Annotated in this window: 52 protein-coding genes (1 of these 52 running past the window's edge); 25 read left to right on the plus strand and 27 right to left on the minus strand. The window is 44.0% G+C overall.

The features are described 5' to 3' along the window. Nucleotides 1-171 precede the first annotated feature (171 nt). A complete protein-coding gene (locus HYU97_05160) occupies nucleotides 172-372 on the minus strand; it encodes a hypothetical protein (GenBank protein MBI2336131.1) in 201 nt (66 codons plus the stop codon). Nucleotides 373-469: 97 nt separating this feature from the next. Here HYU97_05160 and HYU97_05165 point away from each other — a divergent pair, with 97 nt between their 5' ends. The 5 genes from HYU97_05165 to HYU97_05185 all read left to right on the plus strand — a co-directional run bounded on the left by HYU97_05165 (nucleotide 470) and on the right by HYU97_05185 (nucleotide 6,137). Further along, the gene (locus HYU97_05165; GenBank protein ID MBI2336132.1) at nucleotides 470-1,426 is read left to right on the plus strand and encodes a hypothetical protein; all 957 of its coding nucleotides are present in this window, start codon (nucleotides 470-472) and stop codon (nucleotides 1,424-1,426) included. After that, nucleotides 1,423-3,309, plus strand: a complete 1,887-nt coding sequence (locus tag HYU97_05170; GenBank protein ID MBI2336133.1) for a sulfatase-like hydrolase/transferase — start codon at nucleotides 1,423-1,425, stop codon at nucleotides 3,307-3,309. Before HYU97_05165 ends, HYU97_05170 begins: the two co-directional genes overlap by 4 nt. 65 nt (nucleotides 3,310-3,374) lie before the next feature. Beyond that, on the plus strand, nucleotides 3,375-5,240 hold the full coding sequence (locus HYU97_05175) for an ABC-F family ATP-binding cassette domain-containing protein (protein ID MBI2336134.1): 1,866 nt from the start codon (nucleotides 3,375-3,377) through the stop codon (nucleotides 5,238-5,240). A 75-nt stretch (nucleotides 5,241-5,315) separates the two neighbouring features. Next, nucleotides 5,316-5,759 (plus strand): VOC family protein, encoded by a 444-nt coding sequence (locus tag HYU97_05180; GenBank protein MBI2336135.1) that lies wholly within the window; start codon nucleotides 5,316-5,318, stop codon nucleotides 5,757-5,759. A gap of 12 nt (nucleotides 5,760-5,771) precedes the next feature. Further along, nucleotides 5,772-6,137: a hypothetical protein gene (locus HYU97_05185; protein MBI2336136.1), complete on the plus strand. Its 366-nt coding sequence runs from the start codon at nucleotides 5,772-5,774 to the stop codon at nucleotides 6,135-6,137. A gap of 27 nt (nucleotides 6,138-6,164) precedes the next feature. Here the strand turns inward: HYU97_05185 and HYU97_05190 are convergent, their stop codons facing one another. From HYU97_05190 to HYU97_05205, 4 genes are all read right to left on the minus strand, one after another. Then, the gene (locus HYU97_05190; GenBank protein MBI2336137.1) at nucleotides 6,165-7,817 is read right to left on the minus strand and encodes a PD40 domain-containing protein; all 1,653 of its coding nucleotides are present in this window, start codon (nucleotides 7,815-7,817) and stop codon (nucleotides 6,165-6,167) included. 127 nt (nucleotides 7,818-7,944) lie between these two features. Continuing rightward, nucleotides 7,945-8,568, minus strand: a complete 624-nt coding sequence (locus HYU97_05195) for a hypothetical protein (GenBank protein MBI2336138.1) — start codon at nucleotides 8,566-8,568, stop codon at nucleotides 7,945-7,947. Between the two features lie 14 nt (nucleotides 8,569-8,582). Beyond that, nucleotides 8,583-8,777, minus strand: a complete 195-nt coding sequence (locus tag HYU97_05200) for a hypothetical protein (GenBank protein ID MBI2336139.1) — start codon at nucleotides 8,775-8,777, stop codon at nucleotides 8,583-8,585. Nucleotides 8,778-8,781: 4 nt separating this feature from the next. Next, the gene (locus HYU97_05205; GenBank protein MBI2336140.1) at nucleotides 8,782-9,735 is read right to left on the minus strand and encodes a polyprenyl synthetase family protein; all 954 of its coding nucleotides are present in this window, start codon (nucleotides 9,733-9,735) and stop codon (nucleotides 8,782-8,784) included. A 46-nt stretch (nucleotides 9,736-9,781) separates the two neighbouring features. Between HYU97_05205 and HYU97_05210 the strand changes: the two genes are divergently transcribed. The 4 genes from HYU97_05210 (at nucleotide 9,782) to HYU97_05225 (ending at nucleotide 13,275) form a co-directional block, all read left to right on the plus strand. Further along, nucleotides 9,782-11,020, plus strand: coding sequence for a hypothetical protein (locus HYU97_05210; GenBank protein MBI2336141.1), 1,239 nt, complete (start codon nucleotides 9,782-9,784; stop codon nucleotides 11,018-11,020). 4 nt (nucleotides 11,021-11,024) lie between these two features. Continuing rightward, nucleotides 11,025-12,482 (plus strand): hypothetical protein, encoded by a 1,458-nt coding sequence (locus HYU97_05215; protein MBI2336142.1) that lies wholly within the window; start codon nucleotides 11,025-11,027, stop codon nucleotides 12,480-12,482. 92 nt (nucleotides 12,483-12,574) lie between these two features. Continuing rightward, nucleotides 12,575-12,820 carry a hypothetical protein gene (locus HYU97_05220; protein MBI2336143.1) on the plus strand — a complete coding sequence of 82 codons (246 nt, stop codon included), beginning with the start codon at nucleotides 12,575-12,577 and terminating at the stop codon, nucleotides 12,818-12,820. A 134-nt stretch (nucleotides 12,821-12,954) separates the two neighbouring features. Next, nucleotides 12,955-13,275: a DsrE family protein gene (locus HYU97_05225; GenBank protein ID MBI2336144.1), complete on the plus strand. Its 321-nt coding sequence runs from the start codon at nucleotides 12,955-12,957 to the stop codon at nucleotides 13,273-13,275. Between the two features lie 20 nt (nucleotides 13,276-13,295). Here the strand turns inward: HYU97_05225 and HYU97_05230 are convergent, their stop codons facing one another. From HYU97_05230 to HYU97_05265, 8 genes are all read right to left on the minus strand, one after another. Further along, a complete protein-coding gene (locus HYU97_05230; GenBank protein ID MBI2336145.1) occupies nucleotides 13,296-14,045 on the minus strand; it encodes a hypothetical protein in 750 nt (249 codons plus the stop codon). Between the two features lie 66 nt (nucleotides 14,046-14,111). After that, complete coding sequence (gene nuoB, locus HYU97_05235; GenBank protein MBI2336146.1) at nucleotides 14,112-14,858, minus strand: NADH-quinone oxidoreductase subunit NuoB; 747 nt, start codon at nucleotides 14,856-14,858, stop codon at nucleotides 14,112-14,114. Between the two features lie 11 nt (nucleotides 14,859-14,869). After that, nucleotides 14,870-16,333: an NADH-quinone oxidoreductase subunit C gene (locus HYU97_05240; protein ID MBI2336147.1), complete on the minus strand. Its 1,464-nt coding sequence runs from the start codon at nucleotides 16,331-16,333 to the stop codon at nucleotides 14,870-14,872. Next, on the minus strand, nucleotides 16,330-17,772 hold the full coding sequence (locus tag HYU97_05245; protein MBI2336148.1) for an NADH dehydrogenase FAD-containing subunit: 1,443 nt from the start codon (nucleotides 17,770-17,772) through the stop codon (nucleotides 16,330-16,332). Before HYU97_05245 ends, HYU97_05240 begins: the two co-directional genes overlap by 4 nt. A gap of 3 nt (nucleotides 17,773-17,775) precedes the next feature. Beyond that, nucleotides 17,776-18,405, minus strand: coding sequence for a hydrogenase (locus tag HYU97_05250; GenBank protein ID MBI2336149.1), 630 nt, complete (start codon nucleotides 18,403-18,405; stop codon nucleotides 17,776-17,778). A gap of 5 nt (nucleotides 18,406-18,410) precedes the next feature. After that, nucleotides 18,411-19,319, minus strand: a complete 909-nt coding sequence (locus HYU97_05255) for an NADH-quinone oxidoreductase subunit H (GenBank protein MBI2336150.1) — start codon at nucleotides 19,317-19,319, stop codon at nucleotides 18,411-18,413. A 1-nt stretch (nucleotide 19,320) separates the two neighbouring features. Then, nucleotides 19,321-21,261, minus strand: a complete 1,941-nt coding sequence (locus HYU97_05260) for a hypothetical protein (GenBank protein MBI2336151.1) — start codon at nucleotides 21,259-21,261, stop codon at nucleotides 19,321-19,323. Nucleotides 21,262-21,293: 32 nt separating this feature from the next. Then, the gene (locus tag HYU97_05265) at nucleotides 21,294-21,977 is read right to left on the minus strand and encodes a PTS sugar transporter subunit IIA (GenBank protein MBI2336152.1); all 684 of its coding nucleotides are present in this window, start codon (nucleotides 21,975-21,977) and stop codon (nucleotides 21,294-21,296) included. Between the two features lie 159 nt (nucleotides 21,978-22,136). On the opposite strand from HYU97_05265, the gene HYU97_05270 reads away from it, so the two are divergent. Next, the gene (locus tag HYU97_05270; GenBank protein MBI2336153.1) at nucleotides 22,137-22,649 is read left to right on the plus strand and encodes a hypothetical protein; all 513 of its coding nucleotides are present in this window, start codon (nucleotides 22,137-22,139) and stop codon (nucleotides 22,647-22,649) included. A gap of 356 nt (nucleotides 22,650-23,005) precedes the next feature. On the opposite strand, the gene HYU97_05275 is transcribed toward HYU97_05270, so the two are convergent. From HYU97_05275 to HYU97_05295, 5 genes are all read right to left on the minus strand, one after another. Further along, nucleotides 23,006-24,886, minus strand: a complete 1,881-nt coding sequence (locus tag HYU97_05275) for a cation-translocating P-type ATPase (GenBank protein ID MBI2336154.1) — start codon at nucleotides 24,884-24,886, stop codon at nucleotides 23,006-23,008. A gap of 8 nt (nucleotides 24,887-24,894) precedes the next feature. Continuing rightward, nucleotides 24,895-25,455: a TlpA family protein disulfide reductase gene (locus HYU97_05280; protein MBI2336155.1), complete on the minus strand. Its 561-nt coding sequence runs from the start codon at nucleotides 25,453-25,455 to the stop codon at nucleotides 24,895-24,897. Then, nucleotides 25,437-27,383: a cytochrome c biogenesis protein CcsA gene (ccsA, locus tag HYU97_05285; GenBank protein MBI2336156.1), complete on the minus strand. Its 1,947-nt coding sequence runs from the start codon at nucleotides 27,381-27,383 to the stop codon at nucleotides 25,437-25,439. Before ccsA ends, HYU97_05280 begins: the two co-directional genes overlap by 19 nt. A gap of 122 nt (nucleotides 27,384-27,505) precedes the next feature. After that, the gene (locus tag HYU97_05290; GenBank protein ID MBI2336157.1) at nucleotides 27,506-28,651 is read right to left on the minus strand and encodes a cytochrome c biogenesis protein ResB; all 1,146 of its coding nucleotides are present in this window, start codon (nucleotides 28,649-28,651) and stop codon (nucleotides 27,506-27,508) included. A gap of 15 nt (nucleotides 28,652-28,666) precedes the next feature. After that, nucleotides 28,667-29,281, minus strand: coding sequence for a hypothetical protein (locus HYU97_05295; protein MBI2336158.1), 615 nt, complete (start codon nucleotides 29,279-29,281; stop codon nucleotides 28,667-28,669). A 172-nt stretch (nucleotides 29,282-29,453) separates the two neighbouring features. Here HYU97_05295 and HYU97_05300 point away from each other — a divergent pair, with 172 nt between their 5' ends. The 9 genes from HYU97_05300 to HYU97_05340 all read left to right on the plus strand — a co-directional run bounded on the left by HYU97_05300 (nucleotide 29,454) and on the right by HYU97_05340 (nucleotide 41,334). Continuing rightward, nucleotides 29,454-32,348, plus strand: a complete 2,895-nt coding sequence (locus HYU97_05300; GenBank protein MBI2336159.1) for a hypothetical protein — start codon at nucleotides 29,454-29,456, stop codon at nucleotides 32,346-32,348. Between the two features lie 124 nt (nucleotides 32,349-32,472). Further along, on the plus strand, nucleotides 32,473-32,838 hold the full coding sequence (locus tag HYU97_05305; GenBank protein ID MBI2336160.1) for a c-type cytochrome: 366 nt from the start codon (nucleotides 32,473-32,475) through the stop codon (nucleotides 32,836-32,838). 70 nt (nucleotides 32,839-32,908) lie between these two features. Then, on the plus strand, nucleotides 32,909-34,165 hold the full coding sequence (nrfD, locus tag HYU97_05310; GenBank protein ID MBI2336161.1) for a polysulfide reductase NrfD: 1,257 nt from the start codon (nucleotides 32,909-32,911) through the stop codon (nucleotides 34,163-34,165). An 81-nt stretch (nucleotides 34,166-34,246) separates the two neighbouring features. Then, nucleotides 34,247-34,849, plus strand: coding sequence for a hypothetical protein (locus tag HYU97_05315; protein MBI2336162.1), 603 nt, complete (start codon nucleotides 34,247-34,249; stop codon nucleotides 34,847-34,849). 11 nt (nucleotides 34,850-34,860) lie between these two features. Beyond that, complete coding sequence (locus HYU97_05320) at nucleotides 34,861-35,799, plus strand: 4Fe-4S dicluster domain-containing protein (GenBank protein MBI2336163.1); 939 nt, start codon at nucleotides 34,861-34,863, stop codon at nucleotides 35,797-35,799. Between the two features lie 101 nt (nucleotides 35,800-35,900). Continuing rightward, complete coding sequence (nrfD, locus tag HYU97_05325; protein MBI2336164.1) at nucleotides 35,901-37,118, plus strand: polysulfide reductase NrfD; 1,218 nt, start codon at nucleotides 35,901-35,903, stop codon at nucleotides 37,116-37,118. 115 nt (nucleotides 37,119-37,233) lie between these two features. Further along, complete coding sequence (locus HYU97_05330) at nucleotides 37,234-38,589, plus strand: hypothetical protein (protein ID MBI2336165.1); 1,356 nt, start codon at nucleotides 37,234-37,236, stop codon at nucleotides 38,587-38,589. Further along, nucleotides 38,577-39,293: a hypothetical protein gene (locus HYU97_05335; protein ID MBI2336166.1), complete on the plus strand. Its 717-nt coding sequence runs from the start codon at nucleotides 38,577-38,579 to the stop codon at nucleotides 39,291-39,293. The genes HYU97_05330 and HYU97_05335 overlap by 13 nt, the downstream gene beginning before the upstream one ends. Continuing rightward, on the plus strand, nucleotides 39,274-41,334 hold the full coding sequence (locus HYU97_05340; protein ID MBI2336167.1) for a hypothetical protein: 2,061 nt from the start codon (nucleotides 39,274-39,276) through the stop codon (nucleotides 41,332-41,334). The genes HYU97_05335 and HYU97_05340 overlap by 20 nt, the downstream gene beginning before the upstream one ends. Nucleotides 41,335-41,349: 15 nt before the next feature. On the opposite strand, the gene HYU97_05345 is transcribed toward HYU97_05340, so the two are convergent. Further along, nucleotides 41,350-42,690, minus strand: coding sequence for an ATP-binding protein (locus HYU97_05345; GenBank protein MBI2336168.1), 1,341 nt, complete (start codon nucleotides 42,688-42,690; stop codon nucleotides 41,350-41,352). Between the two features lie 191 nt (nucleotides 42,691-42,881). On the opposite strand from HYU97_05345, the gene HYU97_05350 reads away from it, so the two are divergent. The 4 genes from HYU97_05350 to HYU97_05365 all read left to right on the plus strand — a co-directional run bounded on the left by HYU97_05350 (nucleotide 42,882) and on the right by HYU97_05365 (nucleotide 50,088). After that, on the plus strand, nucleotides 42,882-44,627 hold the full coding sequence (locus HYU97_05350) for a glycoside hydrolase family 15 protein (protein MBI2336169.1): 1,746 nt from the start codon (nucleotides 42,882-42,884) through the stop codon (nucleotides 44,625-44,627). Then, nucleotides 44,624-46,825: a bifunctional alpha,alpha-trehalose-phosphate synthase (UDP-forming)/trehalose-phosphatase gene (locus HYU97_05355; GenBank protein ID MBI2336170.1), complete on the plus strand. Its 2,202-nt coding sequence runs from the start codon at nucleotides 44,624-44,626 to the stop codon at nucleotides 46,823-46,825. The genes HYU97_05350 and HYU97_05355 overlap by 4 nt, the downstream gene beginning before the upstream one ends. A 328-nt stretch (nucleotides 46,826-47,153) precedes the next feature. Next, the gene (locus HYU97_05360) at nucleotides 47,154-49,022 is read left to right on the plus strand and encodes a hypothetical protein (protein ID MBI2336171.1); all 1,869 of its coding nucleotides are present in this window, start codon (nucleotides 47,154-47,156) and stop codon (nucleotides 49,020-49,022) included. Between the two features lie 58 nt (nucleotides 49,023-49,080). Then, nucleotides 49,081-50,088 (plus strand): hypothetical protein, encoded by a 1,008-nt coding sequence (locus HYU97_05365; protein ID MBI2336172.1) that lies wholly within the window; start codon nucleotides 49,081-49,083, stop codon nucleotides 50,086-50,088. A gap of 3 nt (nucleotides 50,089-50,091) precedes the next feature. On the opposite strand, the gene HYU97_05370 is transcribed toward HYU97_05365, so the two are convergent. Both HYU97_05370 and HYU97_05375 read right to left on the minus strand, forming a co-directional pair. Next, nucleotides 50,092-51,714, minus strand: coding sequence for a hypothetical protein (locus tag HYU97_05370; protein ID MBI2336173.1), 1,623 nt, complete (start codon nucleotides 51,712-51,714; stop codon nucleotides 50,092-50,094). An 8-nt stretch (nucleotides 51,715-51,722) separates the two neighbouring features. After that, nucleotides 51,723-52,715 carry a flippase-like domain-containing protein gene (locus HYU97_05375; GenBank protein MBI2336174.1) on the minus strand — a complete coding sequence of 331 codons (993 nt, stop codon included), beginning with the start codon at nucleotides 52,713-52,715 and terminating at the stop codon, nucleotides 51,723-51,725. A 101-nt stretch (nucleotides 52,716-52,816) separates the two neighbouring features. Here HYU97_05375 and HYU97_05380 point away from each other — a divergent pair, with 101 nt between their 5' ends. After that, a complete protein-coding gene (locus HYU97_05380) occupies nucleotides 52,817-53,392 on the plus strand; it encodes a TRAP transporter small permease (GenBank protein MBI2336175.1) in 576 nt (191 codons plus the stop codon). After that, nucleotides 53,389-54,660, plus strand: coding sequence for a TRAP transporter large permease subunit (locus HYU97_05385; protein MBI2336176.1), 1,272 nt, complete (start codon nucleotides 53,389-53,391; stop codon nucleotides 54,658-54,660). The genes HYU97_05380 and HYU97_05385 overlap by 4 nt, the downstream gene beginning before the upstream one ends. On the opposite strand, the gene HYU97_05390 is transcribed toward HYU97_05385, so the two are convergent. The 6 genes from HYU97_05390 to rpsP form a co-directional block, all read right to left on the minus strand. Then, nucleotides 54,609-54,884 carry a hypothetical protein gene (locus HYU97_05390; protein MBI2336177.1) on the minus strand — a complete coding sequence of 92 codons (276 nt, stop codon included), beginning with the start codon at nucleotides 54,882-54,884 and terminating at the stop codon, nucleotides 54,609-54,611. The genes HYU97_05385 and HYU97_05390 overlap by 52 nt on opposite strands. Before the next feature lie 286 nt (nucleotides 54,885-55,170). Next, nucleotides 55,171-55,578: a 50S ribosomal protein L19 gene (rplS, locus tag HYU97_05395; GenBank protein MBI2336178.1), complete on the minus strand. Its 408-nt coding sequence runs from the start codon at nucleotides 55,576-55,578 to the stop codon at nucleotides 55,171-55,173. Between the two features lie 21 nt (nucleotides 55,579-55,599). Then, on the minus strand, nucleotides 55,600-56,163 hold the full coding sequence (locus tag HYU97_05400; GenBank protein MBI2336179.1) for an RNA methyltransferase: 564 nt from the start codon (nucleotides 56,161-56,163) through the stop codon (nucleotides 55,600-55,602). Continuing rightward, nucleotides 56,160-56,903 carry a tRNA (guanosine(37)-N1)-methyltransferase TrmD gene (gene trmD / locus HYU97_05405; protein ID MBI2336180.1) on the minus strand — a complete coding sequence of 248 codons (744 nt, stop codon included), beginning with the start codon at nucleotides 56,901-56,903 and terminating at the stop codon, nucleotides 56,160-56,162. The genes HYU97_05400 and trmD overlap by 4 nt, the downstream gene beginning before the upstream one ends. Further along, nucleotides 56,900-57,436, minus strand: a complete 537-nt coding sequence (rimM, locus tag HYU97_05410; GenBank protein MBI2336181.1) for a 16S rRNA processing protein RimM — start codon at nucleotides 57,434-57,436, stop codon at nucleotides 56,900-56,902. Before rimM ends, trmD begins: the two co-directional genes overlap by 4 nt. Before the next feature lie 6 nt (nucleotides 57,437-57,442). Next, on the minus strand, nucleotides 57,443-57,671 hold the 3' portion of the coding sequence (gene rpsP, locus HYU97_05415; GenBank protein ID MBI2336182.1) for a 30S ribosomal protein S16. 23 nt of this gene lie beyond the right edge of the window; the window shows 229 of its 252 coding nt (coding positions 24-252); its start codon lies beyond the right edge, outside the window; it ends in the stop codon at nucleotides 57,443-57,445.

Genomic DNA, 57,671 nt, shown 5'->3' on the forward strand with positions numbered 1-57,671 from the left:
TAATTTAATACAAATTCAGACAAGACCCTTTCAACAGGCTGCAAGCTTAAAGCACAGCTCTGTTAAATTTTATCGGTTATTACCCATTCGTGGCATTTTGCCCTAAAAATCGTTTTGAATAGAAAAGTTCCTTCGTCATGGATTCCTCTTGTTATGGATTCCTCTTGATCCTCAGGGCCAAAAAAGGAATGTGGTCAATAAAGTACCTATAGCGAGCGCTAACCAAACATTTGGAATAAAATAGCCAAATGCCAATAGCGCCACGCCCAACAACATATGGCGGCCACTTTGTTGCTGGCGCCCATAACGCCAAGCATAAAGGCCAACCATACTAAAAAAAATCCCACATAAAATAGAAGGAAGATCAAACATTTTATTTCCCCCGCTTACAATGTATTTCCAGTAGACTTTTTAAAGTACTTCCTGATACCACAAAGTCAACTCCTACCAACATAATGTTGTGTCAAAAATGAAAAGTTTTTTTACATCGTTACCCAAAAAAGTAGATCGAATTCTTTGTGTCGTTAATGGAGTAATTGGAGACACCTTAGAAAAAAGCAAAACCCGGCTTGCAATAAAGATGAAGCTTTATATGGCAGGTGGGCCACTTACTCTGAGCAAAAACTCCTTAAGTAAAATTACACCACCCGATACCGGTAAAATTTGCATCTTAGCTCATGGCAGCTGCGGTTCCGAAAAAGGTTGGGGATTTAGTCATGACATGTCAACAAACTATGGGTCTCTCCTCCAAAAAGACTTTGGCTATGCTCCCTTCTTTCTGCGCTATAACTCGGGAATGCATATATCCACCAACGGCAGACATTTATCGAACCTATTAGAAAAATTCATGGGTTGTTATCCTGGGAAAATAGGTGAGATAGTACTCGTCGGACACAGCATGGGGGGGCTAGTTTTTCGCAGTGCGTGTTATTACGGACAAAAAGAAAAAAGAAGATGGATAAAGTTTATCAGAAAAATTTTTTATTTGGGCACGCCTCATTTAGGTACCCATCTTGAAAAACTCGGGAAACTCACTACTGTTATCTTAAACCAAATTCCAAACCCCATTACAAAGGCGATTGTCATCTTAGGTGATTTACGAAGTGCCGGCATTAAAGATCTGCGACATGGATATGTGATCGATGAAGACTGGCAGAAAAAAAATGCCGGCGACCTGTTTTATTGGCATCAAAACAAACCTCCTCTCCTAAAAAAGGTTGATCACTACTTAATCTGTGGGACCCTTTCAAAAGTTGCCAATTCAAAAATGGGGCGTTGGTTTGGTGATGGCCTAGTTCATCTGGCAAGCGGTACGGGGATCCCCTTTTTGCAAGATCATTGTAAAATCATCCCAAGAATTTCCCACGAACATTTACAAAGAAGCGCACGAGTGTATGAGCAGATCCGAGAATGGTGTGGCAAATGAAGTTACTTCATTTTTTTTCGAAAGAAGCTCCTCTTCTTTGGACTTTTCTTTTAACCGCAATTTTTTTTATTTTTTGTTTCAGGTATGAAATAAAATTAAGCCTTATCGACCTCGCCATTGCTTTCGTTTTAGCTTATGGGTTTTGGTCTTTGTTTTTAACCCTAAGCAAGACTCTCTTTAAATTTAGTAAAATCACCCTGTTATTATCATTTCCCATATTTATTTTTTTTCTAACGCTTTGGTTGGGCCAGTTTATTCATCATTTTTTGTTTGGTAAATTTATTACCATGGCTCAATTTGATATGATTAGGTTGAATTGGCCGATTATTGCGGAACAATTTGAAAAGATATTTCAGGAAGCCTATTTTTGGCGTGCCTTAAGTTCTGTATTGGTATTTTTACTTACTTTCATCATTCTACTCAATTATTCCCCAGAATTTTTTAAACGACCCTTAAGAGCAAGCCATGGCATTCGATATTTGGCAGAAGCCCTTTGGGTGGTTTGGCTAATTTTGGGATGGGGCAATAGCCTTGGCCCCTGGGGAAGCAACCCCACGTTAGCGGGCATAAGATTAACACAAGAGATTTTTGTTTCGCTAAAGCAAGCCCCGCAAGGCATTTTTGGATATGGGGAAAGCTATCAGGCCCCTCCTTGGGTGGTTAAACGTCAACAAATTGAATTTTCTCAACCCATATCTCAAACTAATATTTCTGAGCGACCTAATATTTTATTGGTACTACTGGAATCTATACGTGCAGATCATCTTTCTAGCTATGGGTACCAGCGTGAAACCTCTCCTTTTTTATCAAGCATTATTCAAAACGAAAATGTTTATCAATTTGATCATGCCTTGTCGAATGCATCGGGCAGTTATTTTTCGTTAATTTCCTTAACCTCAGGGCTAGATTTTAGAGAAAAAATAGAAGACTTCGCAAAAGCCCCTTTAATTTGGGATTATTTAAAGTTGAGCGGATATCACAATTTTATGATTACCCAATCGGTGGGGTATCCACGTTACCAATTAGATCAATATTTTCAAACCCCGGGTTTAGATTTTTACTTAGACGTAGGGCAAATTAAATTAAAAGAGTTCTATGAGGGCCGTTCACAGAGCAAAAACTCTTTTTCAAAAAGACTACTCAAACAATTTTATGAAGAAACCGGGGTGCAACGTGATGATCAATATACTTTTGAAATACTTGAGCAGAAATTAAGGCAAACAAACAGTCAATCTCCTTTTTTTGGAATCTGGGAATTGGAATGCACGCATATCCCCTACTGCTATCCTCCAGCCCATGCCTTGTTTCATCCTGCAAAAAATTATTTTTTGGGAGATACCGATCTTACCAGCCTAATCAACGACTATGATAATGCCCTTGCTTATACAGATCATATGCTGAAAAAATTATTTGATTTAATGCACACCCTGAACTTGGCCAATAACACTGTTGTTATTATTACAGCGGACCATGGTGAAGCCTTTCGAGACCATGGGCAATTATTTCATGGAGGCACTTTATATTTAGAAGAATTGCGGGTACCGCTGATCATCTATATTCCAAAGTCTGTCGAACAGAAATTGGCTAAGCATTCTCAAGCAAATTTGCGGGAGAATACTCATGTGCCTGTTCAGTTAATTGATATTCTTCCAACTATTTTAGATTTAGGCAATTTAGGGAAAGGTGCAAAAGAAATTTTTGTTGGGCAGAGCCTGCTTGAGCCAATACCCCCTAATCGAAAGATTTATAGTGCCAATGGGACTTTGTTCCCCGGCAGAGAACATGAATTACCTAAACATTCTTGGGTCAATAGCGAAGGTCTCCAAGAAATTTATTATCATAACAGCAAAAAAACCGAGAGTTTTCATTTGCCGATTCAGTGACAATCTCCTTTTGTTTTCTTGCATTGCAATTTTAGGCCATAACCCGTAATAGCAAAACCCAAAATATGCTGCGTATTCAAGACCTCTGCAAATCCTATGGTGGCCAAGTTCTTTTTGATAAGGCATCTCTCCAGCTCACACCGGGCGAACGCCTTGGGCTGATGGGGAGAAATGGCCATGGCAAATCTACCCTATTCCGGCTTATTCTGGGCGAAGAACAGGAAGATTCGGGGATCATTAGCAAACCCAAGCATTATCGTATGGGGCATTTGGCCCAGCATCTCCATTTTACCCAACCCACCATTTTAGAAGAAGGCTGCCTTGGTTTAAGGCCCGAAGAAGAACATGATCATTATAAAGTCGAGCGCATCCTCTTTGGCCTTGGCTTTACCGAAGCCGATCTACAAAAAGCCCCGGCTGAATTTTCAGGTGGCTTTCAAATTCGTTTGAATTTGGCAAAGGTGTTAGTTTCTAATCCTAATCTGCTTTTATTAGATGAACCCACCAATTATTTAGATATCGTTTCTATTCGTTGGATTATTCAATTTCTTCGTTCGTGGGAAAATGAACTCATCATCATTTCCCATGACCGAGAATTTATGGACGCTGTCACAACTCACACCGCGCTCATTCACCGCCAAAAAATTAGACGGATTCAAGGCAATTCTAGGGCCCTTTATACATTGGTTGCACAGGACGAAGAAACATATGAAAAAACCCGCCTCAACGAAGAAAAGCAGCGCAAACATGCCGAGGCCTTTATTAATCGATTCAAAGCTCAAGCTAATCGTGCGACGCTGGTTCAGTCACGCATTAGAATGCTTGAAAAAATGCCCAAGCTCGACAAATTATCTCAAATCCAAAATTTGGATTTTCAATTTCACTACGCCCCGTTCCAAGCTAAAATTTTAATGGAAGTATCTGATCTTACTTTTTCGTTTCAACCCGAAAATCCGCTCATCTCCAATTTCAATTTAACCATCCAGGCTCACGATCGCATTGCCGTGATTGGGAAAAATGGTAAAGGCAAATCAACGCTACTTAACCTGTTGGCCCAAGAGCTTAGCCCACAAGCCGGCACCATCCGGCATCATCCGAATATGCAGGTCGGTTATTTTGGGCAAACCAATATCATCCGGCTTAACCCCAAATTAACTGTAGAAACAGAAATTGCCCACGCTAATTCTAAACTTGATCGCACCACCATTCGAAATATTTGTGGGCTAATGATGTTTAGCGGTGATCACGCTGAAAAAAAGATTTCTCATCTTTCCGGAGGAGAAAAAAGCCGCGTGTTGTTGGGAAAGATCTTGGCTGCGCCAGCTAACCTGCTCTTTTTAGATGAACCCACGAACCATTTAGATATGCAATCCATCGAAGCTTTGATGGAAAGCATCGAAAATTTTGAAGGCGCTGCGGTTATTGTCACTCATAGCGAAGAGATTTTAAGAAAGATTGCCACTAAACTCGTGGTCTTTCATCAAGGTAAAGTAAAACTTTTCTTAGGCACTTACGATGAATTTTTAGAAAAAGTTGGCTGGGACGAAACTCCGGACAAGGAATTCAAAACAACTGCTGCTATTTCAACAGAATCTTTAGTTGCCTCTCCTCTCAATAAAAAAGCAGCCCGCAAAAAAAGAGCTGATATTATCACCAAACGCTCTTGCACTTTAGACCCGCTTAAAAAAGAAATGGAAACTCTAGAAAAAGAAATCTGTGATTTGGAAGAAATGGTAGGGCTGGCCAATGCTGAACTGATCAAAGCCTCTCAAACCCAAAACCGTGAAGCATTTATTGTTTTATCAAAAAAGCTCAAAGACTCCCAAAAACAAATCGATGAAAAATTTGATCGTTTAGAAAAAATATCGCAAAAACACCACGAACAAAGTCACAAGTATGAAATGTTATTAAAAGAATGTTTGGAAGGATGAGCACGCCATGACCCACCTGGGTCGAAAATAACGAAAACTAGTGACTTCAAAATCAATTTAGGTTTAGTAGGATTTATGGAAATTAATGGCATTGCCCATATTCAATTGACCGTAAGTAATTTTGAAAAAAGTTTGCCTTTTTATAAGGCATTACTTCAATTTTTTGAAATGATTCCTATGTTCGAAACTGATGGTTTTTATTATTGCGTAGGTGGGCGCACCGGCATTGCCATTTCGCAAGCCTCTCCTGAACATAAAAATGAAAATTTTGTGCAAACTCGATGTGGTTTACATCATGTGTGCATTCGATTAAAAAAACATGAAGACGTCGATGCATTGCATGATTTAGCCAAAAAGCTAAATGCCAAGATTATCCGCCCACCCACGGCTAACCCTGAGTGGGCCCCTGGTTATTATTCTCTATTATTCGAAGATCCGGATGGCATTCGTATTGAAGCTAATTATGTACCTGGCAAAGGGAACCTTGATCCAAAGGTAACGTTACCCAAGGCTTGGTAAGGAGGAATCGTTATGCAAACTAGGTTTATCTTACAAAAGCTTATCGTCATCATGAGTCTGTTCGCGTCGTGGAGTATAGGCGCAACCAATGAAGTGACCTTAAAAGGTAAACTATCTCCACTCGTGTCACAACATGCCTCCCAACCACCTAAAGGCAAGTGGATTGAAGAAGAGTTTGACTTGGATAATGGGGAACACGTTGTTATTTATACCCAAACAAAAATCTCCTGCCCAGGTAAGGTGCAACTTACAGGAAGCTGGTTTGAGTTTGTGGTTGAACCGGAAAAACGCGATGGCAAAATTGTAACTAAGACAACAGAGTCTTATACCGAACGCCACTTCAATGTTTCAAATTGGGAATGTGTTAAGATCAACTAATCCTCGATGGTTAATCTAAGCTGGGTTTTACTTGATTAGAATAAGCTTGTTTGTCTTCTTTTCGTTTGGTTTCTTAATATCAAAGCTAGGTAGAAAGTAATTAGGAATTTTGTTGCTCAAAAAACGGGGATTGCTACTGTAAATGCCACTTTCTTCAGAGTGCAAAGTAAGAGAGAAATTCAATTTATTCATTTTACCCATGTCACAGTTTATTGTGTTGTTGCCTTTTTGCTCACAATAATCTTCTTGTTTTGTCATTCCAGTAATCCATACGTTCTCATTGTCGACTACATACACTAATTTGCTCCCATCGGCAGACCATTGAGATGTCGCCCAGTCATCACTTGTGAACAAATTTTGTGGTTCTTTGATGAACGTCTGTAGTGAACCGCCATAAGGCTCCATTAAGAACAACCAACCTTTATAGTCTTTTTTTTCTTCATTATTTGTCATATAATCCGAGTTCACGAGAATCCTCTCGCCATCCGGAGTCCAATGGGTGGCGTAACAATTGGCTGGGGCTCCAAAATTTGCCAAGGGGGCCAAGTCAAAAAATTGATACGCCAGGGAAGAGGTATAGTTGCTGGTCAAATGGTCAATAACTACCCCAGTTTTCGCATCGACTTCCCAACAAAGCCAATTATCTGATTCAAACAAAATATCACCTACTATCATATTCGAACCCAAATTCATTGGAATAATTTGCTGCTTAATCTCTGTTTTGCTCCTAAAAATAATTGTTTTACCGTCAGGTGAAAATTCAGGACTTCGCTGCGGAGTGGGGTCCCAATCTCCAAGGGGAAGCTTATCAGAAGATAAAAGCTTCTTAGAAGAACCGCTGGGATCTTTGAGCTTTACTTTCCAAAGTGCTTCGTTTCCAGTGATTTGAGTTCCATCAAGTTGCTCGTGACAAGTTGAAACATAGACTATCTCTTCACTATCAGGTGAAAAAGAAAAATCGCTATTCCCACAAGGGCCCTCATTCGTGAAATAACTTTCCTGAGCGTTCATTGTTAGGGCTTTAGCTTTATCATAACCATCTTCTTCCTCTGTGAGAAAGATATTTAGCATGAATTCATTGACAACTGCTGGTGCTGGCACGGTCCCAGTCGTCCCCACTAATGAGTGATTGGATAGGTAAGCGATTTTTTTTCCGTTTGGCGACCACGAGAGAGAATAAATGTGCTTGTTTGTTTTTAATTTTGTCAAAGGCTTAACCCCACTGCCATCTTGATTCATGATCCAAATATTAGTCGAAAATTTTAGTGTTGAGTCTGTTCCATCCAGATTGCGATCAGACACAAATAGAATTTTTTTACCATCCGGGGAAGGTTCTGGGGATTGAGAATGAGCAGAGGTCAATTTCGTAAGAGGAGTATGCTGTTTGGTCTTGTTGGAATAAGACCATATATTTCTAACAGGACCCTTTGTTTCACTGCCGTCCAAAGCACGATTGGATTCGTATATTACCACGAAATCTTCAGAAGACGATTCATCTATCTCTGGATCTTGTGGAGAGGATGTTGGAATAGGAGTAAATGTTGGAACCGGTGTAGAAATCGATGGAGGTATGGACCACGCAAAATCTTCCTGGGGTGTATGACTACCACCACAAGCAGTGAGCAAACTTACTGAAAAGATTAAGTATATAAATCCAAACTGAAATTTGTTGGCTGACATGCATTTACCCCTCTTTAAAGTGTATGGGAACCATTCCCTACTCGCAAGGATTATCGATTAATGATAGATGCGGAGTCTTAAGATAAGGACCAAAAGGGCATTTTTGTGTATACTTGTTGTATACAGCTTACACGTTGCATCCAATGAGAATTTCGGCTTCGGTTAAATTAGCAACAATGACGTCATCGAATGAACAGTTTAACCATACCACGCCATCCAGAGCTAGAGTAATGCTCAAGTCAATGGTTCCATCATTATTTTCAGCCAAAGACCCACTCATCAAATGTACCCCTGTTGAAAAAGTCGCTTCAAACTGAAAACTTACATCGTTTCCAGAATTATCAAAGGTAAGAAATCCATCGCTTGAAAAAGTAACAGTGGCATTTGTCTCGGAGGCAGAAAGATCCTGATCCCAACTATGGGTTACCAAGGTCCCCTGTTCGGATACCGTATAGGTGCCAGTTCCCGTATAAGTGCCATTGTCTGAAGTAACGGAACAATTACTAAGGGTAACTTGACTCCCCTGAACAGCCATTTCACCACCCCCAGGGCAAGTAATAGGGAAAGAAAGCGTCTTATTCGATTCAACAACAGAGCCCAATGCCCCCCAAGCTGCGGCTGACCACGAAATAAAAGTCACGACATCGTCGGCTGCGGTTCGGGCCAGTTCTCCTGAGGGATTACCAGAACCACATCGAATTATCGACAAGCTTAAAACTAAAAATGTAATAACGATTCTTTTTTGCTTCACAAGATTTTACAAAATTACATACCTAAAAGCACAGCTGAACGCTTTTGCCATTGCCCTAACTTGATTTTATGAATGGCCTTACATTCTTCGGGAGTAAGTTTTAAATTGAGTTGATTGATAACCGCGACAGGATCTTTCTTAAAGCTCTGATACAATGTTGAATCATTGTTGAGCACATCGAGCAATTGTTGGATTGCGTTGTGATTCATGATTTTACTCCTGTAAAGAAATCTTATTAATTAACTTTTCCAAAGATCGTTGAACTTTGCGCCCAAACTTTAGCCCATTCAAAATTTGACGGGCCTTCTCGCAATAAAACTCAATGAATATGGCAGTATGTTCTATGCTGCCCGATGAAGTCAAATGCTTTTTGATTTTTGCACGCGCACCTTTAACGTGCCCAGCTCGTTCTAAGAGTTTTAAGAAAGCAGCCTGATTTTTTATTCTCACAAGATGTAGCGCAATGGGTAAAGTTAAGGAACTATGTTTTAAATCTTTGCTTTGCGGAGCCCAAAAAAGATCAAAGACATCCGAGGAAATTTGCAAGGCCGTACCAAGAAATTTACCAAAGTCAGCACACTTTTGTTCGATTATAGGTGAAACCGAAGCTATTTTAGCCGCCAAGCGACAGAAGAGGCTAAGTTCTTCTCCACTCTTCTTCAAAACCATAGCTTCGATAGCATTGGGGTGAATCGTGTATGGGTTTGCCAAGGATAAATCTTGAAATTGGCCAGCAGCCATGACCAAAAGAGAATCTGAAATGGTTTTGAGTAGGGCAAAGTTTTTGGAAACAGATGCCAATTCTCTTAATACTAAGTTGGGCAATGCGGTTAGCAACACCGCTGATGCTAGGCTTAATTGTGCAGGAGAATATGGGCTTTCACTCTTATATAAATCTTGATCGTGCAAATCATCTAAGAGATCGCAACCTAGAAACAATAGAGTTGTCAAAACCCCAAGCCAATGGCTCTGAGCTATAGAGTTATTAAGCCCCAACGATAAATGATAGGGGATGTCAACACAGGGTGCCCAGTTTTGAAACTGTCTACTCTTTTTTAAATTGATGAGCCTATTTTTTAAAATCGTGCGCAGCAAATCGGATGGAAGATATTGATCGAACAAACGGTCTGTTTTTTTAAAGATAAGGTTAATATTTTTACCTTGCATAGAAGATCTCTTTACTATCATTTGAAAATGCGCCAAAGCCCATTTTATGAAAAAATTCTTAAGCCTATCGATTGTTTTCGCCACCCTTGGCATGAGCAGCTTTAATATTATTCCTCATGACTTTATGAATAAAAAGCCTGCGCCGGGAGAAACTTTTTTTGATGCTAAATTTGGTTATGCCATTACCCGTATCTCCAAACCCCCTAACTTCACCGGGCGTTGTTTGGTACCTGAATATTCGAAGCGCCAGGTTTTTAATGCCGACGAATCTTGGTTGAGACTTCAAGATTGTGATGGTCGCACTTTAATTTATGATGCCAAGAACTATCAGTTTAAGAAAATTTTAAAAGATGAAATCACCGGGGCACAAGATATCTTTTGGCACCCTAGCCTCCCTCACCTCCTTTACTTTAACACCGAAGCTACTTTAAAAATTTATGATATTAACACCGATACCATCACCCCTGTCTTCACCTTTAAAAATCCTCAAGGAGCTCCTTACGTAACCGCTGACACTTTTGCCGAGGGGAATTTATCTAACGATGGGCGTTATTATGCTGTCATGGGTCGCATGGGTGATCATGATTTTAAAGAAATTTTGGTATTGGATATTTTCAGTAAAACCCTCGTAAGTCGCCGCAACCTACCCACCGGGATTGATTTTGTAGATTGGGTTTCTATTTCCCCGCTGGGTCATTATGTGGTGGTTGATTATGCAACGAGCGCGCGAGGGGTTGAGGTATATCCTCTTGATCTAACTAAATTATTATGGACGAAGCCGCTCGGCACCGGGCATAGTGATTTAGGGTTAGATGCAGATGGTTCAACTGAAATTTTGGTGATGGATGTTTACGATCCGAACCTTAACAAGACCGTGATAAAAAAATTCCTGCTCCGGGATGGCCAAACAGCGGATCTTTTAAACTTGGGGCTATTTGACCTGCATATTTCTTGTCGCAATATCAAACGCCCTGGTTGGTGTTATATGAGCGTGTTTGACATGAATGATCAGCAATCAACCGATGCCACCCACTGGGATTTATTTGCCGACGAAATCTTTGCTTTAAAATTAGATGGCAGTGCCATAAAATCACCAAACGGCGTTGAACGCTTGGCCCATCATCACAGTCGCCGCTATGGGAATGAAGGTGTCTATGCCGCCGAACCCCATGCCACGGTAAGTGCTAAGGGAGATCGCATCGTCTTTGGCAGTAATTGGCGTGAAAATATTTACCAAGAAACTTCGATTGACCCTTATGTTTTAGATTTACGAAATAAAAGGTGAACCCATGACTCTTAATAACAAAATAGGTTGGAAAAGAGAGATATTTCCTGAATCTTTTTTAAGCCAGTTTAAATGGAGTTTCTCCAATAAGAAAATGCATCGCCGATGGCTTGCTACGATTGGTGTTTTATTCTTGTTAGGACTTCTTGATTATATTCCGCTGCCTTTCCTCAAGACAAACTTGAATTCGTTGCTTATTTCGCAAAATATTTTTGAACTTTTCAAAACCAATGGAATGGTTCAATCAATTTTTTTGACATCTTTAGGATTGGCACCTTTCTATTCAGCCTGTATCTTGACGCAATTTGTTTTTTTCTTAACTAAGAAAAAAAGAACGTGCCTTTTTGAGGGAGGTGCTTCTCGAACAACCTTGCTGCAATGGACACTTTTTTTTACGATTCTATTAGTTACCTTACAAGCTATTCTTTTAACGAAATCTTTGCAGGATAATGGTCTGCTGCAATTAGGGATGACCCCTTATTTATTAGGCACGTTGTCTCTTATGATAGGCATTTTTTTACGACTCTTTGGAGCACTCATGGTTACACGCTATGGCATTGGCCATGGTTTTGGGCTTCTTTTCATATTAGATTTTATCCAAAAACTTATTGTTGATATGAGACCATTTTTTCAAATTGATCAGCTTTGGACTTTAATAAGTCTTATTCCATTGATACTAATCATCTGGGTTTTATGGGTAATAACAACACTCAAAAAAGAAATAACCCTTTCTTCCCATGATTCTAAAAACAATATTTCTCTACCCTTCCGACTTTCTTGTTTAGGCAATGAACCTCTTTATTGGGCCATTGCTTTAATGTTTCTACCAGCGACTCTTTATCATTTTTTTTCCAGTCCTCTTTTGAATGAATTGGCTTCTATGATATTGACAGGGTGGATGGGATCTTTTCTGGCACTCACTCTTATTTCTATCTTTGGATTTATTTACTTCACATTGCTTTTCAGACCAGATCGAATTATTTCCCTTTTAAAAAAACATCAGTTTATACACAGCGAAGAAAATAATACGCTACTCAGAAGAGATTTAAATCAGCAAATGAAGCCAATCGTTTTGGTTATTATACTAATTCTGTTTTTAACTGCTAATACCTACTTTTTGGTAACCTATTTGGGAATCCCTGCAACGTTGGCCCAATTTTTGGGAGTAAATTTGCTAATCACCACAGGTGTGTTTTTTGATCTAAGAAAACGGTTGGCATTTTTTAAAGAACAAGAAACGACGGCTTTTCGAGAATGGGTGTTAGCTTATGTGGCTAGTGATGAAATAGAGGCTCAAGTCAAAAAACAATTTTTATCTAATCAGGGTATTACCACCCTCATCGAACCTCTTTGCTACACATGGGGTATGCCCATAAGAACCATCATCGATGAATACCGGATTTATGTTCCATTATCTCAATCGAACCAAACCCGATCGGCTCTTTTATCACCAAATTCGTGACACCTATGAAAATTTTGGGGTATTGCAAGGAATATGAAAAATCATATTGAGAAAATAGTTAAAGTAATTTACTCTAAGGCCAGGTGTTTAAAATGAATCTAAAACAAGAACAAGTCTTTTTTGAAGGCCAGAAGGAAAAGCTTCTCCAACAACATGAAGGGCAGTTTGTTCTTATCAAAAATCAAAAAATTCATGGTTTCTTCACAACTGAGCAAGAAGCTTATGAAAAAGGAATTGAATTGTTTGGTGCCCAAGAGATGTTCATCAAACAAATCTTAAAAAAAGAACCAAAGCATTTTATTCCTGCTTTTTCCACCACTCCTCATGCCCATTTATAATCATTTCTATCTGCTCGACAACAAATTTGATTCAAGATTACTCTTGGAAAAAGGCCCTATTGTAAATGGACCTGGTGGTTTTATTTCACTGGCATATTAATATTTTGGAGCTTCACAGTGGTTCCGGAGGAAAAATGAAAATTAGTATTATTATTTATTCTAATGATTCTGAAACGGTTTGGAATGTCTTTCGCTTGGCCAACCTTGCCCTGCAACAAAAAGATGATGTGAAGGTTTTTTTGCTAGCCAAGGGGGTAGAAGCTGAATCACTCGATACAGAAAAATTTAAAATCCGTGAACTTATGCAAACTTTTCTTGAAAAAGGTGGGGCCATACTGGCCTGCACCACGTGCATCAAATTGCGTCAACAAGAAGCCTCTGAGTTATGCCCGCTTTCAACCATGCAAGACCTCTACGACTTGATCAAAAATTCGGACCGAGTGTTAACGTTTTAGCTGAGTATCGACTAAACGATTTATTGAGTCGTAAGGGTGCCGGATTCGCTACCACTCATTGAAAAGGCCTGATTGCAAATTTCGGCACAACCTGAAACAGAGCGAGAATACGTGGCCGAGCCTTCTGAAATGGTAATGGTAGCCAAATCAGCAAGATTCAACACCACGTCACAAATCTTTGTGGCATCGGAACTATCTTTAAAATAAAATTGCAAGCCCTGCGAACTGATCTCGGTATAAATTTGAAATACGCTATCTGAAACTTCGGAAATACTAGCAGAAGCACCCACGGTTCCATCGATGGTCATGTCTTGGGTAAAGCTCCCAGCGCCGGGGTAAAAAAGATCACAAGCAGCGGTTGCTGCCATGATGTTACTTGTCATATCAACCTTAAGGGTACAAACTCCACTACCATCACCATTGAAAGTGCTTCCATAGAGTTGCCCGTTAAAGCTAGTACCAGTAACACTGGGCAAACTTGCCTCGCTACAACTTGAAGTGGGGGTTGAAGTAATGGCCGACTCGAATGGAGGCTCCACCTGGTCGAACGAAACATTGCCTAAGGGTAAGCTTAGGCTTGAATTTCCGACTGAGAAAAGTTGCAACGCCACATTAGAAGAAGTGGTAGAAGTATTGGCAACATCGGTATCGGTAGGTTCATAATCGTTGACGCTACTATCGCCACCCCCTCCCCCACAACCCAAATAAATTCCAGAACTTAAAAGAATGGATAATAAAATTGAAAGGATGCCACCCCGTAAAACTCTCATAAAACCCCCCTCTTAGTCGCCCCTTAATAGCCCTATTGTAAAGAGATTGTTTAAATTTGGAAAGGTTTAATTTTTGGCCTTTCCCAAGAGCCTCAGGAGGCCATCCAAAATAGTCCAGGGGTGCGGGGGGCAACCGGGGATGTATAAATCGACGGGTAGTAACTTGTCAGCACCATTGTGCACGTGGGGGCTATTTTCAAACGGGCCACCTTGAATGGCACAGGCACCTACGGCAATGACGATCTTAGGCGCAGGGGTAGCTTCATAAGTTTTTTGCAAGGCCAGTTTCATATTTTCAGTTACCGGCCCGGTGATCACCAGGCCATCGGCATGGCGGGGCGAAGCTACGAATTGAATTCCGAACCGCGATAAATCAAAGACCACGTTGTTTAAGGCTTGCAGTTCTAAATCGCAAGCGTTACAGCTCCCGGCGTTAACCACACGGAGTTTTAAAGAGCGCCCCAAGAGGGACCGAATTTCTTTACCCAAAGCCGTGGCTAATTTTATTCCGTCTCCTTTCAAAAGGAGATCTTCGCGATTTCGAACCGCCATGGGAATTTCTTGGGAATAACTTACGGCACCATCGGGGCAAGCCAAAACGCACTCTTGGCAAAAGAGGCAGCGGCCTAAATCTAGCGTGGGAGGGTTGAGGGTAATGGCTGGGCATGCTGCCTCACAATCGTGACAGCCGTGACTACACTTTTCAGGATGAAAAACCGGCCGCCCCCGAAACCGCGCTGGCATGGTTATTTTTTTTGAAAAAGCAGCGGTTTGATAACCTTGTCGCCAACGATTTTTTAAAATGTCCCACATAATGATCTTTCTTAAAGGTCGTGGCCCGCATAAGATAAATTAAAACTCTTGTTGCAAAGGGGAAAATCTGAAATTTGGCCATCTCGCATGGCTAGACTTAAAGCCATCCAGTTGTGAAACGATGGATCCACAACTTTGTAGTGCACCAGCTCCCCTTGTTCATTGGTCAGGGCAAGATGAGCAATCTCACCTCGCCATCCTTCGATGAGGCTCACAGCGAACGCCGATGGCTTATAGCCCGTGCAGGGGCCAAAAATTTTCCCTGCAGGCAAGGCTTCCAGTTGTTCGAGAATAAATTCACAAGATCTTTTGCTTTCTAGCGATCGCACTCTGGCTCGAGCATAAACATCACCTGAGACAAGCCGCACCGGGGGAAGGTGCCGAAAGCGATAAGCACCCGTAGGGTAATTATAACGAACATCCCGCATCAAATTGCTGGCCCTAGCCGCCGGCCCCACGAGGCCCAAAGCCTTTGCCGTGTCTTGCTGAACCACTCCAGTGTGTTCTAATCTTGCCAAAACGGAGGAGGCGGAAAAAAAGAGTGCGGCAACCTCTTTCATTTCATGTTCAGCCAGGCTGACTCGTTTTTTAAAATCGAGTATCATTTCTTTGGTAAGATCAAACAAAACCCCACCGGGCCTCAAAAAAGATCGCCCGAAGCGATTGCCGGTTAATTCCATTAGTAAATTTAAAAACTCACCCCGCAGCCGCCCAAAGTAAGCAGCACTAGGAAGAAAGCCAACATCGGCAGACAGGGCGCTCAGATCTCCGGCATGATTGGCCAGCCTTTCTAATTCTAAGGCAATGGCTCGCAGCCCTTTGGCCCGCTGTGAAACTGAAACCCCAGAAAGCCCTTCGATGGTATGGCAGTAACTCAAGCCATGGCCCATGACCGTATCCCCGGCAATCGATTCAGCCAGCACGGCACGCTTAAGCGGAGCGGCGACGACCAAAAGTTTTTCAACCCCACGTTGCTGATAACCCAATTGTATTTCTAAATGAAAAACTTTTTCGCCATGGCACTGAAATCGAAAATGCCCAGGCTCGATGATCCCTGCATGAACCGGCCCTACGGCTACTTCGTGGATTTCTTCACCTTCTACTTTATAAAAAGGAAAGTTTGTTTGTTGGCGAACGGGCTTTAACCAAGGGTGCCCGCTAGGAGTAATCCCATTTTCTTCCGCCAGCTCTCTTTCAAAAAGATGGGCCTCGGGGAGTTCAGGGGTTAGTGAAGCATAACTTTTATTTTCAAGATGTAACCCCGCGATCTGTAACTCACCTTTCGCATCGATGCCTAAAATTCCGTAGATTAAAACGTCGTTTTGTTTTGCAACACCCAAGAGCGAAACGATTCTTCCTTCACCCGATTTGCAAGTCTCTAAAATCCAATGCCGCCAATCCGCTTCGCTCAAGATGGGAATGTCGGCTTCTGAAACCGATACGGAATTTTTGGTGGTAAGAAAATGAAAACTCATAAACCCCCACCGATTAAATGCGCCGCGGCTTGCAAAAAAGAAATCATAGGGGCTGGCAGGTAAAGGCCAAAAACCAAGACCAAGAGGGCTAGCAAGATGGGCGGGAAAAAGATCAGTCGCGAAGAGGATTCATGACGAAAGGAAAGTTGTTGCCGCTCCCCTTGTACCATTCGCAAAACAATCCTCGACATTGAAACAAAGATGATTCCCAAAAACAAAAGATAAAAAAAGCTCGACAGCCAATAACCTTGGTTAAGCCCGCCACGCAGGATTAAAAATTCACTAATGAAGGGGCTAAACGGCGGAGAGCCTGCAATGGCAAGGCCCCCAATTAAAAAAAGCCAACCCGATTCAGGCACGGTTTTCAAAAGGCCACGCACCTCGAAGGCATTTTTGGTGCGATAAGCAATCAAAATTTGTCCGGCGGTTAAAAATAGCAAACCCTTGGTAAGGGAATGATTGATCACATGCAAGAGCGTGCCAAACTGAACGCCCCACCCTACCCCCAAAGCCATGATCCCCATGTGTTCAACGCTCGAATAGGCGAGCATTCGTTTATAATCGCGTTGCCCGGTAATAAAAACCGCTGCGACAAAAAGCGAAATCAAGCCAAAGCAAACTAAAAGTTTTTGCGCAAAATCGCTCAACCCTGCTGCCATTAAAACTTGGTAAAAACGCAAAATCCCCAGAAAGGCGCAATTAAGCAAGGCCCCGGATAATAGTGCTGAAACTTGGGATGGAGCCTCGCTGTGGGCATCGGGCAGCCAGTTGTGAAGTGGGGCTAATCCCATTTTGGTGCCAAACCCAACCAAGATGAGAATGAATCCAATCCGCAACCAGCGATGATCTAATGAAGCGGCGTTGGCTATGAAGGTTGAAAAAGAAAGATCGGTTACACTTCCCTTGCCAGAAGCAATCACAAAGAAAATCCCCAAGAGCGCAATGGCTATGCCCACCGAACACATGAGTAGGTACTTCCATGCCGCTTCTAGCGCCTGATGATGGCGATGATAATAAATGAGCGGTGCCGAGGCAATCGTTGTGCCCTCAATGGCAATCCAAAGCACCCCGACTTGTGAAGCTAGCGTAGCCAGCGTCATAGCCGCTAGAAAAAAAAGCATGCAAGGCACATAGAGGTGGCTGACCCCTTCTTCGGTATATTTTTCACGTTCATGCTGAAAATAACCAAGGCTATAAATAGCCACTAAGAAAAAAAGTAGACTGATGATAGTTAAAAAAAGTAGGCCCAACGCATCGATCTGAATAAACCCTTGTAGCAAATTTTCGGTTGATCGAAGGTGAAGGGAAATAACGCCTCCGAAATGAAAAACCGCCCCTACGACAAGAAAAAACCGCCTTAGCCTTCGCTTCGCTTCTCCTCGAATGAAGAGCGTCAACAGTCCTAACAATATTGGCAAAGCCACCAGGGCAACGGGCATCATTTAACTGTCCTTCAAAGAAGTTAGCAACGTCGTGTCGATATGATCAAAGGTTCGGTTGATGTGGTAGATCATGATCCCCATGACAAACACACCCACCAGGAGATCGAGCAAAACTCCCATTTCAACAGTGATTGGAAATTCTTTAACCAGTGTCATTCCAAAAAGAAAAACCCCATTTTCTAAAACTAAAAAACCAATCACTTGAGTCACCGCCTTTTTGCGACTCACCAGCAGTAGAAACCCTAACAGCACCATGGATAGAGCCGCGGGAACAATCAGAGGGGTGTTAGCACCCGGCAGCCTAGAGAACACCCCTGAAAAAGCAATCACCACCACGAGACCCCCGGCCAATAGCGATAAATGCAGGCTCACCGTGGGTTCTATTTCTTCGCGAATAGAAGCCTCGCGCATGGAGCGAAACAACATAAAGGGAATTAATATAGCCTTGATGAGAAAAGTCCCTACGAATAATCCCAAGCTATGTGGGTCAACTAACGACCCACGAACCACCATGGGAAGTAGTGAAAGCAACGCCCCTTGCATCGCTGCTGCTCGAATACAAGAAGTAATTCTTCCCGAACCAAGAATAAAAAATGTGGAAAAGATGATCCCTATCAAAAGCCATTCCATAAAACTTAACCCTTTCCCATAAGAATGATGACCAGGGCAAAAGCGGTGGCCACAAAATTGGCAATCAATAGTTGTGGAATTTTAATAAGACGCAAACGAGCGTTGGCCGACTCCACCACGCCAATCAAAATGGCCACGCCCGTCATTTTCAAAACTGAACTGCCAAGTGCTAGCCAAAAAGAAGTTTCAGTGGGAGGCCAGAAGAGAGAGGTCAGCAACGCTATAAATAAGAACAGTTTCATCGCCGCCCCGTGGAGGATGAGTCCTAAATCGGGGCCACTGTAATCTAAAATCATCACTTCATGAATCATGGTAAGTTCTAAATGAGTGGTGGGATCATCAATCGGCATGCGTGAATTTTCAGTTAGCAAGATTAAGAAAAAAGCCCCGGCTAAAATTAAATAGGCTGGTGCCCAAAGGAAGTGATTTTTTGCCCACGCCAGCATACCACTTAATGAAGTCGAGTGCGTCATGGCGACTAACGAGACCACTATCAAGAAGAATGCGAGCTCGGTGAGGGCGGCAAAAGTGGCTTCGCGGGCAGCGCCCATGCCTTCAAAGCTTGAACCCACATCCATCGCTGCCAAGATGGTAAAAAATCGCCCCACTCCAAAAAGATAAGCCAAGAGAATGAAGTCGCCTTCAAAATGAATGGGGCTTGCCCCCACAACGGGCACCAACAGGCCACCCAAGAGAATGACAGAAAAAATAATCGGTGCTGCCATCCGAAGCACATAGGAAGCAGACCGGCTGTAGACCACGCCCTTGCTCCATAATTTATATAAGTCATAATAAACTTGAAAAAGGGGTGGCCCCTTACGACCGGCAAAACAAGCCTTGGTTTTGGCAATCACCCCAAGAAAAAAAGGTGGCAAAAAAAGCAGCAGAAAAAAATGAACGGCCCAGGTGTAAATTTTAAATTCCAAACCACACCTCCCAGAAAAATAGCAAAAGCAAAACCATAAAAATGAGCCCCAGGTGCCACTGAATTCTCGTTGGTTGCACCTTGCGCGTCATGGCAAATAGATTCGCAACGCTGGCAAAGAGAGGCCTAAACAAATTAGCTTCGGCACGATCTTCACTATATTCTGAAAACTGCGCTGTGGCTGGGAAAAGCGCGGTTGGTTTTTTGATATTCCAATCGAGCTTGAGTAAGCCACGGAAAATAACCGCGAGTGATTCGGCAAAAGAAGAAGCTGAATATTGCATCCGTGGTGAGGGAGCACGGTAGCCACAATCCCAGGTGACACTTTGTTTTTCTCCAAGCTTAACAATGCGAAACCGATGCAGCAAAATCAACCCGGCACAAAAGATGAGTAAAATAAAACCTAGGCTGCCGATGAATCGCAAAGAAAGAAATATATTAGCCGTTGGGTCTGGTAAAATAAACGCATGATAGGGTTGAAGAGTCGCAATAATCCAAGGCCAAACGGCTTGTGGAAAAATCGCAATACTAAGGGAGATAGCAGCCAAGCCTATTAATGGAAACGTATGTGTCCAGGAAGATTTTTTCCTTTCATAGAGTGTTTGGTCACGTGGCTCACCTAAAAGCGCCACTCCGATCACTTTAGTAAAGGCAGCTAAAATAAGCCCACCCGTCAATGCAATGCCAACAATCCCAGCAATCGATAGAAAGATTGAAAAACCAGTAAAACTTTGAATGCCGTGAAACAAGCCCTGATAAAGTAACCATTCGCTGATAAACCCATTCAAGGGTGGCAAACCAACGATCCCCAAAGCAGCAAAGATAAACAAGCCCCCGGTGGTGGGAATTATTTTAATCAGCCCACCCATACGTTCTAAAATTCGGGTGTGGGTGACATGCACGATAATGCCGGCGCCTAAAAAAAGCCCTCCCTTCAGCAAGGCATGGTTCCACACATGCAAGAGGGCACCCCCAAATCCTAGCAACGTTGTTATCGATTCTTGACGGGTGACTCCGATAAGGCCTAAACCTATGCCCATCACGATGATGCCAATATTTTCGACGCTCGAATAGGCCAAAAGTTTTTTAAGATCCTTTTGAACCAGCGCATAGAGAGCCCCCAGCACAGACGACAAAATACCTAAGCCCAACAAAACTTCTCCCCACCATAATGGAGGTGCACCTAAAAATGTTAAAGCCCGCAAGATTCCATAAATGCCGGTTTTGATCATCACCGCCGACATAAGAGCCGAGATATAACTCGGCGCTGCGGGGTGAGCATGGGGGAGCCAAACATGAAAAGGAAAAATACCGGCCTTGGTGCCAAAGCCAACGACAGCCAAGAGAAATAAAACACCCGCCAAGCGTGGAGACAATGCCCCGAAGCTAGCGAAATCGTAAAATGAAAAGGACCCCACTTGCTTAAAGAGCAAAACGAAAAAGGCCATCAGTAAAGCTGTAGCAAGATGCGTCGCAATAAGATAAATCCATCCGGCATGGCGTACCTCGCGGATTTCATGTTCGGAGGTTACCAGAAAAAAAGAAGCAAGCGACATGACCTCCCAACAAATCAGAAAAAAGAAGCCATCGCGCGCCATCACCACAGCCGCCATAGCGAGAATGAGCAAAGGGAAAAAAGGCAAACTGCCAAACAAAGTGTTTTGGCCCTTAAGATAGCCTAAACTATAAAGGGCAATAACCCCTGAGAGCACAAAAATAGCGATTAGAAAAAATGCACTCAACGGGTCGACACCAAGAGAAATGTTCAAGCTGGGAATAGGTGCACCAAAGTTTTGCGCCAACGACCTTCCGCTCGCCAACACCTGAATCGATGGGATCAACCCAAGCACTGACCCCACGAAAACCCCGCCACAACAACACCGCCGCTTGGCATCTTGATTTTTCAATAAACTCACCAGAACGGCAGCCATGAAAAAACACCCAAAGGATGTTAGCAAAAAAATCATGATTTCCCCTGCCCTTCTAGGCCTCGTTCAATCAAGCAGATTTTTTCTAGCAGTGGTTCTTTCGTTTCGCGCCGAATCAGCATGTCAACCAATAACGGATCACGTAGCAGATAAGCAACCCTGGCTAATAATTGCAAATGACCGCTAATGGTGGTGGAGAGCAGTAGAAAAAAAGTGTGCACCGGTTTGCCATCGATGGCATCAAAATCAATAGGATTGGTTAGAAAGCAAATCGATAAAGAGGGTTTGGTGATGGGTAAAACAATGGGATCCCGCACGTGGGGAATGGCCATGCCTTCGCCCACTCCGGTGGAGGCCAAAGTTTCACGGGCCAACAGCAGTTCAACTAATTCATTGGCTTTAAAAGATACTGGCAACTTAACCAATTGAGCTAAGGCAGCAAAGGCTTCGGCTTTGGTTTTGCCTGGAACTCCATAATAAATCCCCCCCTCTGAGAGCGCATTAACGAGCGACACTTCAGACAAAGCCTGCTTATCTTCCAAAATGTCTAAGGGGATTTTTAAACCGCTCGCTCGTGCCCATTCTAAGAGCATAGTACGGCTGATGCGGTACTGATCTTGAATCTTATGGGCGGCCAAGCCCTTTTCTTTAATCCAACGATAAACCGTTTTTTCAGATACCTGAAATAACCGAACTACATCGCGTACGGTTAGATCCATAAATTCAATTCTCCAGAGAACAATGGGCGCCTATTTACACTTTCTTGAATCGATCCGTCAAGAGGGTAGCAATGGAGCAAGTAAGGTTTTAGACAAAAAGTTTGTAGAAAAGTTAATTATAAAGTAGACAGTAAGCAATCAATTTCGCTGGCTTAACAGATGAAACACAAATTTATTTATCTTATTTTATTATTTGTTTTGTTTGAATTGACGCAGTGCTTTTCTAACCCTTTCTCTAAAATCGGCGAGCCAAAGAAAACCTTTCATGGTATTTTGACAATTCCCAATATTGAACAACAAGAGATCATTATTGGGATTCTTAAAAAGAGGCTCAGCGCTAGCAAACTAAAACTATCTCGAATAACACCCTTAAGCCAAAACCAATTGGATGTTCAAATTTTAAATGTTACATCTTTAGAAAATATCCCGATGTTATTAACGGAGATAGGCCATCTTGATTTTTATTTGGAATTAGACCCTTCCCAAAAAATGGCCCTTACTCCCATTTTTAAAAAATTAAATTTAGATTCCTTCTTCATGAGCGACATGGGACAAAATAAACGCTTCAGCCTTAAAACCCAAGAGGCAAAATCTTTGTGCCAAACATTAAATTCCGAAGAGGCGATCACGCGGTATCCACTTCCCGTGTCTTTGAAACTTGACCTATATTAATTTAAGGGTTTGCAATGACAACATCTAAAATAAATGCGCTTCTCTTATTCCTTATCTTATTAGACATGACCCTCGCTTTCACCGCTTATTGTCTTCCACAATTTTGGTTTACCCTTTTTCATGGTACACCCTATGTGGATCCCCAGGGTTTGCTACGAAGGACTGCCGGCAATTGGCTCGCCTTTGCACTCCTGCAAATCCTCGCTTACCTTCGATGGAAAAACCAACCCTATTGGCTGGTTTTAGTCGCTGGAGTACGTCTTAGTGATATTTTTACCGATTGGTCGTATCTTTACTTTGCTCAAAACTTAACGTGTTTTGGCGGTTTTAGTCTTTTTATTGCATCACCTGCAAATTTATACTTTGGATGGTTTTTGCTGAAAGGTTCGAAAATCCTTGGAAGACCCACGGGAGAGAGAAGGAAGCAAGCGGGCTGAATTGAGAATAAAAACAAGCTCAGAACTCACGTGAATGAGGGCTGCAAGGATCGGGTTTAAAAAACCCAAGGCTGCCAAGACAACGCCCACGCCATCTACCAGCAAGGTGCCCACAAAATTGGTCATAATAATTCGGTAACAGCGCTTCGCAATCTTCAACGTATCAACAAACTTAAGCAGATCATTGCCAAGTAAAATAACATGGGCACTCTCGCGCGCAATGTCGGCGCCCGAACCCATGGCAATGCCAACATTGGCCTGCATCAGAGCGGGTGCGTCGTTGATACCATCACCTAACATAGCTACCTTTTTTCCAACCTCCATACGAGACTTCACCCAATTCAATTTTTCCTCTGGCAAAAGTTCAGCACTCACTTCATCAACACCCAACTGCCTTGCAATACCTTCGGCAATATTCACTTGATCGCCCGTTAAAAGCGCCACTGCAAATCCCATGTGTTTCATTTGACTCACCGCGGTTGTGGCCTCAGGCCTTAACACGTCGGCCATGTGGATGCCTCCCAGTAAGTGTCCACCTCGTGCCACCAACACCTCGGTTAGATGCCCTGGGGGAAAGGACAAACCCACAAGATCGACTCCATGGTCTACACATAACGCCCGACTACCTACCAACACTTTCTGACCCTGTAACTCACACAGAATACCCTTCCCCGGAATGTAATGAAAACGCTCTGGCCTCTCATTTAACGTACCCGTCGTTTTGCCAACAATCGCTTTGGCCAATGGATGTTCAGAGAAATGCTCCACCATGGCAGCGGTTTGAAGAACCGTTTGTGAATCATACCCTGAGCAAGGCACAACATGGATCACCTCTGGCGCCCCAAGGGTCAAGGTACCCGTTTTGTCTAAGACAATGGTGTCCACTGCATTCAGCGCTTCCAAATAAATTCCGCCCTTAATAATGGCCCCTTGTCGCGCAGCCAGCCCAATCGCACCCAAGATGGCAAGCGGTGTACCCGCTGCAACGCCACAAGCCCCCATGACAATAATGACCGAAATCGTGGCCCGAACATCGCGGGTTAAAAAGTAGGTCAGGGCTGCACACCCTAAGGCAAAGTAGACAAGATAGCTTGCCAATCGATCAGCTATTTTTTGAATAGGTGCACGAAGCTTCTCTGCACACTCCACGGCTTGAATGATTTTACCAAAGGCCGTGTCTTCGCCAATACCCGTGGCCTGCACCTCCAAAACCCCCGATTGATTCATGGTACCTGCAAATACCTTTGTGCCCGTTACCTTTTCAACAGGAAGTGATTCACCCGTAACCGTTGATTGATCTACAAAAGAATGTCCGCTCGTAACCACGCCATCTACCGGAATGCGCGAACCAGGTTTAATGACCACTCCATCGCCTATGAGGAGTTCAACCGCACGAATCTCGCTAATATGGCCGCCTCGAGCCACAACAGCCTGTTGAGGCAAATAATCAAGCAGCGACTGAATAGCTGCCCGCCCTTTTCCAACCGTTTTATGTTCCAGCACTTCAGCGATCAACACGAAGAACACAATGACCAAGGCTGTTACAAATTCCCCAATACCCAAAGCTGCAACCAATGCTATGGTCATGGAAAGTTCCATGGTCATTTGTTTTTTCTTGAGGGAGGAAAAGGCTTCTTGGAAAATAGGATAACCACCCAGCAGAGTGGCCACAACCCCGACCAAACTAAACTGCGTGAAAGGCTCAAACCAATGAAACCAAACCGCTAAGATGGCAACACCCACCAATCCAATGCGAATCAACTCGGGCCATTCGGGATGAGAATGAAAGTCATCATGCATAATTGAAACTAGCGTAAAGTGGAAAGATATTGGCGCATCTCAGGGCCATCCCACTCAATGGCTCCTACAATTTTGCGAACCATATTTAAATTTTTGTCGATGATAATCGTTTCAGGCACTCGGATGATATTAAACTTTTCCTGCGAAATAACCATTTCTTTGTCCCAAACGATATGCACATTGGGGCCCTGTAACACCGCACTATAATCTTTTTCAAATTGGTTGAGAAATTTTTTTATTTCGTCGGTTGAAGTGTCATTGGAAATAGCCACCAGTTCTAAATCACCCCCAAATTCAAGGGCCAATTTCATTAACGAAGGAAACTCTTGCAGACAAGGGCCACACCATGAGGCCCAAAAATTTAATAATATAATTTTGCCTTTTAGTTTTTCGAGTGAAAGCTGGCTATTATCTAATTGAGTAAAGGTTACGGTAGGGGCCGGGCGGTTCTGCCAATGCCACTTGGGAATTTGGGGTTCATGCGTATCTTCAACAATCACGCCGGTGTGGTAAAAACCCCAAACGACTACAATAACAAAAACTGAAAAGGTTATAATCCATTTCGCCATGGTTTAACTCGACGTCGCTTATTTAAAAAATAAAAAACCAAACCGAAAAGTAACTCGCCGACACAAAAGAGTGCAAGGTTGGTGGCGATGTTTTGGGTAAAACCATAAGAATGCAAGCCAACATTTAAGAGGTTCACCCCAAACCAAGCGAGGGCAACAATAATATTGATGATCACCATCCCCAACGCAAACCCTAAGGCCTTGATCTGCCCTGAAATACGGCCGTGCAATAACCAAATGAGCCAAAGCACAATGAGTAAAGCCCCATTTTCTTTAGGGTCCCAGCCCCAAAAGCGGCCCCAGGATTGATCGGCCCAAATACCTCCTAAAATAGTACCAAACAAGGAAAAGAAAAGGGCGAACAAGGCGATACCCATCATGGCTTGGTAAAGTTCTTCTAAACGGCTTTCTTTGGTAGAAGGCAATAAACGGCGGATCAAATAAACATGGCCCACCACGCCACCCACAAAAGAACAACCATAGCCGATCGAAATTGTCACCACGTGGGTGGCTAACCAAAAATTAGTATTGAGCACAGCCACCAACATCCCCATGGTGTCGCCATCGCTCGCATAGGCATTGCCCAAGAAATGCAGCGTTGCCCCCACCACCGTTGCGATCAAAATGCCCAGCCCATTTTTACGTTTTGATTCGAGGATAATGCCAAACACACTCGCAATCAAACCCACAAACACGATCGATTCGTAAAGGTTGCTGACGGGTGGCCTAGCCATAATGATAATGCGCAACACCACGCCGGCCAGATGAAGCGCGCCACCTAGCAAGAGAACCATAAAAGCCAAGAACCTTGCCTTTTTCTCCCAAGCAATCCAGCTTAGGGTGAGCAAAAGAAACGCTAGAATATAAAAACTTAAACTTTTGGTAAAAAGATCGAGATGATTGTAACGAACCTCTAAATTTAAAATGGAAGCTGAAAAAACCCCTTCAGGGAAATTGAGGGTGTATTGCGAAATAGCCGCGGAGGCCTGTTTAATTTTTGTTGCATCTTGTTGTTTAACCGCATAGGCCAAGTCTTTCCAAAACCCTAAATACTTTGCGCTCTCAGGCGAACCCTGCCCTTGCAAAACCAAAGCCCAGGGAGAAAACCATTCTTCAGCATGGCCTTGCCATTGCGGTGGAAAGATACGAAAAATTTCTGACTGCCCACCCTGCCTTATTTGAAACATTTGAAAAGACAAGTGCGTCACTTCTTTTTCTTCGTCACTCACCGCAGCACCTTTTTTAGCCTTGATAGCCTCCATCTTTTTTTGCAAAAGTTGATCGACCCGCAGCATTTCCATGTAGTTGTAATCTTTTTCGGCTTCTAAACCCAATTCAGCGGCCAGCTTGGTCGAATGAATTTTAAATTGCGGAGTGATTAATGAAAATGAATTGCTCAAATCGTAATAATTCAAAACCTTAAAATACAATTGGGCCAATTGGTTTTGAGCCGGGGTGCGTTCTTCTTCGCTCTTGCGATGAATACTCGTAAGGGTGTCTTGAATTTTCGCCAAGGCATTTTTGACTTCTAAAAAAGAATATTTTTTGCTTTCCCGCCTGGGCAATTCAAGCGCTGCCAACACCTCAGGGTTTTTGATATCAAAGATTTCTCTTTGATAGGCCGATTCTTGGTCAAACAACACTTCCCCTAACCAATCGAGCGCCCTTAAATCTTTAAGGGAACTTTTGCCATAGAGCGGCAAGAGATTCACTCGCGCAAAGGTATCTAGGGGTTTAAGCCTGCCTTCATGCAACACGGGGATATTCCCCAACGGCAAATAAGACAAAGGCTCAGCCCTAGCTTGGGGAGATAAAAAAATTGCTAATATAAATGTCACCCCTAAGAAAATTTTTCTAAAGCGGGCTGAGGCTTGCAGGGGTTTGTCCCTGTCGCTTCGCTCAGGATAAACTCCGGCTTCCATATCCATGGATATGATGCCATGGAAGCCGAGACTTTGAGTGCGTCCGGCGGCCGTAACCGCCGGACGACACGGACCCCGGAAAGCCTCAGCCCGCTTCAGAAAAATTTTCTTAGGAGTCACCTTTATTCTCATCGCGATTTTGCCTTAAAAATAAGTTTGGGAACTTGAATGAGCAAATGAACCAATAACCCAATGCACATGATCAAACTCGAAATATAAGGAAATAGCCTGCCCACATTTTTCACCACCGCTAAAACCGTGGTTTCTTGCCCATCACCTTCAATAAAAGAAGCTTGAAAGAAGGTATAATTTTTATACCGCAAGGGCTGATTCATTTGAATCACACTGCGTTGCTGAATGCCTTCATCAATCAGTGTGACAACTGATTTGTAACTTCGCGCTTTATTGGTACCAGGGTAAATTTGTTTTTCAAAATCGATCAAATGAATGCGAAACGGCAAATAGGTTCTGGCCCTTCTGATTTCTAATTCATAAATTTTACCACCCACCCGCAGGGTTTGGGCAACCGGCATGAACTCTAGCAAGGCATAGGTCCCATTGGTTAAGGTATCAGCCCCATCGATTTTAAAAAATATCCCAGCACGGTTACGCTCGTCTTCTTTATCTAAGGGAAGTGACGCCAGATCAAAATTTTTAGCAAAACCACGGTAAGACAAATCGGCTGGTTGATTGCGACGAATCGGGTCACAATTTTTGCAAAAACTTAACACTTGGATTTTAAAAGGCAGTAGATCGGTTTTTAAAACCGAACCGGGTTTCAACCAACCTTGGGTAAAATTAGTTTCTTGGTCACTATCTTCGGGTGAAGTATCCCTCACCACCAATTCTACGTTATGATAATCTCTCACAAAGTTAGAAGTCGCCCCTTCTTGAATCACCATACTACCTTCGGTACTAAACCCTGCAGTAAGAAAAGCCCCCACCAGCAACAATAAAACCCCCAGATGGGTAATAATAATTCCCAAGTTTTCTTTCTTCCAAACACTTTTAAAGATTAAAAAGAAAACTAAATTAATAAAAATAATCCCTAACGTTGTATAACCACCCGGCAAGGGCGCCGGCCCAAACCATAAAATAAAAGAAGAAAAATATTGTTGTTGGGCTTGAAACAACCCAACATATCTTTGCGCAATAGTCCCTACCACCACCAAGACCATTAGCCAAAAGAGACAATAGAAAACAATTTCGGTTTGAGTTAAAAATTCAGCGATGTTTTGAAGAATTTTTTTTAATTTGGAGCGACGAACGGTCATCTTTAATCAATACCTTTATCTTTTGGCAAGCGATTGGCAAAGACTCACAAACTTACTTTGATTATAAACAAGAGTTTCTTCAGGGCCTGCCATTTTTACAAAAACAACTTGATCGGCCATAGCAATCGAGGCCACAAAAATCGCAGCACTGGGATTTGCATCGTTGATAATTTTAAACCAAGCAAAAGGCCCCAAGGCCCCCTTGGCTCGTTGGGTAACTTTTTCTAACTCCCCTTCATTCAAGGGGCCCAAACCCACTTGCTCACGCCACCGATTCACATTAGCGATCACCCCACCGGCCTGCCCTGCCAAGACCACAATTGAAACATCCGCAGCACTGTCTGGGTTCCCATCTTTTCCTGGTGCCATAAAACTGGCCAACCGTATGGACGAACTCGAGGGTTTTTCTTGCCAATCTTGAGGGGTTTTCCAATGCAAGGTGCCATGTCCTTGGGCTTGACCTTGACTAATGGTTAGCTCAGGTGAAGATTGACCATGAGGAGAAGACATCGAGGTAGGTGGTTGAACCTCTTTAGGAACCGAGTGAGTTTTGACCGATCGCCCATCTTGGCAAGCCGTTAATAAGCCCATAGCCACAGACAAGGCTAAACCACATAAGATTATTCGCATTTTTTGTAGATCCTTCCATTTTTCTTAACAGGCTTTGTGGCCATATCATCCTCATTTTAGGAAGTAAAGACCTAGGATAAGAATTCCCCTACTGTCTCTGCAAAACATCATATCCTGAGATGATTTGCATCATTTGTTTTTTTTAGGGATCTGCAACATGCTTAATAGCGCCATGCTACCCAGAAGAGGGCGTTTGCCCTATTGTCAATTTTTGCCGTTTTTGTTTTTGTTGATCCTTTTTATAGGCCCTTATGGTTGTGGTAGCGGTTCTAATGAACCCGCGGATTCTGACCCAACCGGAACGGGTGAGACCGAACCCGAGGGTGGTTCAACCGGCGCCGAAACGGGCACTTCGGGTAAAAAACCCTGGACCTATCACCCTGAAAATTGGGCCGACAAAACCGCTCACCCGACTGCCTTTGCCTCTGATCCAGAATCTTGCAAAACCTGTCATGGCAATAACTACGACAAAGTCATGCAAGGTAAAAGCTGTTACACTTGCCACAACTTTCCCCATAACAATGTGTGGAAAGATATTCATGGCCAACAACTTAAACCCGAAGCCATCCAAGATTGTCAGAAATGTCACGTATCTAGTAATAATGTGGCCCTTGAAGGCACACCCCAATCTTGTAACAGTTGTCACGACAAACTGAGTTGCCTTGATTGTCACGATCAAGCTAAAGCCGGGCGTCGCAAGATTGTAGGCCCAGGCGGTGATTTTTCTCTTGGCCAACATCATGCCAGTGGAGAGGTCAATCAAGAAACTTGCCTCACTTGTCATTATATGAACGACCACTGGTCAGGGGTGGTAAAACTTAAAGACCCCGATGCAGGCGTTGGCATGGTTTATAATTTCAACCCTCAAGACCCTGAAAGTGTTGAGGCTTTCTGTGTCAACTGCCATGACCAAGACGGTGCCACCGCCCACGGTGGATTAACCCCCTTTAACGATGGCAAAACGGTGCCTAACATTAAGGGTGTAGAAGGTAGCCTGTGGGCTGATTCCGCTCACAACCAAATTAATTATCAAGCCAATAGCAACAAACCCTTGTCGTGTTTAGGCGACGGCATCAAAACCGGGTGTCACAGCAATGGTCACGGCTCTGATATTGAAAAGATGTTGAGCGTGGCCGGGCCCATCAACAACTTGTGCGATCAATGCCACACTGATGAAAAAGTTTTGAACCAAGCCTTATCTGGAAATGAACTGGCCAACAACATCCAACAGGCCTTTAGTTTAGAAGGCGATACGGCAAGCATGCACAATTTAGGGACCCAGTTTACCATCAACGCAGGGGACCCCAACGAGAAAACCTTTACCCTGCAATGTACCACCTGCCACAACCCACACGTGGTCACGGGGAAATATTGGGATGCCGAAGCCGGCAAATCTCCCATCACACGACCTGATTTAGCAAGCGATCCAACCGAAAATCCCCGCGCCATGGGCGACACCCTTTGGGGCGTGAGCAATGACCAAAAAATGAGTAGTTACGCAGGGGTAGCGCTCGCTTCATCGTTCAATCAAGCGGGGAATTTTCAAGATGCCGCTGGCGGCCCTGGCAATCAGTTGCCCGACTATGTCACTTTTTGCACCGATTGCCACGCGGAGCCAGGTCCCTCACCTTTTGGGCTAAATGATGGCCCTGGATGGGACGATTCGAAAAAAAGTTGGGATAGCGACCCCCATGGGCGTTACCCAGCCAACTTACCTGCCTCTAAATGCCCTAACGACCCGGCCTGCGGTGATGCAACGGAGGGTTGGCCCAAAACGCCGTTGGGCAAGGGTTTTATGCAACGGCTGCTTCCACCCTACGATCAAGGCAAAAGAATAGCCGGTTTTAATTACGTGCTCTCGTGCACCGATTGTCACGAGGCCCATGGCTCTGTTAATAAAAACTTGATTCGTTCCAACCTTAATGGCACCTCTACTCCAGATTCAAAATGGAATAACCTTTGCCTGACTTGCCATAAAGTAGACCAGTACATGATCAGCATGTCAGGAATTGGTCAGCATTGTGAGAGCTGTCACGGTTACGGCCAAAACCCACCGCAGGCTTATATGCCGGGCTCCATCCATGGAATGGAGAAAAATAAAAATGGGGATATTAACAACCCCAATAACACCACGCTGATTTTTAATTCTGAACTCGTCGCCTATTTGCGCTTTGATCGAGTTAATTCAAATAATCCGAATCTCAATCTCTATGCCTTGGAAGATTCAGGACATTACCATCAAAATGCCCGCGGCTTTGACCTCAATTCACCCACCGATGATAACACCACCCATGTGGATGTGAATTTTGGCCACCTCCATGTTTTAAGCCAAATCACTCAGCAATGCGTGGCGCTGGGGGCTTTGGAAGATAAAAATGCCTATGGTTGCAGTGTTAACCTCGATGGTCAAAATGATTATTTGGAATTAGGTGTAACTCATAGTGTTTGGCCACCCTCGGTGTTTGGGCCTCATCAATTTTTTGAAATGAAAAACAATGCCTCGGTGATGGCTTGGGTTTTTCCCAATGTTGCCCCGATTCAAAACTTTACCATCCTCTCCAATGCCAGTGAAGACCCTACTGTTAATTATAGCCTCTACCTAATCCCTGATGGAGAGGCGATGCGAGTTGTGTTTAAAGTAGCAGTTGGCAACAATACCTGGCGCGGGGCCTGCAGCAATGTCGCCATCCCGGCTAATGGCTGGTCGCACGTAGGTGCTACCTTTGATGGCGACGCTGTCCAAAAAATAAAGATCTATATTAATGGGGTGCAAAGTACGGCTGCCGATCCTAATGTCTGTGGCTTGTTGCAACCCAACGCTCAAGAAACGCAAATCCAGGCTGGCCAAGATGAAGCCACCTGTGTGCCTTTTACCGTTGGGGCAAGCTCCAATGAACAACCCTGCATTCAAGAATGGCCACCACCGCCTATGGGTGCCTTTAACTGGAACACCGGCAGTAATTTCTTTAATGGTAGGATCGACGAAGTCAAAGTTTACAATACAACCCAAGAAGATTTTCAAAGTTTAATGGCTCCGCCCTTGCCACCGCCTTGGTTCCCCAATTGATATCATCATTGATGATCTCAATCATATAAACACATGATTTGTTTGTTTGCCTTCTGGCTTCGTTGGATCTAATGTGGGCACCGCTTAGTTAAGAATAATCTTATTTATCAAATGGAGGATTGCGATGAGAAATCATAAATCAAAACCAGTCATGCTCATGAGCCTACTGGCTTTGTTCTCTTTTTTACTCAGTAGTTCTGTTTATGCGGGTGCTAAAGACATTTTTGTTAAACAAAAATGCAATAAGTGCCACGAATGGAAAGCTCAAGGGGTTGAGAAATTACCTGCTGAACCAGACGCCCCACCCCCCGACCCCAAGTTTAAACCTGACCTCTCCAAGTTGTCAGACAAAGTAACGGGCGACAAAAAAGAATACCTAAAAAAGTGGTTGAATAAAGAAGTTCAACGCGATGGCAAAGACCACAAGAAACGTTTTGCCGGCACTCCAGAAGAACTTGAAACGCTGGTGAGTGCACTAGCCGCACAATAAGCGAAAATATTCAGAAGCTAGGCAGGATGATCAAGCCTGCCTAGCTTTTTTATTTTGAGAATCGTGGACCATGCCCACCTATTTTTTGTTTTGGAAAGATTTAATCAAACAAGTCATCTTCGGCCCCAAACTTTATTATGCCTGGCTTGGGTTTTTATCGATTTTCATTGTCATTGGGATTGCAGGCTATATTCAACAATTTCAGCATGGCCTTATTGTCACCAACATGACCGATCAAGTTTCTTGGGGTGCCTACATCGCCAATTTTACCTACATCGTAGGTTTGGCCGCAGCCGCCGTCATGCTGGTCATCCCAGCTCATATTTATAAATTTAAATGCATCAAAGAAATCGTGCTGATTGGTGAGCTCTTGGCCGTTGCCTCCATTATTATGGCCATGTTGTTTGTAATGGTTGATATGGGCCGACCCGATCGCCTTTGGCACCTCATCCCCGGTTTAGGCCGGATGAACTGGCCCATGTCGATGCTCGCTTGGGACGTCTTGGTGCTCAATGGATATTTGCTTTTGAATTTGCATATTCCCGGCTACGAACTTTACAAAGACTATAAAGGTGAACCTCCTTCAGAGGCTTATCACAAACCTTTTATTTTCATTTCTATTTTCTGGGCCATTAGTATTCATACCGTCACCGCGTTCTTATACCAAGGCTTAGGGGGTAGACCGCATTGGAACTCCGCGGTGATTGCCCCACGATTTTTGGCCTCTGCCTTTGCCGTAGGTCCCTGTTTTATTCTTTTGACCTTACAAGTCGTCGAAAAATTTAGCCGCTTTCACGTGGAAAAAGAGGCTTATCATATTTTAAAAAGAATTATCGCGGTGGCGATGATCATCAATTTGTTCTTACTCATGTCTGAAGTCTTCAAAGAATTCTACACCGATTCAGGGCATAGCGCTTCGGCCAAATATTTATTTTTGGGGCTGCACGAAAACCACTTACTAGTTCCTTTCATTTGGACGGCTATTGGTTTGAATATTTTTTCCACCCTAACTTTCGCGATCCAAAAATTAGGGAGGAACCAAATCATCATTAATGTTGCCGCCGTGGCGGCCATTGTGGGGGTTTGGATCGAAAAGGGAATGGGGTTGATTGTCCCTGCCTTTATTCCTTCTCCCTTGGGCGATGTTGTGGAATACACCCCATCTCTGGTCGAAATTCAGGTGTGTGCCGGCATTTGGGCCATTGGGCTTTTCCTGCTGACGATTTTTCTTAAAGCCGCCATCCCCATTCACACCGGCGAATTAAGATTGCAACGCGAAGAATCCTACCCCGGAGAATTCTCAGATAAGCCCTGGGAAAGACTCTGAAAATTGGCTGATCTTAATCATATGAGTGGCTGAGCATACCCATTGAGCTAAAACCCCATTGAGCTTAATTTAAAAGAAGCTATGAAACTCAACTATCGAAAACTAACGGGCTTGGCCATGGGCTTAGCTTTTATAGTTTCAACCTACCAACCGCTGTGGGCCGAGCCCCCAACCCCTGAATCAACCGAAAGCGCCCCTGAAAGTCTTCCGAGTTTTCCCGTCATCCCACGCATCCCTAAACTTAACATGTACCCTTGCACCGACTGTCATATGGGAGACAAAGATTACAACAATCAAGAAAGAGAATTAAAAGAAGAACACATTGAAATGGCCGCCCATTTCAAAAATGGCGATAAAGACCAACGTTGGTGTCACACCTGTCATCACGAAAAAGACTATCTTCATTTAACCGCACAAAACGGCCAGATCGTAACTTTTAACGAAGCTTATGTGGTTTGTGGCCAATGCCATGGCACAATTTTACGCGACTGGAAAAAGAACATCCATGGAAGAAGGGTTGGTAAATGGGTTAGCCCGGCCGAGGCCCAGGCCACTAGCTGTACCGAATGCCACAATTCTCACGGGCCCAAATTTAAAGCCTTAAAACCTATGCCACCCCCTGTACTGCCGAGAGGGAAAAAGGCCCCGAAGGAACATAAGGTAGAACATCAAGCAGGGCATTAGGAGCTTTTATGATGGATGAAAAAAAAGAAAATAGAAGTTCAGAGCTTTTAGCAAGGGCCCTAAATCAAGAAGTGCCAAGACGTTCTTTTCTTAAAGGTCTTGCCGTAGGAACGGCCCTGGCAACGGTTGCCCCCAGCAAAACAGCAGAGGCCTTTTCGCTAAGTGATTTTTTCAAAAAACATTATAAAGAATTATCGCCCCAAGAAAAAACCGCCATGCTGGCTCGCATCGAGGCCGAAACCAAAAAACGTTACGGCGTGGATGTAAAAGTTGAAGACCCTCCACCGATGAATGGCGTTGAGTTTGTTTATTGCCTCAATCTTTCTAAATGTATCGGTTGCCGAAAATGTGTGTATGCCTGCGTTAAAGAAAACAACCAATCCCGGGATCCGCAAATTCAATATATTAAGGTGCTGGAAATGCCCAAGGGCTCACTCGATGTGCATGAAGGCAACATGTATTACGATCATGCAGAAGTCCCGCAAAAAGACAAATTTTATATGCCTGTGCAGTGCCACCAATGTAAGCATCCGCCCTGCGTCAAGGTGTGCCCGGTAGAAGCCACCTGGAAAGAACCCGACGGCATTGTGGTGATCGACTACGATTGGTGCATTGGTTGCCGTTATTGTGAGGCCGCTTGCCCCTACGAGGCTCGCCGGTTCAATTTTACGGATCCCAAAATTCCACCCGAAGAAATCAACCCCAATCAAGGTTATCTATCAAACCGTATTAGGCCACGCGGTGTCATGGAAAAATGCACCTTCTGCCTACACCGCACCCGCAAAGGCTTATACCCAGCTTGTTTGGAGGTATGCCCCACCGGTTCTCGAAAATTTGGAAATATCTTAGACCCCAACAGCGAAGTGCGAGCGGTGATTCAACACAAAAGAATTTTTGTTTTAAAAGAAGAATTAAACACCATGCCACGATTCTTATACTTCTTTGATTAATGAATGGATGCCGGGTCCCCGGATCAAAGTCCAGGGCAGGCTTGCCCGGCATGACGTCATCCCGGGCCTGACCCGGGATCCATATATGACTAGGAAATCTTATGCGTACCTATCTTATTTTTTGGAAAGCCATGCTTCGCCAGTCTGTCGTGGGTTCTAGGGGTTATTATATTTGGCTGCTGATTTTGCTCTTTTTTATTGCCCTGGGTGTTGTTGGCTATATCCAACAATTGCGGCATGGTCTTATTGTCACAAATTTAAGTGATCAGGTCTCATGGGGCGCCTATATCTCTAACTTTGCTTTTGTGGTTGGCATAGCCGCCGCTGCGGTCATGTTGGTCATTCCGGCTTATGTTTACAAATTAAAATCGGTTAAAAAAATTGTGTTGGTGGGTGAGCTCTTGGCGGTGGCAGCTATTATTGTGGCCCTCTTATTTGTCGTTGTTGATATGGGCCGCCCCGATCGCCTCTGGCACCTCCTCCCCATTTGGGGTCGGGTGAACTGGCCACAATCGATGTTGGGCTGGGATGTCATCGTGCTCAACGGCTATTTACTTTTAAATTTTCACATCCCCGCCTACGAACTTTACAAAAAATATACAGGCCATCCCCCTTCCGATCTTTATTACAAACCGTTTATTGTCATTTCCATTTTCTGGGCGGTGTTTTTACTTTTGGTCGAGGCCTTTTTGTACGTAGGTTTGGGAGGAAGGCCTCACTGGAACGCAGCGATCCTCGCACCCCGATTTTTTACGGCGGCTTTTTCAGTAGGGCCTGCCTTTATTATTTTAACTTTGCAGCTGCTTGATAAATACACCCATTTAGATGTGGAACAAGAAGTTTATCTTGTGCTTAAAAGAATCGTCGCCGTGGCCCTACTTTTCCACCTCATTTTGCTCGTAGCAGAAGTTTTCAAAGAATTTTATACCGATTCAACCCACGGCGAATCAGCTCGTTATCTTTATTTTGGTTTACATGGCTACCATGGGCTTGTTCCCTTCATCTGGACTGCCATTGCTTTAAATGTTTTTGCCACCTTAAGTTTTGCCATCCCCAAATTCAGTCGCAACATGGTACTTATTAACATCGCTGCGGTAGCGGCCTTCATTGGTATTTGGATTGAAAAAGGCATGGGGCTTATTGTGCCTGGTTTTATTCCCACTCCCTTAGGCGACATTGTTGAATACTTCCCTTCATGGATTGAACTACAAATTTGTGTTGGCATTTGGGCCACGGGGCTATTACTCTTCACCCTCTTCCTCAAAGCTGCCATCCCCATTGAAACAGGGGCATTGCGATTGAAAAACTTAAAAAGCTAAACACCTGATGAAGATCATGAGTTTTTATTGTTTAAATCATTTAGAGAATTTTTAGTTGTGTGGTATTGAATAAGTGTAGTTACTCAAGTCAATCCCAAAATGCAAAGAAAGAAGCATGCGTTTGTTGATAAAGCTTAAAAACTTTCTCTCTCGTAGCCTTGCCCTTCTCCTCTTGATAAGCGTGGTCAGTTTGGCTAAGGCCGAAGAAAAAAAGAAACATCTCGTTTCCGGTTCTCTCACCAATAAGTACAAATTTCGAGCCACCAACGGTTTTTCCGATAATGACTTAGAATCTATCTTAACTTTAAATGTTGGCAACCCTCGCGCCAATCGCTTCTCTTTCTCCGCCCAAGGTGGTGGTATTTTTGATCTCGATGGTAAAAAAACCGATTCTTATTTTTCGGATATCTACAATAGCTTTCCCGATGCGGCCGTTGGCCGGCTTTATTACGCCTATCTTAATATCAACAAACTTGGCCCCATCGATCATGTGCGGGTTGGCCGCCAGCGTTTGTTTCTGTTAGAATCTCATTATTTCGATGGCCTCTCCATTGAAACGGTTCCCTTGGCGGGTTTTGTACTCACCGTCTTTGGCGGTACCCCCGTTCACCTCTATGAAAATCAAATCGGCATGGATTGGGGTGATTGGATGGCCGGTGCCTCTTTACAATGGAACCCCATTAGCAAACTGCGCCTGCGTTTTGATTACACCCATTTAAAAGATCAAACCTCTGGCTTTCGCGTGAGTCAAGGTGATTTAGAAGATGATCTGTTTGGAATCTCGTTTTGGGCCAACCTTACCAAAAACATCGAACTCTATGGCCGTTTTACCTCTTTCTCTGATGAAGTCCGCGATGCTGAAGCCGCTCTGAACTTTCAATTCCCCGAGCAAGACTTAACCGTTCGCCTCAATTATTTTAGACTGCTCAAAGGCTACGACATTCGCGTTACCGATTGGGACGCCTTTGGCATTGCCGGTTCCTATGTCCCCTACAATCAAGCTGGCCTAAGTGTCACCAAGGGCTTGGGGGAAAAGTTTAGCGTCGATGGCGGGTTTGTGCTGCGCAAGCTCGACAACAATCAAACCGCTTCTGCCTTTAACCACGGCTACCTCAGGGGCTTTGTGTCACTCGGCAGTCAAGACTTTCTTGCCAAAGGTCTTGAAATGAACGCCACCTTTGATTATTACCACGGCATCGATAACACCTTGAAAAACGACTACTACGGTGGCTCTTTCGGCATTAGCCAACAACTTTTGAAAAAACGTTTGAAGCTGGGCGCTGGCACGGCCTTTTATCTCTATCGCTACAATCTCTTGACTGGCAACGAATCTGACAATGTGCAAACCTATTTTGCCAATGTCGAAGCCAAGATCTTGAAAAATCTCAAGGCCAAGGCCGCTTACGAATTTGAAGACAATGACTTTGATAACTTTCACGAAATGAAGTTGAGTTTAACATGGGATTTCTAAAACTTAGAGTCATCTTACTACTTTTAATCTCGGTCACTTTTTTGATGGCCAATAAGAATTGTAAGCGTTCTATCACCTGGGGTGACACCAATAAAAATTTCGTTTCTAAATGGGAAGACGAACATAAAGACGTTAATTCCAACACCTATTGCGGTGAATGCCACGATGATGCTCGTTCTTGGAAAAAATCCCCTAATGTGCATGACAGCCACGGCATTGCTTGGGAGCGCGAACACGGTAAATTCTCGCAGGCCAAATATGGCTTTCAACAACAAAATGTCTGTTCGCTCTGCCATACCGATTCTTCTTGCACCTCCTGTCATATGCAAGAACCACCGCAAAACCACACCATGTTCTGGAAACAACGCGGCCATGGCTTGGCAGTCGGCCTCGATCGCAACAAATGCGCCACCTGCCACTACAGTGCCGATTTTTGTGAACGTTGCCACTCAGAAACCGAACCCAGGGATCACAATGCCCTTTGGGGTTCTAGGCAAAACAATCACTGCTTGAGCTGCCATGTGCCCGTGTCTTCTTCTGGCGCTCAAAAATGTGCCGTCTGTCATCAAAGCACGCCCTCGCATAGCTCGGCGCCAGCTCAACCTAACAATGCTATTCATGTGTCTGGGGTTAATTGCCGCACGTGTCATAACCCAGCACCTCACGCTGATAATGGAGACTCTTGTGAAACCTGTCATCAATAACTTAAAGGGGAAAACCATGAACGGTGGAACCTTCAATCTAAAAAGAATATCCGGCCTATTTATAACTTATGTATTTGTGGTGTTTCTAGCGGGTTGCGGCACAACCGCCACCACCCCACAAACCACCGGCATCTTGGGTACCGCAGAAAATACCGTGGGTGATCCAGTTGTGGGCGCTCTGGTTTGTTTGATCCCAGCGAGCGCAATCAGCGAAATTGGCCTCGACATCGACGAATTTTCTCCAACGGCCACGGATGACGAACCCTTAGAAGACTTATCAAGCAATTGCACCACAGGCACCTATCAAACCGCTACCACCGATTCGAACGGTGATTACAGCTTTGCTACGATCACAGAGGGAACTTATTTTATTTATTTAAAGCCCGCTGATACTGATACTGGGCATCTCCCAGGCGGTAGCCTCTGCCGAACCTCACGCTATTTAAGCAATACCGCGCTTGATCTTGATATTGAAGTATCCACCGTGCCTTCTTCTTCCGCAACTTACGTTGGTTCTACCACCTGTCTTTCCTGCCACACCAACAAAGAAACCGTTAAACACACGGGGCATCAATTGGGCCTACGCAATCCCGGAGAAGATGGCGGAAACCAAGATAAAAGCACCTTTGAAACCGCTACGGGTATTACTAATTTCGATGCAGCTTTAGATAGATTTGAAGACGACACCATAGTCTATTTTTATGATTACGATAGCACGCGTGGCTTTGACAAATTTAAAACCTCAGAGACCGATCCGGGCACCACTTGTACCTTGGGTGACTCCTCCGATACCACGGGTGTTTTCTTTACGGTCCGACTTTTTAAAGACGGCTCCACGTACAAGATGACCTTAACGAATGTGTGTAATCCTTCTGACACCAATTCTCCTGCCACTTATGATGTCGATTTCAGCTATGGTGGGGGTGTTTATAAACAACGTTATTTTACCTTACTCACGGTGGGTGATAGCAATAATATTAGTGGTAGTAGTGGTTACCACGTCCTTCCCCTCCAATACCATCAAGAAGGCAGTGATTCTTATGGGCCACGCACTCGCAAGATTTGGCGTGATTACAATGCCTATTCCGGCTGGTATACTTTTAGCACTCAACTTTTGAGAACCCCTGCCAATTCTAAATCCTTTGACAACAACTGTGCGGGTTGTCATTTCACCGGTTATACTTTGACCGGCAATAGCACGGATGGCTACATGGCAACGGCTGTCGCTGACACCAACGGTCATATGTGGTACGGCACTAAACAAGAAATCAACACCGGTTGCGAGGTTTGCCATGGCCCGGGTTCTGAACATGTGGCTGCAGGTGGTTCGATTGTCTCCCCAGGCTTTCTTACCCCCGAACGTGAAGTCATGATTTGTAATCGTTGTCATACCCGGCCCAAGGGCGTTGCGGGTACCGATGTGCCTGATGATGCAAGTGGTGGGCTTATGCTTCCCGGTCACACGCGGAGCGAATTTTTTTCGACCTACACCAACGGTCAATATGATACAAACTTAGGGAGTGATTTGTTGACCGATCGTGATCAACACTCCAACTCACATCATCAGCAAGGCACTGACTTTGTACGATCAACCCATTATAAGAATCGAACTCAATTACTTACCTGTTCGAGCTGTCATGATATGCATGGCACCGATTATGCCCGTGGCTTAATTGCTTCCCAAGATGACAATTCCATCTGCGCAAGTTGCCACAGCGATAAAACTTCTGACCTCACCGGCCACACCGGTGACGTGCTAGGGGTTTCAACCGATATGGGTGCCAGGTGTATCGATTGCCACATGAATAAATACGCCAAGTCAGGGTCGGGTCGCCCGGGTAATGGCAATACCACCGGGCTCAGCGCTGGGTATTGGGAAAATGATATTACTTCCCACTTGTTTAAGGTGCCGTTAAAAAGTGTATCGAAGTCAGATGGAACTTTTCTCTTGCTCGGGGTAGCCCCCCTTAATGCGCCTCTGCCCATTCCCTTTACCGATAGTTGCGGCAGCTGCCACGACAGCGACCTTTCTGATAATTAATGGTAGCTAAATCGATTAAACAAACTTCTCCCACTGTGCCGTAAGATAGTGCGGCAAATTGAGCAGATGGATTGAGCGTGTGGAGGGATCATGCGGTAATTTTGCCACTGCGTTTTTATTCAACGACAGGTGATGTTCACCAATTTTGACGATCCTTTTTGCATCTGGTTCCATAATCGCAAAGCTATACAATGATTTATTGTCACCGCGGTTGACCTTCACATCAAATCCAACCAAAAAAGGTGCCCTTAATACAAACTCCACCTCTGCACGGTTTGGCGATTTCCAATAATAAAGATCATCCCGTGTGGTCTGCAAGGCAATCAGTTCATTACCCACAAAGGTTTCATACATAATGGCTAAATATTTATCGGGAATCTGCTGCGTTAATAGATGGGAACCGTTGAGCAAGTAATTCACCATACCACAGTCAAACAACAGGTATTTCGACAGGTCTCTACTTTCATCATCGTAAAGCCTTATTTTATGCACGACCCTTGCCCCCACGGTCTTATTCACCAACCGCTTGGCTTCGCCACGACTCACGTGTTGCACCTGGAGTTGACTATATTTCAAAGTATTCATCGATAACAATGCTAGTTTCCGGAGCACATCTTCATATTCATAAATTTTAGCCTTTTCTCCTAAAATGGTTTTAACATTTTCTTCGATGGTCAAGGCCAAATCTTTAATGAGCGTTGGGATATCGACTTCTTTATTTTCTAAATAGGTATCGACGATCTTGGGCAAACCGCCTATTTTGACATAAATATTAAAATATTTTTTGAGTTCTTGATGAAAATAATCAGATTGACGATCGATGGTGATGTCACGATAATAATCAAAGAAAGTTTTATTAGACAAGTTTGCTAAAAATTCTCCAAAAGTGATCGGATATAAATCAAAATATTTTTTTCGGCCTGTCGCCGCATTTTTCACCTGAATGTTTTCAAGGTTAGACCCTGTAAAAACAAATTTAAATTCATCGGTCAGTTCGGCTAAATACTGAACTGCCTCCATGATCGCCGGGTAGTGATCCACCTCGTCGATAAATACATACACAGGTTGCCCTTGCACCTGTTTGCCACTTAAATAACGCCGTAAATTTTCAACCAATTGCACCCCGGTAGGATCCACAAAATTACGACCTAAATATTCACGGCCCTCAATGGTTATTTGTTGAGGATAGAGTAAATTGATCAAAACATGAGGCGTCTCTTTCAAACTTTGCAGCACATTAAGCACAAAGGCCGTTTTACCCACCTGCCTTGCCCCACAAACAATCATAACCTGATGAGATAAATTCAATAAACCATTGATAAATTTAAGTTTTTTATCAAACCGTTCAATCCACATGCCCTAATAATTACATTTCTAATATTAAAAATAAACAAATATATTTAAAAAGTAATATTAATTATTATGGCACCATACTCTGACCCAAGGCCAAAAACTCTTTTGTGGCCTAGTCGCCTTTGTCGCTATCGTGCTATCCTCCTCAAAAACTCTCGTATTCTTAAGCTTTAACCTTCATGAGGTAAATAGCGATGCGATACGGAATGATTGGAAATTGCAAAACAGCGGCGTTAGTTCATGAAAGCGGCAAGATTGAATGGTGTTGCCTCCCTAATTTCGACAGCCCTTCTGTTTTTGCCAGCTTATTAGACCCACAAGGTGGGCACTTTCAAGTAGGGCAGGCTCGGCCGAGTACGGTTCAACAAAGCTACCTTCCCCAAACGAATATTCTACAAACCGAATTTATCGATGGCGACAATGCCTTTGCCGTGATTGATTTCATGCCGCGCTATCGCGAAGGCGAAGTGTATCGCCACCCCATCGAAATCCACCGCCTGCTAAAACCCTTACGTGGTCATCCGATCGTGCAAATTCTCTTTCACCCTGCCCTCAATTATGCCCAAGGCGAAACTCAAATCCAACTTTATCCTCATGTGATTAGCGCCACCCACGACGTAGAAGATATTTATCTTTATTCTAGCCTCCCGTTAGAAGGCGTGTTGGCAGGCGCTCATATTCCTTTGACCCGCGACGAATTTCTGCTTCTCACCTACCATGAAAAAATGGAACTCCCGACTTTAGGTTATACTTACGAAATGTTCGAAAAAACCAAAACCTATTGGGAAGGCTGGTCGCAACACTGCCGTCTCCCAACCCTTGCACAAGACGCGGTCTTACGATCGGCCTTAGCCCTTAAATTAATGACCTTCCAGGAAACCGGCGCCATTATTGCAGCTCCCACTACCTCGCTGCCAGAAATATTAGGTGAAGAACGTAATTGGGATTATCGTTATTGTTGGTTGCGTGATTCTTCTTTAATGTTAGAGGCCTTAAAAAGCATCGGCCACTTCGAAGAAGCTAGGGCCTTTATCCATTTTCTTTTAGAAATCTTAGAAAGTAAAAAAACCAAGATTCAAATTGTGTATGGAATTAACGGCCGCACCCACCTAGAAGAAAAAACGCTGCTTCACTTAAGTGGTTATAAAAATTCAAAACCAGTTCGCATTGGCAATTATGCTTGCAACACCCAACAAAATGATATTTATGGTGAGGTCTTAAACACCATCTATCTTTATTTTTTTCATTACCAATTTGAAAAAATCACAGACGACGTTTGGTCATTGGTAAAATTTTTAGTCAATACGATTGGTCAAAAATGGTGTGCCGAAGATGCAGGGATTTGGGAATATCGTTTTCACCAGGCCCATTTTACTTTTTCCAAAGTACTGGCTTGGGTCGCCTTAGATCGGGGGAGTCGCATTGCAGAAAAGTTAGGTCGCCCCCACACGGCTAAAAATTGGCAAATTGTAGCTGAAAAAATTAAAGTGGATATTCTCAGGCACGGCTGGAACCCAGCAATCCAAGCCTTTACCCAAAGTTATGGCTCTGCCGACCTTGATGTTGGAGTTTTACTGATGCACCGTTATGGATTTTTAACAGCTGATGACCCCCAGTGGATTTCCACTGTTAAACAATGCGAACGATTTTTATTGAAAGATGGTTTTGGGTTTCGCTACACGGCAAGCGATGATTTTGGCCCTCCCCGCAGTTCCTTTATCATGGCCACTTTCTGGATCATCAAAGCCCTTTACAGCATCGGGGAACAAACAAAGGCCCTTGCCCTTTTTGAAAAGGCCCTGGCCCAGACCAATCACTTGGGGCTACTCTCAGAAGACATTGACCCAAAAACCAGCGAGCTATTGGGAAACTTTCCTCAAGCGTTTTCACACATGGCGCTCATCAACACCGCACATTTACTCGATAAGAGGACGCTATGAGGCTTTTAGTTGTATCTAATCGCTTACCCATCACCGCTCAAGAAAAAGACGGTGAATTTAGATTTCATAAAAGTGTGGGGGGCTTAGCAACGGGGTTGAGTTCTTTTTTGAAAACACTGCCAGCTCAATCTAATGAAATTAATGACTATCTATGGATAGGCTGGCCAGGGTTATGGGTTGAACCCGCCCAACAAGAAAATTTTCGTCAACAAATGTTGGCCAAGGCTAAAAGCTACCCCGTTTTTTTAACCGATGAATCCTTAGACAAATTTTACCATGGCTTTTGCAACAAAACCCTGTGGCCGCTGTTTCATTTTTTTACTAATTATACCGGGTTAGAACAAAAGCATTGGGAAGAATACAAACGCGTCAACCAACAATATTGCAAAACTCTATTAGACATCCTTAAACCCGATGACATCGTTTGGATTCACGATTATCAGTTGATGTTGTTACCTCAACTGATTCGCAAAGCGAGGCCTGAAATTACGATTGGTTTTTTTCTTCATATTCCCTTTCCCCCCTTTGAAATTTTTCGTTTTCTTCCAATCCAGTGGCGGCAAACCCTTTTGTCAGGCTTATTAGGTGCCGATTTGCTTGGCTTTCACACCCACGACTATACGCAAGCTTTTTTAAGATGTGTTTTGAGAATCTTGGGGCCAGAGCACAACATGGGGCAAATTATTTTTGACAATCGCGTGGTGAAAGCCGACACCTTTCCCATGGGGATTGATTTTGAAGCCTTTCATAACGCGGTTTCGAGTGTTGAAGTTCTCGCTGAAGAAGAAAAACTAAAAACCTCTTTTCAAAACTTAAAGGTTGTTCTTTCGGTCGATCGGCTGGATTATACCAAGGGCATTCTCAATCGCCTCCAAGGCTATGAACTTTTTCTGGAAAAAAACCAACCTTGGCTGAAAAAAGTTGTATTGGTTTTAGTACTGGTTCCCTCACGAGTTCGAGTCGACCATTATCAAAAAATGAAACGCCAAATCGATGAATATATCGGAAAAATCAACGGCCGCTTTGGCAGCCTCGACTGGACACCTATTATTTATCAATATCGAACCTTAACTTCTTCCCCCCTGATCGCTCTGTATCATTCCAGCGACGTAGCCCTGGTCACGCCACTCCGAGACGGCATGAACCTCATTGCCAAAGAATACCTGGCCTGCCGCACCGATGGCACAGGCGTGCTGATCCTAAGCGAAATGGCGGGTGCCTCTCAAGAGTTGGGAGAAGCCTTGATTATTAATCCCAACTCGAAAGAAGAAATTGCGGAGGCCCTTAAAGCCGCACTCGAAATGCCCGCCTCCGAACAAATCCACCGTAACCGCGTTATGCAAGCACGGCTCAAACAATACAATATTATCCGTTGGGCCCACGATTTTATGCACGAATTATTTGAAACCAAAACGCTTGAGAAAAAATTTCGTACTAAGTTGATGGTACCCGCGTTACAACAGGAGTTAGTCAAAAAATTTCAAGGGGCTAAGCATCGTCTGCTCTTGCTCGACTACGATGGCACCCTGGTTTCGTTTAACCCTAGCCCAGAATTAGCCATACCCAGCGAAACCTTGCTCACACTACTCCAAAGGCTCAGCGATCATCCATCAACCGATCTAGTTATTGTTAGTGGGCGCAATAAAAGTATTTTACAAAAATGGTTTCAAAATGCAGGAATTCACTTGGTGGCCGAACATGGCGCCTGGATCCGAAACCAAAATACCGATTGGAAAACCATCAAACCCTTAAGGGATGATTGGAAACCTCAAATCCTATCTATTTTGAGAACATGTTCCGACCGACTGCCAGGTTCTTTTGTCGAAGAAAAAGAATATTCGGTCGTTTGGCATTATCGCAAAGCCGACCCCGAACTCGCCTCACTCCGTAAAAAAGAACTTATGGATGATTTAGTCAACTTTACCGCCACCATTGAAGTGCAAGTCGTGCCTGGCAATAAAATTGTCGAAGTCCGCAATGCAGGGTTATCAAAAGGCTTGGCAGCCATGGAATTTATTTCACGCCATCCATTTGATTTTGTATTGGCAATCGGTGACGACCAAACCGACGAAGATCTTTTTCACGCCCTTCCCGAAAGCGCTTATTCCATCCGCGTTGGCATCAGCAATTCCTTCGCCAAATTTAATCTCCCCTCTCATCACGAAGTATTGCAGCTATTGGAGTCCTTGACTTGTTGAGGCCACAAGCTCTTTTGTCGACCCATCGCGGAAGCGGCGGGGCCCCCATGCGGGCTAGCCGGCATGGAAAGCCGAGGCCCATGTCATCCCTGCGAAGGCAGGGACCCATGATGGTGAACGCGGAAGGCTTCCGTGCCCGCTGGCTCCATGAAGGTCGCCGCTGGAGCGCCGGGTCGAGGAGAGGGCTTGCGGCCTCATTGCGTTAATGACTTATTTGCAATATATAAGTGCACTATCTGGTCTATCAGAAAACATTTTACACAACCGCTGGCGAAATATCTCACTTCTATTCTATTCATCCAATCTTGCCTTGTGATAAACAAGAACCATGCATCTTCACTCTCTTCGACTCACGTTTGGTTTACTTTTAGTCTGCTTCGCAACCGCTTGCAGTGGCACTCCCGTGTCGTTACAGCAAGCCCCTCCTGAACAAGAGACACCTCTCTTGGCCCTACCAACTCCTGAAACGCAACTGTCCATATCAACACCAACCGGTTGTGGCGGTTTTTCATTTGATAATGCCCCCATTGATATTGGAGCGGGGCTACCCAGTGGTTATGAACCCAGCGGGGTGGATTGGCACGAGAGGCTAGGCAAACTTTTCTTAGTAGGAGATGGCGGTACGGTTTCGACGATGAATCAAGATGGCACCGCGATCACCAACTGGTCAGTGCCAGGTGATCTAGAAGGCATCACGATTCCCGACCCACAAACTAATTTTGTCTACCTTGGGGTTGAACATCCTGATGGTATTTTGGAGTTTAATATTTCTACTGGAACAACCCCCAGGCGTTTTGACTTGACCCCTTGGATGCAAGGCGCCAACAATCAGGGATTAGAGGCGTTAACTTTTGTTACAGACTCTAACAACCCTGAAGGCGGCTTATTTTATGCGGGTCATCAAGGTGAAGGTAAAGTTTACGTTTTTCAGTTACCCATTAAGTCGAGCACCACTTCAACCACCGTCACTTTCATTCGCTCATTCACCCCGGTGCCAGGGCGCGGCGATCTTGCCGATATGGACTACGACCCAGTTACGAATTTAATTTACGCAATTTTCGATGGTGCTAACAAACTTACTGCCATGAATCCAGCCGGTACCGTGGTAGAAGAATGGAATCTCCCCCACGACGACCAAGAGGGATTTGCCAGAAATAGTTCTTGTGATTTTGTGGTTGCTCAAGACACCGGCAAGAAAGTCTGGTTTTATCAGGGTTCGCCGCCACCTATTGTTATTAATACGCTCATCTTAAACAAACTCAGCGATCGTGTAGCTCAAGTGCAAAACGACGATGGCAGCTTTGATTGGCAACAGCCAGCAAGCGATCCCCTAACGCCTACCCTCACTGGTTTCCAAAATGTAACCGGTGTTACGGCTTTGGGTTTTTTTGGTGCCATGGAATTGCTGGAAAATTCAACCTGGCAAAGCAACCTTGACCTAACCGCAGACTATTTTGAAACTCGCCTCGATCTTTTATTGGCCAACCCCACTGATCTCAACGCCAGCCTTTCTTGCCCCAATTGGACTTTTTTATCTTGGTATTTGCAAAAAACTCCTGATACGGCCCTTGAAGACAAAACCATTACTGGCTTCAACGCCCTCCTCAATGCCCGCGATACAACTTATGGCGATGACCCTTCAATTCGAGTGGACGGGCTTTTCAACCGAATCATTCTAGGTCGTGCTAGCATCCCGGGCATTATTCCTTGGGACTTAAGCCTTTGCGTCGAAGCGCTCGAGGCTATGGCGCAAATCAGTGCCGATTTCGAAACCGACTATGAGGTAAGCTTAGACCTCATGGTTAATCAACTCAACTCCAGTTTCGAACCCGCTTATCATGCCAATCCCCAACTCCAATACGCCGACACCTCCCTTGCCTTGCCACTTTACATCTTGGCCAAAAGCCCTGCTTCCAATCTTTACGCTGCCACCATTAATAACTTATCGTCACAGCTCATGGCCCTCATCGACTCTGCAGGCCTGATTAGCAATGGTTCTCCCAATGATGGCCCGCTCCAAGCCACCGCCTATGGCCTGCTCGCCCTCAAACAAATGGGAAATGCCCAGGCACAAAAAGTGCAAACCTACCTTGAATCACAAGTCGACGGTGATGGAATTATTAAAGACCCTGCCAACAACATAGAAACCTACGAAGTCGAAGGCGAGGTCTTACGTGCCTTGGCCTTTGTGCGTTAGCTCAAATGGCGCTATTACCCTTGACAAATTTCTTAAATCCTCAGCATGATGCCCTCGATTGAACACCCAACTCACCCATTTTTTAGGCGATTATCTCTTCCAAGTGAACCAGGGGATTTTGTCTTTTTTAGAGCAGGTCGAACGGCATGAGTTTGTAGGCTCGCTTGAAAAACAGTTTAAAGGTTGCCAAGAACAACTCCAACGCTTGGGCAATCAAGTCGCCTCTCTACCTCAAGAAGTTAGCCATCTTAAGGGCGTTAAGCGTCTAAAAACCGCGATTGAAAATTGCAACACGCATTTGAAATCGGCTTATGCCTTTTTGTCTCTGCCCACTCTGCTTGAGCTTGAAAATCACCACTGGGTCACCCTACGCTCTTACCTCCAGGGTTTACAAAAAGAAGCTTCTGTTTTTAAAAAGTTTCTCGAACGCAATAAAACTTTGGCCAGCCGCACTGAGCTGCAATGGGGTCGAAAAACTTTTCATGTGGCCAGCGGCCTCTTTGGGATTTGGCTTTATGGTTATTCAGGGTTAAGCCCCATGGTTGCCATTACGGTTTTGTCGATTTGTTTAAGCATTGCCATCACTACAGAATTTGCCCGTCACTTTTCACCATCTTTTAACGATTGGCTGTGCCATTCTTTGTCAGGGATCATGCGCGAAAGAGAAAGGGTCAAGATCAGTTCGGCTACTTGGTTCATGGGTTCGATCTTGGTGATATTTTTATGCTTCCCCCGTGAAGTCGCTATCCTTAGTTTATTTTATGTAACGATTGGTGATACGGTTGCCGGCATTGTGGGCAGCCGTTGGGGGCGCTATCGACTCAGCAAACATGTCTCGATTGAAGGAACCACCGCCGCCTGGCTCACCTGCTCCCTAGGAACCGCATTCCTTGCCCGCTTTGCGCTGCACCCCTTTCATTTGGAAGGACTGTCGCTCTTTTTCTTTGCCCTCTTAGGCGGGCTCACCGCCGCCATTACCGAGCTCTCTTTTAAAAAACTCGATGACAATCTAGTCATGCCGCTGCTTTCCGCCCCTATTCTTTGGTTATTAATGGCGGTTTTTTAAAAGTTAGAATTGATAATCCATCGATACAGAGCTGACAAAATGATGGGCATCTTCTTTAAAAACATAATTTATATTATGCACCCACTCATAGCCTGCTTGTAGCGTCAATCGAAGTGGAAGCTTTTCCATATGATGCTGCCATTGTGTTTGAAAACGTAGCCGCACCTCTTCAGGAAAATTCTGAACACGAATAAATTCTCCGTAAAGAGATCTTGGGCCACTATAAAAATCTTGGCTACGAATTTCGAAAGCAGTTTTAAAGTTAATTAAATTTTTAGAATCAACATCCCAATTAAAATCAACATACCCCCCATGCCCATCAGAGCCAAGGGGGTCGGCCAACAAATAGCCATTTAAGGCCCAGCCAGATGAAAATTGATGATGTCGATAGTGCCGAATGCCAGTGCGATGGTATTCTAAACGCAAATCCATATTCCCTGATTTACCAAGCCGCGGAAAGAAAATTCCCCCTAAATATCCTGCATCTTCTAATAAAAAAGTTTTGACCCCGCCCGGGGTATCTTCAAAGATAGCCTCAAGATAAACCTCCATTCCTAAAGCTTTAGGAATTCGAAACCGAACGTCAAATCCCCCTAACTTATTATCGATTTGATCCTGGTTACCGCTAACCAATTGTTTAAGCGGCAGAACGTTTCCGATGCGATCCCAGATGGAACCAGTAGGAGAACCATCGCCTCCTGAAATATCTAAATTACTCATACCTATTTCAAACCACGAATTGGGTTGAAAGCTGAATTTAAAACCAGCCAGGTAAGAGTGGGGAAAAACTTGCTCAGGGCCCAAATCGGCATAGAAAAAAGTGTATTTATTATTTCCTATGTGTTTCAGAAAACCAGGCCAACGGAATAATTTGTCGTTAGAAATTTTAATCATATCAAGGCCACGGGCGTTATTGCCTAATAAAAGAGAACTATCATTCCCTTGCCCCCAAAAAAGGTGGTCACGCCCTACTTCTATTTCAAAATTGAAGAGGTTGATTTTTGAATAAAGATGATGAATTTGGGCTTCATGACGAGAGCCTTTGGTTTCACGGAAAGCCAATTGAAACCTAGGTTGAATTTTTAACCCAAAATATCGGCTGAGTGATAACTCGTGTTCACTTTCAAGAGAAAAATTTTGCCCCGTCACCCAATGTCGCCCTTCATCATGTTGCAAAAAAGAATTATAAACAGCGCCAGTAATACCTAATGGAGTATTGGGAATCGTTTGATCAGGCGCATTGCTGCTCAGCTGTTTAAAATGGAGTTGATCGATCCACTTAACTCTTAATAATGGAGTTTCTTTAGGGTTCGATAAGATTTTCAACTCTTGTTGATATTGTTTTTCAAGGTCAGCAAAAATATTCTTTAAATAATTATTCTCAGAAAGTTTGGGATGTTGCGTAAAATTTTTCTTTGCTTCAGCAACAAGTCTTGCCATTTCTATTCTTGAATAAGGGCGCTGCCCAACAATAACGTTCTTAATTAAACCAAACCCAATGAGTTTATCAATTTTACGGTAGTCGGGATCTGACAAATTGACGTTAGTTGAAACTTGGGCCAATGCAGGAGTGCTGAATATGAGCCAAATCGCAAAACTCACCAGAAAGTTTTTAGATTTCCACATAAAAAACTTTAATAAGCCGTTTGTACGGAAAGGTCACGGTTTATATCTAATTGTTTGATAGGTACCCCCATCAACAAACTGCATACATAACCTGTGATAACCGCAGGCAACGTGTGGACAGCATGGAGAATCAACCCTAAACCAAGGGCCTCTGAAGTGGTCAGGCCCAAATATTGATAGATTAATAAGGCGCTGCCTTCAAAAATCCCCACTCGGCCAGGAGTAAGCGGCAACGCAATCGCAATCCCCAAAACCGCCACTACAAAAAACGCTTGGACTAAGGTAAAATTCAAACCAAAACTTTGATGAACACAATAAACCGCCAACACTTCTAAAAACTTCATGCTCGCCGCCAAACTAAAACTCGCTAACGATTTTTTCCAATCGCGCAGCACATGTAAGTTCGCCGCCCATTTGTTAACAAATTTTAAAAAATAACTTACCCAGGGGCGATGGGCGTACTCAGCCCATTTCGACCTTTTCAAAAATAGTGCACTGAGCAACAAAACTACATAAGCCAGGAAAATGGCCCCTAAAAATCCGTCCATACTTTTTTTCAACCAAATAGGGAGTGGCATGGTGAACGTTACAACTAAAAAAAGAAACACTTTCCCAAAACCTTCTGCCATTTGCTCCATGGTTAACATAGACAGGGCAACCGTCTTGCCAATTTTTTCTTTCTTCCCCAATAGATAAATTAACAAAGCGTGCCCTCCCCAAAAAGGCACTAAATTAATCACCATGGAAAAAACGGCAACAATTTGAAACATTTTGGGGTAGAGAACTTGCCCAAACCGAGGCAAGAGCAGTTTTAATTGAACAGAAGCAACAAAAAGGATGCCAAAAGAACAAAGCGCCCCTACCATGATCCAACCCAGCTCGGCCCGCCCCAAAGCCACCCTTAATTCATGAATATTAACCTGGCTTAAACACGCATAAAAAATGAGCCCTGTTATGAACAGGGCAAAACCAACTTTGAGCAGCCTTCTCATTGAAATCATTGAACGACCCCTAAAATAGAAGCCCCTTAAAATCAACTGGTAATCCATGAACATTTCATGTTAAGAGCTGCCAAATTTTGCCACGCGTGTAGGTGTAATGGATGAACCTTATCTTGAGCATTTTGCGTCAATTTGACAAAGCCATCTCGCAGCTTGAAAAGGCTATACTTTATGTCAGCCTTATCACCATGCTCCTCCTTTCGTCATTTTTAGTATTATTAAGAAATTTTGCCTGGCTGAAATCGGCCGTCTTAAAACTTTCAACCTTAACCGGTATCCCGCTCGACCCCAGTGGTTGGGGTGATTTATTAGTGCGTCATTTAGTTTTATTTTTGCTTTTCTTTGGGGCCAGCCTTGCCACCCGCGACAAACAACACCTACAAATGGATCTTTCGCACAAAATCATTCCTGAAAAATGGCGCCCACTCACCGGGCTTATTATTAATGCCTTTTGCATTTGTATTACTTATTTTCTGATGATCGCAGCCTACACCTTTATGAAAAACGAACGCCTAGATGCAACCATCTTATTTAACAACGTCCCCACTTGGTATTTTATTGCTATCATGCCCATTGGTTTTGGGCTTATTGGTTTGAGGTTTTGTATTAACTTCATTGAAAACATTTTTACCCTTACAGGTCAGCCTGCCAATTCAATCACCAAGGGCCACAAATGAGTATCACCACATTATTATCGACCCTCGCTTTGTTAGGCACCCCACTCTTCATACTCTTTGGAGCCATCACCCTTTATCTCAACCATCAAGAAGGTATCAATATTTCAGCCATCATGATTGAATTTTATCGCATGGCCTCGATGCCCACCTTGAGCGCCATCCCCCTGTTTACCTTTGCAGGCACCCTATTGGCCGAAAGTAAGGCCCCCAAACGGCTCGTTGATGTAGCCCAATCTTTGGTGGGTTTTCTCCCTGGTGGCTTACCGATTGTTACGATTGTCGTCTGCGCCTTTTTCACTGCCTTTACCGGGGCCAGTGGCGTAACGATTATTGCTTTAGGCGGCCTTTTATACCCCGCCTTGGTAAAAGAAAAATATAATGAACGCTTTTCGATTGGTCTAGTCACCTCATGTGGCAGCATTGGTTTATTGTTAGCCCCCAGCCTACCGCTTATTCTTTATGGCCTCATTGGGCAGGTGAGCGTTGACAAACTCTTTGCCGCCGGGCTGCTCCCTTCTGTATTATTGGTGTCGGTATTAGCTATTTATAGCACCTTCGTTGGGGTTCGGGGTAAAGTTGATCGCATTCCCTTCCGTTGGAAAAACATTGTTAAATCGATTGCCATCGCCAAATGGGAATTGCCTTTGCCGTTTATTGTGGTGGGCGGAATTTATGGTGGGATTATTACAGCCAGCGAAGCCGCTGCGATCACCGCTCTTTATGTTTTCATTGTCGAAGTCTTTATTCAAAAAGACTTGACCCTAAAAACAGATGTCCCCCGCGTGATTGTTGAATCGATGACCATGGTGGGAAGTATTTTAGTCATCTTAGGGGTGGCTATGGGGCTAACCAATTATCTTATCGATGTTGATATTCCCACCCGAATTTTTGAATGGGTCAAGCCGCTCATTACCAGCCAGGCCATGTTTTTATTGTTGCTTAATATCTTTTTATTGATCGTGGGTTGCCTAATGGACATTTTTTCAGCCATCATTGTGGTCGTGCCCATCATTACCCCCATTGCTTTAAAATATGGAGTTGACCCCGTTCATTTGGGAATTATTTTTCTAACCAACCTTGAAGTTGGCTACTTACACCCACCCTTAGGCCTTAATTTATTTATTGCGTCGTTCCGATTCAAACGTTCTCTTTACGAACTTTACTGGGCGACCTTACCCTTTTTGATTTTAGTGGTGCTTTGTTTGCTGATTATTACTTATGTGCCAGGGCTTAGCTTGTGGCTCGTTGAACTGTTGAAAATAAAGTAATAGCGGTCAAATTCCAAGGTCTTCATTTTGGCTTGGTTACCAGACAGCTTGGTCAACACCCAGCCATCTTTTTCTTCTCGATAACTATCGATAACCCCATCGCCATCTTCATCAAGGTAGGATTGAATCATCAAAGTCCCGGTGGCTGAATTTTTGTGAAACACCTCTAAACTCTGAAACCCTTCCGATAACTGCACATATTGAATTTCTAATTGATCGAACATAATGGGCTCCTTTTTTGCTCTGTCATTGCGAGGTGATGCAAGGGTCCTTCGCAAAGCCTCAGGATAAACTCAGCAATCCCACCGCTTAGGCAGAAGAGATTGCTTCACCCTGCTGGGTTCGCAATGACAGAGGGACCCTGGCCTCGCAATGACAGAGTGCTGCAAGATAAATGCCTGATCTTATAAAAAATTGTTAAAAATTGACCTTTAGAATCAACAAGTTAGACACCCTCTCTTTGAGGAGAACTTGGGGGCTTAAGGATTTTTAATTAAAGTATACTTTTTCTTAATTTTGCTTTTCTTCGACCGGGGGCGTTGGTGCGGGTGTCACGAGAACTGCGGCTTCTCCCAATACCTCAGCAACACGGATTCTGGCTTTTTTACCAAAGAGCTCACGAAGGTAATACAATTTGGCGCGCCGAACTTTACCTTGAGAAACAATTTCAATCCGTTCGATATTAGGTGAATAAAGAGGAAAGATCCGTTCGACCCCCACTCCAAAAGACATTTTTCTAACCGTAAACGTAGAACGCAACCCATCATTGTGCCGGCCAATCACCGCCCCTTCAAAGGCTTGGATACGTTGTTTGTCGCCTTCTTTAATTTTACAATAAACTTTTAAGGTGTCTCCCGAACGAAAGGATGGGATATCTTTTCTTAATTCGGTTGCCTCTACCGCTTGAATGGAATTCATAAAAACCTGCCTTTTTAAAACTTACCGACCGCATAAACGATCGAGCACAATTGCAACCGCCGCTCGTACCGAGAGGTGGTTATATTCAGGCTCACCGAGAGGAACAAGCCTAGCTTTTGTTTGGGCTAACACTTCTTCTGCCAAACCCCATCCAGTTCCAAACAAAAGCACATGGGGAACTTTTGACTGGTGCCACTCCTCTTTCAATTGCTCATAAGACATCGCTTCCGCATGAGGCTTAGCGCTCGTACCAATGAGGCGGGGTGCTATACCAACTTCCGATTCTATTGTCAAACGCACCTTGTCTAAGCTGGAAGATAGGGCAATAATCTCAATGGCTTCCTTCCGGGTGGGATTATAGGCCGCCCCTACGCCCGAGGTCCAATGTGCGATGATGGTTCGAGCCAGCCACAATTGGCTGGGCACAGGGTTCACCACCCAATAACGTTTGACCCCATAAGTTTTGGCCGTTCGAGCAATGTCGTGGAGATCAAAGGTGGTAATCGAAGTCTTGATGATCGAACCGTCTTTCCCATAAACCGGGTGATGAATCAGCGCAATCTCTAAGGGATTTTCTAGGTTCATAACTTTGCTTTAATCTCTTGCAACAATTTTTGTTCTTCGGTGGTTAACGATCGATTGGATAATAGATCGGGGCGTTTTTGCAGGGTACGTCGTAACGAATCTTTCAGGCGCCATTTTCGAATGGCATCGTGATTGCCCGATAATAACACTTGTGGCACCTCCATGCCGTGAAAAACTTCGGGCCTGGTATAATGGGCGTATTCTAATAAACCGTTCACATGCGATTCTTCGATTAAACTTTCGCTTTTACCCACCACTCCAGGAACCAAACGAGCCAAGGCCTCCACAACCATCGCGGCCGGCAACTCTCCCCCCATCAGCACAAAATCACCAATCGAAATTTCCAAATCGACATGAGTTTGAATCACCCGTTCATCCACCCCCTCATAACGCCCACAGATCAGTAAAAATTGATCATACTCATTGGCTAAAGAGACGGCCAACTCTTGATTAAAGAGCTTGCCCTGAGGGCTTAAATAAAGGGTGATGCCTTTATGATAATGCGCCTTAAGCGTTTCAATCGCTTTAAAAAGCGGCTCGGGTTTTAAAACCATACCTTCGCCACCCCCAAAAGGGGCGTCATCTACCCGGCGATGTTTATCGTCGGTGAATTGTCGTAAGTCGTGAAGATGAACCTCAATCAAGCCCCGCTCCGAGGCCTTGCCTAATAAGCTCGAAGCAAAATAGCTGTCGAGGCTTTTGGGAAAGATGGTCAATAGGTCATAACGTTTTAAATTCATGCTAATAAATCTTTTAATAAGTCGTCTGCCACAATTAGTTTGTTTTCTGACAAGGCTATTTTTACAAAATACTCCTGACGAAACGGAATAAAAACCGCCACAGCACCCTTGACTTCCAGCATATCTCCCGCCCCAAAATTGCAAACTTGAGTCACCTCTCCCAAAAGTTTTCCCTTGGAGTCAAACACCTCAATTCCAACCAAATCGCTACAATAAATTTCCCCCTTAGTTAGTTTTGGTAATTGATCCCGGGTTAAAAGTAAGTAAGCACCATGAAAAACTTTGGCGGCTTCGGGAGTTGACACCCCAGCTAATTTAAGCCGCCACGTTTTGCCATGAGATTTTAGAAATTCAATTTTAGCAAATTGTTCGGGTTGGGTAGCATTAGATTCAAAACTAATCCCAACCGAAACCCCAGTGAGTGCAACCGAAAACTCAGGGTTAAAAAACTGACACGTGGTCTCACCACGGAGACCCCAAGGTTTTCCGATCCGACCCAATACCAACCACGAATTTTCTACTAAGGAGGTCATAGCCCGCTATACGGCGGCTACTTTTTGGGTTTCTTTAATGAGATGTTTGACAATTAAGGTGGGAACCGCACCGGTTTTGAGCCAATGGGTTAATCGATCTTGTTTGAAGTTGGCCCGAGGTTTTTCTTTAAAAGGATCGTAGGTGCCAATAACTTCGATAAATTTACCATTACGAGGGGATTCGCTATGGGCAATCACAATACGATAAAAGGGATTCTTTTTTGCACCATGTCTG

Source organism: Deltaproteobacteria bacterium, assembly GCA_016183235.1.
GTDB lineage: Bacteria > UBA10199 > UBA10199 > DSSB01 > JACPFA01 > JACPFA01.

Coding starts and splice junctions, on each gene's coding strand:
- HYU97_05380 (MBI2336175.1), top strand. CDS start 52,817: ATGAACCTTATCTTGAGCATTTTGCGTCAATTTGACAAAGCCATCTCG.
- HYU97_05190 (MBI2336137.1), bottom strand. CDS start 7,817: ATGTCAGCCAACAAATTTCAGTTTGGATTTATATACTTAATCTTTTCA.
- HYU97_05315 (MBI2336162.1), top strand. CDS start 34,247: ATGAAACTCAACTATCGAAAACTAACGGGCTTGGCCATGGGCTTAGCT.
- HYU97_05270 (MBI2336153.1), top strand. CDS start 22,137: ATGAAACACAAATTTATTTATCTTATTTTATTATTTGTTTTGTTTGAA.
- HYU97_05305 (MBI2336160.1), top strand. CDS start 32,473: ATGAGAAATCATAAATCAAAACCAGTCATGCTCATGAGCCTACTGGCT.
- HYU97_05180 (MBI2336135.1), top strand. CDS start 5,316: ATGGAAATTAATGGCATTGCCCATATTCAATTGACCGTAAGTAATTTT.
- rimM (MBI2336181.1), bottom strand. CDS start 57,436: ATGACCTCCTTAGTAGAAAATTCGTGGTTGGTATTGGGTCGGATCGGA.
- HYU97_05300 (MBI2336159.1), top strand. CDS start 29,454: ATGCTACCCAGAAGAGGGCGTTTGCCCTATTGTCAATTTTTGCCGTTT.
- HYU97_05295 (MBI2336158.1), bottom strand. CDS start 29,281: ATGCGAATAATCTTATGTGGTTTAGCCTTGTCTGTGGCTATGGGCTTA.
- HYU97_05335 (MBI2336166.1), top strand. CDS start 38,577: ATGGGATTTCTAAAACTTAGAGTCATCTTACTACTTTTAATCTCGGTC.
- HYU97_05250 (MBI2336149.1), bottom strand. CDS start 18,405: ATGGAATGGCTTTTGATAGGGATCATCTTTTCCACATTTTTTATTCTT.
- HYU97_05170 (MBI2336133.1), top strand. CDS start 1,423: ATGAAGTTACTTCATTTTTTTTCGAAAGAAGCTCCTCTTCTTTGGACT.
- HYU97_05330 (MBI2336165.1), top strand. CDS start 37,234: ATGCGTTTGTTGATAAAGCTTAAAAACTTTCTCTCTCGTAGCCTTGCC.
- HYU97_05355 (MBI2336170.1), top strand. CDS start 44,624: ATGAGGCTTTTAGTTGTATCTAATCGCTTACCCATCACCGCTCAAGAA.
- rplS (MBI2336178.1), bottom strand. CDS start 55,578: ATGAATTCCATTCAAGCGGTAGAGGCAACCGAATTAAGAAAAGATATC.
- HYU97_05290 (MBI2336157.1), bottom strand. CDS start 28,651: ATGACCGTTCGTCGCTCCAAATTAAAAAAAATTCTTCAAAACATCGCT.
- HYU97_05220 (MBI2336143.1), top strand. CDS start 12,575: ATGAATCTAAAACAAGAACAAGTCTTTTTTGAAGGCCAGAAGGAAAAG.
- HYU97_05245 (MBI2336148.1), bottom strand. CDS start 17,772: ATGCCCGTTGCCCTGGTGGCTTTGCCAATATTGTTAGGACTGTTGACG.
- HYU97_05160 (MBI2336131.1), bottom strand. CDS start 372: ATGTTTGATCTTCCTTCTATTTTATGTGGGATTTTTTTTAGTATGGTT.
- nuoB (MBI2336146.1), bottom strand. CDS start 14,858: ATGTGGGACATTTTAAAAAATCGTTGGCGACAAGGTTATCAAACCGCT.
- HYU97_05320 (MBI2336163.1), top strand. CDS start 34,861: ATGGATGAAAAAAAAGAAAATAGAAGTTCAGAGCTTTTAGCAAGGGCC.
- HYU97_05175 (MBI2336134.1), top strand. CDS start 3,375: ATGCTGCGTATTCAAGACCTCTGCAAATCCTATGGTGGCCAAGTTCTT.
- HYU97_05225 (MBI2336144.1), top strand. CDS start 12,955: ATGAAAATTAGTATTATTATTTATTCTAATGATTCTGAAACGGTTTGG.
- HYU97_05240 (MBI2336147.1), bottom strand. CDS start 16,333: ATGAGTTTTCATTTTCTTACCACCAAAAATTCCGTATCGGTTTCAGAA.
- HYU97_05200 (MBI2336139.1), bottom strand. CDS start 8,777: ATGAATCACAACGCAATCCAACAATTGCTCGATGTGCTCAACAATGAT.
- HYU97_05350 (MBI2336169.1), top strand. CDS start 42,882: ATGCGATACGGAATGATTGGAAATTGCAAAACAGCGGCGTTAGTTCAT.
- trmD (MBI2336180.1), bottom strand. CDS start 56,903: ATGAATTTAAAACGTTATGACCTATTGACCATCTTTCCCAAAAGCCTC.
- HYU97_05210 (MBI2336141.1), top strand. CDS start 9,782: ATGAAAAAATTCTTAAGCCTATCGATTGTTTTCGCCACCCTTGGCATG.
- HYU97_05280 (MBI2336155.1), bottom strand. CDS start 25,455: ATGGCGAAATGGATTATAACCTTTTCAGTTTTTGTTATTGTAGTCGTT.
- HYU97_05230 (MBI2336145.1), bottom strand. CDS start 14,045: ATGAGAGTTTTACGGGGTGGCATCCTTTCAATTTTATTATCCATTCTT.
- HYU97_05165 (MBI2336132.1), top strand. CDS start 470: ATGAAAAGTTTTTTTACATCGTTACCCAAAAAAGTAGATCGAATTCTT.
- HYU97_05185 (MBI2336136.1), top strand. CDS start 5,772: ATGCAAACTAGGTTTATCTTACAAAAGCTTATCGTCATCATGAGTCTG.
- HYU97_05265 (MBI2336152.1), bottom strand. CDS start 21,977: ATGGATCTAACCGTACGCGATGTAGTTCGGTTATTTCAGGTATCTGAA.
- HYU97_05275 (MBI2336154.1), bottom strand. CDS start 24,886: ATGCATGATGACTTTCATTCTCATCCCGAATGGCCCGAGTTGATTCGC.
- HYU97_05360 (MBI2336171.1), top strand. CDS start 47,154: ATGCATCTTCACTCTCTTCGACTCACGTTTGGTTTACTTTTAGTCTGC.
- HYU97_05345 (MBI2336168.1), bottom strand. CDS start 42,690: ATGTGGATTGAACGGTTTGATAAAAAACTTAAATTTATCAATGGTTTA.
- nrfD (MBI2336164.1), top strand. CDS start 35,901: ATGCGTACCTATCTTATTTTTTGGAAAGCCATGCTTCGCCAGTCTGTC.
- HYU97_05385 (MBI2336176.1), top strand. CDS start 53,389: ATGAGTATCACCACATTATTATCGACCCTCGCTTTGTTAGGCACCCCA.
- ccsA (MBI2336156.1), bottom strand. CDS start 27,383: ATGGATATGGAAGCCGGAGTTTATCCTGAGCGAAGCGACAGGGACAAA.
- HYU97_05215 (MBI2336142.1), top strand. CDS start 11,025: ATGACTCTTAATAACAAAATAGGTTGGAAAAGAGAGATATTTCCTGAA.
- nrfD (MBI2336161.1), top strand. CDS start 32,909: ATGCCCACCTATTTTTTGTTTTGGAAAGATTTAATCAAACAAGTCATC.
- HYU97_05390 (MBI2336177.1), bottom strand. CDS start 54,884: ATGTTCGATCAATTAGAAATTCAATATGTGCAGTTATCGGAAGGGTTT.
- HYU97_05400 (MBI2336179.1), bottom strand. CDS start 56,163: ATGAACCTAGAAAATCCCTTAGAGATTGCGCTGATTCATCACCCGGTT.
- HYU97_05205 (MBI2336140.1), bottom strand. CDS start 9,735: ATGCAAGGTAAAAATATTAACCTTATCTTTAAAAAAACAGACCGTTTG.
- HYU97_05260 (MBI2336151.1), bottom strand. CDS start 21,261: ATGGCTGCCGTTCTGGTGAGTTTATTGAAAAATCAAGATGCCAAGCGG.
- HYU97_05370 (MBI2336173.1), bottom strand. CDS start 51,714: ATGTGGAAATCTAAAAACTTTCTGGTGAGTTTTGCGATTTGGCTCATA.
- HYU97_05375 (MBI2336174.1), bottom strand. CDS start 52,715: ATGATTTCAATGAGAAGGCTGCTCAAAGTTGGTTTTGCCCTGTTCATA.